We start from the raw sequence: 57,671 nt of genomic DNA on the forward strand, positions 1-57,671 counted from the left end.
TTTTTGCTCATGGTAAACTCCTGATGAGTATGTTTAGTTTACCAAGTTAAAGTCTCCGTTTTTATCAGCACACATCAGTAATGAGTAACCCGATTTATAGAATTCATCAGTATAAATATAAACCATATATCCATTCAGTTTGGCAGTATCTCCAAATGCCCTTTTACCTTTCATGGATAAGCTCCATGTACCTTAAATATACAATCCCAAGAATCAGGATCTGTTTTTAAATAATATCGAGCTATTTTGAAATTGTTGTGACTATTTGATTATTACATGTTGTAAGTCACTCATCTTTCTAAGATAGAAGATTAATTATTGAAGAATGTCTATAAATTATAGTGAATCATTTCTATTTGGGAATAACATTAGGTTATTTAAGACCAAATCCTTCTAATTCAGCAGTATTGAAGGCTTCATCAAACATATGATGATCTCGTTTAGCTTTTTTAAGTACTGTAAGCGCATAAAAAAAGCAGGTTTCACAAAGCTGTGCCAAAATCGGCATAATATACTGACTAAAACTCATTTACTTATAGAGTTTTTAATTGAGCATTTTCAAAAAGAAGAATAAGCGCGATTAGACAATGCTTGCTTTAATCTTTGAATGATAAATGTCTACATAGGTCAATGAAAAATATCAAAATTAATGATATAAAATTAATATTATCAAATAGATGAATTATTCATGAAAATTCAAAACATAGTTTTTCCCATGTTATTCGGGCTTACTCTTTCTAGTATATCACAAGCAGAAATAACCATGAAAAGCAGTGATGGTAGCGTTGAACACCTACAAAAAGAATTATTGGCTTTACAAACCAAAGCCGGTCTTTTAGGTTTTGCTAAAAATCAATATGATTTAGGTATGGCTTATTATGAAGGGAAATTAGTACCCAAGAATCCATCAAAAGCCGTTGAATGGCTGTCTAAAGCAGCAAACAAAAACTATGCCCCTGCTATGTTTATTTTGGGGAAAATACTATTATCAGGTGATGGTGTGCAACAAAATACTGTTTTGGCAAATCAATTCCTTCAGGCAGCCGCGAGCAAAGGCAATTCTGATGCACTTGCATTGATTAAAGAACAAAATCAAGTTCGTTCATCACCTGTAATCACGCAACAAATGAATCAAAAATCACAAAACACAAACGGTATGTGTTCTTATCAAGATTTTTATATTCTCTCTGCTGGTGATATTGAATATGCCAAACAAAGTGGTCGTAAAGTTAAAAGTAGTGAAGAATATGTCAAAGGTGCATGCCAAATCAAAATCAATTACCATCCAAACAATAAGGTTGAAATCTATGCATATTTACGTGCAAATCAACAAGATTATCCTGCCTATATTGTGACTCAACTGAATAAATCATGTGATAATGCACCATGTGGTATGTCAATCAGCACAGGCAAGCATCAACTGACGGATTACGATAGCATTCGTGAATATGATGCTAAAGGTCGTGCCTTAGACCCAGAATTAGAACATATCGACAATTTCTTAAAAGAAAAAATTAAACCAAATCAATCTTATTGTTTTCAAAGTATGTTTGCACATAGTGGTACTATGTTTTGTTTTAATTTAGAGGGACAGACGGTCTATCAAAATGCTCGTGCTTTAGAATAATACTAAAACATACACATGCGTACTTGATATCAATTCGTCATGTTGAGTGGTTGAATGAGTAAGTTATCGTAGATGATCTATTGTGATCATTATTCATCATTCTTTTAAAACACTTATGTCGCTTGTAATACAGTTGATTTAATATACTTAATTCAACGGATTGCATATTTGCTGATCTTATGCACTGAGCCTGTAAATGCTTAGTTAAGCAAATATATGAAGTCAAAACTGGGGGCTAAAAAGCTCCCAACTTTATTGATCATTTTAAATAAGACTTGGATGCACATCTAGAAATCGAAGAAATGAGATCATCAAATAAATTATTATCCATGAAGTTGCTCTTTCACTAATTACCACAGAATTGCTGTTTCTTTATCAATTAAACACAGGGCTCGACAACCAAAACTGGCTGCGACAACATATAAATATCGCAATTTTGACCTTCACCAATCCGATCAATCACTAAAAAGTCACTGTTCGCTTCAAGTGTGATTAAAGGATGATGCCATACCCCTTGATGGTAGATAATACTTTGTTGTCCATTGCTGATAAATGCTGAGATCTGTTGCTCATGTGGATGTTGTTGATCTAAAGGAAGCGCAACCACAATTAGAATTTTTTGTCTTGCCAAAGGTACAAAAGACTGTGAACCCAGAGGATGCCGTTCCAACATCTCAATTTTAAATGGCATAAGCGTTGGTAGCAGATTATGAAAAATACTCAGTCCCACCGCTCCATTTTCGCCTTCCATTTTTGCAAAAGACAATGCATGATAACGCTGAGTCAATCCTATACGGGTTTCGAATCAACGCTATCCCTACCCCAAAGATTGTCATGGGTAAATTACGTTTCTTAAACTCATTATGAATACGCCAGAAACCTGTACGTGATCCATATTCATATTATAACTAACAGTAAAAATCTAAAAAGGATTAAGCAATTTATGCGCCAAAATGCAACGACATTAAAAGAACAAAAATGTGCTCTTTCATTGATGTTCAAAAGCTAGTTGCTTGAACATATGTATCGTGTCATAGGTACTTATTTGTTCACGGTGGACTGTATTAAATCCCTGCAATTGCCAAAAAAATTCTGCTGCGGGTAAAAATGGATGAGTATGTAAATACAAATGCAGAATATTTCGTTGCTGTGCATGTCTAAATAGCATTTGACATAGCTTGGTCGCAATTCCCTGTCTGCGATACTCTGGTAATACAAAGAGCTTTACAACTTCGACTGCCTTTGCAGGAATATCAAGATCGAATCGATCATCATATGCACGGTAAGCGACTGTACCTATGATTTGATCATGGTCTTTCACTACAATGAAACAGCCCTGTTCACTTTGCATATAATATTGCACAAAATGTTCAATATCTTTTGGAATCTTTGCCGTATAGAGCTCAGGAAAAAGTAATTGACGCGATCTAAGTGCAAATGCAATTGCGGACTTATCATCTGATGGTTCAAGTAATTGGTAAACTAAACTCATTTTTCATAACCATGAATGATCAGGTACAACAATTGTTTTGTCTTGAATCATGGCTTCATGAAACTCAACATCGTATACACTTTTGAGAAACTTTGGATCAGTCACTTTGGAACGTGAGTCTGGCTGAATTACTTCATGCTGTCGCATAAAGAACAATTGATCCGCAAATAAAAATGCTAAGTTTGGGTCATGCATAATCGCAATAACAGTAAAATTTTGACGTGATAGCTGTCGTAATTTTTTCATTAAGTAAGATTGATAATACACATCCAAATGATTGGTTGGCTCATCCAATAAAATAATCTTGGGTGATTGGACTAAAATTCGTGCAATCATGACCAATTGTCTTTCACCACCTGAAAGCTCTGTATATGCTCGATCTGCCAAATGCTCAATATCTAAATCAGCCATCGCTTGATCAACCAATTTCCAATCTTCTTTACTCGGATGGAAACGGCTAAAAGCTGCTCGTCCTGTAATAATCACATCTCGAACTTTGAATGGAAAAACGGTCTTATGAAACTGTGGTAAAAATCCTAGCAAAGTGGCTTTATCTTTGCCCTTAAATTGCGTTAACGCACGTCCAGCATACAAAATACTACCCTGCTGGATATTTTCCAAACCAGCCATTAATTTAAATAAAGTCGATTTACCACAGCCATTACGTCCTAAAATGACCGAAAACTGATTTTCATTAAAGTTCAACTGAATATTTTTAAGGACTTGTTTTTTCCCATAGGCATAATTTAATTGTTGAATGCAAATCATGCCCAATTCGTCCGTTGTGTTTTCATCAGAAGTAAGAAAAATGGTGCGCCTAACAGCATAGTGAAGATCCCTATAGGAATTTCAAAACTGAGTAAGACACGTGAAAAATTATCAATCATCAATAAGAAACTGCCACCAAGCACCATATTGGCAGGAATCGTCAAACGATGATCAGGTCCCACCAACATCCGAACAATATGAGGCATAAATAAACCATACAAGCTAATAATGCCCGCAGCTGCAACTGAGGTTGAAGTACATAGTGTCACAAAAATAATCAGTAAAATTTGTTCTCGTCTTGGATTAACGCCAATCGCTTGAGCTTCTTCTGCACCCAATGCCATCAGATTCAAACGCCACCGCATTGCATATAAACCAATGAGTGCAACCAAAATTGGCATACAAGCATATTGCACTTTTTCCCAAGTCGCCTGATGTAAATTGCCCATCGTCCACTGTACAATCGCCTGTAACTTAAATGGATCACTGAGATACTGAATAATGGTGAGTCCTGCAAGGAACAATCCAGATACAATCATGCCTGATAGAATTACCATCACTAATGAAGCTTGGCTTTCATGTTTCTGATAAGCAAATAGATAGGTGAGAACAACAGCACTAATACCAAAAATAAATGCTGAAAGATTTGGGGAGAGCCATGTCAATGACAGGGCTAAAGCTGCACCAAAAGCTGCGCCTGATGAAATCCCTAAAATGTACGAATCAACAAGTGGATTGCGAAATAATGCTTGCAAACCATTACCTGCAGTCGCCAGTGCTGCACCTACCATAAAGGTCAATAAAATACGTGGCAGACGAACATTCATGACAATGTTCTGCATGAGTTGAAATTGTTCAGGTGCAAAATACACCATGCCAAAAATCCATTGCATAAACCATAAAAAATAATCTGATGCAGTTATAGTTTGACTAGGTCCAATCAACAATGAAAAGAAAATGAGTAAAATGGGTAATGGATAAAACCAAGCGTTTTTAAATTGCTTTAATTTCATTGCATGAGTGCCTTAGCAATATTCTCTCCATAGAGTTCACTTAGAATTTTTAGCTTAAGTTCAGCGACAGATAAATCTGAATGTTCAGGATAAATACTTTGGTTGAGATAAATAGCAGTCACAATAATTTTGATGGTATGTGGGTTATAAATAAAAGCAGGTGTCAAATTAAATACTTTTTGCTGTTTGAGCGCAGATAAACCCTGTAACTCTTTACGCTGATAAATCAATTCAGGTTGAGTATTCCATAACACAATATTGTCAGGGTTCCATTCAATCAGCGTTTCAGGGTTTACATTGGGTTGACTGGCATCGGTTGTCACAATGTTATATGCCCCTGCCAATTCAATAAAATCATTAGTAATAGATTTACGTCCTGAAGTTGAAAATATCCGCCCGCCTGACCATGCATAATAAATACTCTGTTTATTGGGTTGGCGTGCTGTTTTAGTCGCTACATCAGCAATCACTTGATCTGAAAAAGCCAATAAACTTTGGGCTCGTTGTTCTGCACCTGTCAACAATGCAACTTCATAAAGCTCTTCTTTGACCTGATCATAAGTACTGGATTCCATGATATAAACAGGAATCTCAAACTGTTTTAACAAATCAACCGCTTGTGTTTGACCACTGCCTAGAATGACTAAATCAGGTTTAAGTAGCATCAGACTTTCAATATTAATTGCATTCGCCCCTTGGGAGGGTGTTGAAATAGACCTTTTAGCAATACGTGTATCGAGTTTGGAATAAGCATCAAATAGCAAAGGTTGTAGATAAATCTCTGCAGGAATACCGATGACCTTATGCCCTTGATTTAACATATACAGCCCATCTAGGGCTGACTCAAATAATGAAACGACACGCTGAGCTGGTTCAGAAATACACACTTTGGCATCTGTACTATCTACAACACAAATCGAATTTTGCTGTTTTTTAGCTTTCACTCGCTCAGGCTCATGTGAGCATGCTAGGAGTGCAAAACACACCAATAAACTCAGCTGCTTAAGCATGAGAATGACTGCTGCTCTAAGAATGAGGCTCTGATTGGCTCACCTATAAAGCCTTTTGAAGCTATCAGCTCATATGAAAACTTACCCAATATTATCGTTATGAATGCATACACATCTTGTTGATTAACTAAAGTAGACATTATTTCTAATTGATGAACTGTATCCACAGCACTAACATAAAATGAATATAAATAAGCAAATAAAAGAATAGAACAAACAGAATACTTCAAAACAACCCTCTTTAGCACCAATCTGGTTCACTAAATAATTGTGAATCTTTTTGGTGCAACATCAAGATAAATAAGTGCACCAAAATAGGATAAATTAAGTATGAAAACTAAATATACAAACTTGTATAGAAGATCATTGTTTTAAGCAAGAATGATGCCATGATAAAAATTCATACATAACATTTATAGAAATATTTATTTAGTAATATTCAAGATTCGGATGTGTTTCAAAAAGTATGCTGAAAGAGAGACAGGTAAAAATTTGATACTATAGGGAAATGCAAATAACTCTACAAATCAAATGTCCTATCTGCCTGAGTGACAGTATAAAGAAAAATGGCATAAAACTATAAAGCTGGACAATCATTTCAAAGCCTTTGATTTAGTGTTCTTTTATATCAACAATGGATTCGTTGAATGGCAGCATACTTTTTAAAAAACCATTTGATTTTTAAATAATTTAGAGAGCGATGACATCGTAGATCAGTTTCAGTCAAAGGATGGTATCTAATATCATCTTCTTAAAAACTCAATCTCAAATTAAATTAATACTTAATTTGCCTTTTTATATTTGGAAGTTTTCATAAATTTTACTCAATAAAAAACCACTTCTCAGTGGTTGCTTAATTACAGCTATTCTTTATCTTGCGCTTACTTCGGAACATGTTCCTTAGAAAAGCTCAGGGTATGTCTTCAGACAAGACAACAAGGGCAAAAACCCAAATTTAACTGTCTTAATCCCTTATTAATCAGGGTATGTCTTTAGACTCTACCCTCTTTTTTTCCTCTTGTAAAGCAACAAGTTATAGAGGTTAAATATTTCAAAGTATGTATCAGTAAAGTTGATGTATGTGTAAATAATTCACAATTTTGCTTATATATGGTTAATACTTTGATTTTTATCATTTTTACATACCCTCAATTTTCATGCCAACTTTTAAAGAAAACATAACTAAATCAAAGAAACTCACCATGAAAAAGGCACTTTTTTTAATTTAATGTAGGTCGAGGAATTGGAGTATTACTTGGTAATTTATCACCTGTTCTGGTCGATTTATTAAGACAATCCCCTTCTATTCCCCACTTAGTAACTTTTTCATTCTCAATGATGAACTTTTGTATACAGTAGGCTGAGCCCATTCCTACATCCCATGATGATTCATAACTGATCATCTTTGAACCATTTGCAAATGTATAGCTTTTATCAGGTGCGCCCCAAGAGCTTATTAAGTTGAATTCAGACATTGCAACTTTTGATTGCATCACATCATTATATGTTTTATCTCGTTGATTTGTAGCTAAGTTAACAACATTACTTACGCAACCAACCATAAACACAGATAGGATCACTAAAATTATGGTTTTCATTTTTAATTCTCTATAACTTAAAACCTAGTTAATTTTATCTTAAAATCGGTGGTTTTTTCAACAAAAAATAGGTGGACTTAAAAGGCTTAGCAATCTGTTCAACGGGTAAAATTCTGAATTAAACATTATAGGACTTAGGCATTAATAGCGTGAAAAAATAGTCAATATGTTGTGTATCTGAAGAAAATACTCAGAGCATATCATTCATGAAAAAACCTCATCTATAGATTAAATTTTATCGTGGTAAATCCACTATCTAAGTCGATTTATCAAATTTATTATTATGATTTCATGGATGAGTCATCAATATAATGAGCCGTCAAATTGCAACACTATTGGGTGTTTTTGCTTTATTACTGTGGGCAACATTAGTTGGACTGCTCAGGCTATCTACAGTTCATTTTGGTCCAATTTACACTGTTACCTATGTCTACACATTAAGTGCTATTATTTTATATTTAACTTATGGTCTGCCCGACTTCAGTAAAGTTTCAAAAAAATTCCTGATTATTTCAAGCGTGTTTTTTGTTATTTTTGAAATGTGTTACGCATTTTCGATAACTTTGGCAAGTACCTCTGAAAAATCCATCGAGCTTAATATTATCTTCAACTTATGGCCAACGCTGATTATTATATTCATGGCATTTTTAAAAGAAGAAAAAGTTAATATTATGACCATTTTAGGTGTGATGATTAGCTTTTCTGGTGTGATCTTGATTAATTATCATGAAGGATTAAATATTTTTGACAGTATCGGCAAAAATCCTTTGAGCTATTTTTTAATTTTAGTGGCTTCCGTTCTTTGGGCGGTTTATTGCATATACACTAAAAAGCAAAGTAATGGTGTTAATGCAGTATCACTGTATTTTATTCTTACTGCTATTGCCTTATGGATACTCACGCTTTCTACGCAAGGCTTTCAGTTTCCGCTTGTTGCATCAAGCTGGATCAACTATTTAGTGATATTTCTCAATGCTGTATTCTTTTCAGCAGGTTATTTGGCATGGAATATTGGCATTATTAAAGGCAATATGTCGATTTTGGTCATGCTGTCCTATTTTGCACCGATTATGTCCTCTGTATTTTCGATGTTGGTTTTACAATCCTCTTTAAGTCAAAATTTTTGGATTGGTAGTATGATTGTCACAGTGGGTTCATTGATTTGCTGGCTATCTATTCGTAACAGTAAAGTTGAATCTATGGCTTTAAAATGTAAATAGAATAAAAAAATAGATAAAAATATAAAAAGCAGATTAACCAATCTGCTTTTTTATGGATAATGCTTTAGAAACTATACACTAGCATCATATTGAATAATTTATTCCATTGACCATCATCGCCTTGTGCCAATGAAGCTGAATTTCCACCAATAAATACATCATTTTTACTCATTAAATATTCTGTATATAACGAAAGATTTTTATAATCCCATGCTACACCTACGGCATGGCGCTGAGAATTTTTAAAGTCGTGCTGTTTTTTTTCATATGCACTGAGCATTAAATATGGGCTGACTGTTAAACTTAGTCGTAAATTTTGCACTGCATATCGGCTGTCAAAAGTATAAAAATAGCCTTCATTCGCCAATTCATATTCGCTATCAAATGATCCCAAAGCTGAACTATTGGGACTCAGTACATCTTTATTGTCTATGCTTAATTTTCCAACAGTTAAAGTTGTAGAAAAATTATGATAATTCAATGATCCAAATACCGACCATGTTTTTCTAGAGCCATCTGTATCCGTCTTTTGATTGTCAATGTCTGAGTACCAATAGCTTGCACCAATAGAAGACTTTAAATCTGTTGCTACAGGGAAATTCAGATCTTGAATGACTCGCATCATCCACATATTTTTTTCTTTGAGTTGAGTTTTCGATTGATCTGATGATTTAACTAAATTGGCACTATAACGCGCAGCATCATGGCTATCACCATGATAATGCCCTCCATCTTCCATGAAATAAGCCAAATCTACTTTTGTTGCGCTTGCCAATTCGAAATGGTAATTAACACCGAGATTATGCACATCTTGTAAACCTATTGTGTTATTGATACTCGCATAAAAGCTACTATCCCAAAATCGACTAGGTCCAAAAGGAATCGGTTGTAATCCAACCGTAATCTGGTCTGTTGGATTAATATGGTAGCCTGCATAGCCGTAGACTAATGTTGAAAAGTCACAAAACTGATCATATTGATAGCAACGGTATTCGGCGTTGCCAAACCAATTTGGAGATTCATAGGCAACTTTTAATATAGCTGCATCAAATTTGATTTTTTGATCATCAGCATTTTCACCATAATGCTTATCTTGAAAGTTAGCACGTACTGCTCCTGATATAGTCACAGCTCCTAAATCCTTATCGGCTTGCCCCAAAGTAAGTCCTGCGGCGGCTGGAAAAGATAGTGTGATCGCACTTATGCCACAGCCGAGTTGAATAGCAATTTTTTTCATTTGTATTTCCTTATTTAAATGAAATTTAAGGTGGGGTTTAAATTTTTCCAGACATAGCCTCACCCTTCAGATTTATATGATCTGAATTTTTTTAATTCGCTGTTTTCTTTAACGTCTAGATACAAAGCGTCTCAAACACAATCACCATTCAACATCTAGATGCGAATGGTGATTGTGAATCTTGAGATTTTTAGGTGATTCCGTGTAACTCTTTCCAGTTACCTGGATGAACCACGTAACCAAATAAAGCATGACCGCCATAGATCAAATCAGTACCTTCTGGAATCCAAAGCATTTGACCGGGCATTACATGATGTTTTTGACCGTTGGCGGTAAGCTCAAAGCATCCTTCTATGACAAAAACCACTTCGTCATACAGCACTTTCCACTTTACTTCGGCACCTTCCCAGCGCGCAAAGCCTACACCAATATTAGGTGAAACATCTTCACCCAATGCACGTGCCACATATGCTTTACCATCGGATGTTTCACCACGTAAATTAAAATTCAGTTGGCTACTATCAATTAATCTTACTTCATTCATATTATTTACTCTTATATTTCGCTCTTACTACGCCACTTCTCAAAGGCAATACGAGTTTTTACACCTATGCCCAAGAATGGTTCTGGAGGGTTTAAACATGGCATCCCTGTAACAAACTGAATATCACTCAATGCTTGAGATTCTTCACCTGTGACCAGATCAGCGAGTAATGTTCCTGAAATCGTGCCCCATGCTGCACCCACACCATTATCACAAGCACTTGCATAAACACCGTCTTCTAGCTTTCCAAAGAAGTTAGTAAAATTACGTGAAATTGCGTATACCCCACCCCATGTATGAGTAAATGGTACATCTGATAAATCAGGGTAACGTGCTAAAAATGCTTTACGATGATCATTTTGAATCCAATGACGCATTTCATCACTCACGTTTGCACCATATTTCGGTACGTGTTTATAAGTGTTTCGAATCAAGATTCGACGGTCAGCAGTCATTCTTAGGGTCGTTCCAGCATGATCTGCTGGTGTTAGCCCCCAATCCAGTTGACCTTTATAACGCATCATTTCTTCATCAGTTAAAGGACGTGTCCAACTTGCAAAAGTCATGACAGGTAATAAACGGTTTTTGAGGTAACCGAATTCTTTGGTAAAAATACTGGTTGCTAAGAGGACTTTAGGCGTTTCGATATGACCATGATCCCCTTCTAAGCGCCATATACCGTTCGCTTTTTCTAAACGTCTAATAGGCGACTCTTCATATAGTTCTACATTTTCTGGTAGGTGATCAGCCATACCACGGACTAAAGCCGCAGGTTGCATGAGATAAGAGCTAGGGGTGAAAATGGCTCTGCTATAATAGTCAGTACCTAGAACTTTTGACAACTCATCTTTTTCAACCCAACGATAAGGCTCTCCTAAATCTTTCATCAGGTGTTCAAAGTGATTGAGATGTGCCTCCCCTCGCTCACCAATTGCACCTTGATATTTACCTGCAGCTGACCATTGACACTCGATTCCGTGGCGTTCAACCAATCCCTGCAATTGTGCGATCGCAGAACGGTTTAAGCTTAATAACTTTTGTTTATGTGCAGGATCAGGATGTGATAAAGCAAACTTATGCGGTAGATCAATAACAAAACCTGAGTTACGTCCTGAAGCACCTTGAGCAATACGCTGAGCATCAATTAAAATAATTCGTGCATTGGGTTTGAGTGCAGCCAGTCTACGTGCAGCTGCTAGTCCTGCAAAGCCTGCACCAATAATGGAGTAATCTGCTTTTTGCGCTCCAACTAAATGCTTAACTGGTTTAGCAGGTGCTAATGCGGAATACCAGCCGCAGCTTTTATCATCATTTGGTAAAGCAATCATGTTATGTATCCTATTGCTGTGGGCGCGCCTATTGAATTTTTTCCAACCACTGACTGCGCTGATGCTGTAATTGGTGCCCAAGTAATGCAAAGCCTTTCATTGTTCCATTTTCATCATGGAAACTTGCCGCCCATTCAGCATCATGCTGTTCTACCTGCCATTTGCCTGACACCATTGGGTTTAAAATAGAGAGCGGCATAATCGGTGTTTTCACCAATACGGGGGTTTGACTTAAAGTGGCTGGTTTCGGCTTGCCTAAGAGTGAACTGACCAATGCTGGAATGGCTTGATTAATTGGATTGATATAAGGTGCCCATTGACCTTCCACTTCAGCACAATCACCTAATGCAAAAATGGCGGGATCATTGCTGCGGTGATCTAAGCTCGTCTTAATGCCGCATCCAACCTCTAAGTTAGCTTCTGCTGCTAGGGTGGTATTTGGACGTAATCCAACTGCACTGAGAACCAGATCAGTTTCTAAAGTTGAATCATCTTGTAATTTTAGGACATAGTGTCCATTGGTCTTTTGGATATGCTGAATACTGTTCTGTAAACGCCAATCAACACCTAGATTACTTAAAGCCTGTTGTAATACATGACTGAGTTCACAAGGGATTAAACGTTGCATTGCCCATTTGCCTAAACCAATCACAGATACTTTAAAACCATGTGCCGCTAAATCGTTGGCAAACTCACAACCAATCAGACCATCACCTAAAATAGTTATATGCTTTTTGCCAACCAATTGTTTACGAAAATGTGCATAATCAGTTAAATCATTGACACTCATAACTTCTGAGCTATCGCCATTAATGGGAATGACAATTGGTGAAGCACCTGTAGCCAAAACGAGTCGACCATAGCTGTACTCACCAATGCTGGTATGTAATTTTTTATTGGCACGGTCAATGCGTTGAACTTGAGTATGTGGATAAATACGGATATTTAAACGTTGTTCCCAGCTCAATGCTGTCTCACGTATTAATCCTTCATGATCTTTACCTAATGCTAAAGCATTGGATAAAGCAGGTTTGCTGTATAGTGCGCCGTCATCTGCAGTAAAAACGGTAATCGACAAGTCAGGTGCTTGTTGACGCAGTGCTGATGCCAATTGATAGCCCGCATGTCCACTGCCAATAATCACAACAGGTTCAATTACCTCTTCAGAAACAGGTAAATCCTCAACGTCTTCATCAGTGATTTCAATCATCTCAAAATCGGCTTTTGTGACTAAGCAATCTGGACATAACCAATCTTCTGGGACGTCTTCCCATTTTGTACCTGGTGCAATGCCATCTGCGGGCCAGCCTTTGGCTTCGTCATAGACCCAGCCGCAGACAATACATAACCATTTTTTCATTTTGTCATTTCCTTTGACGTCAACTTTCACTTGTGATGTGAAAGTCGGATAGCAATGTTTCGTGTTTGTACATAACTGAAAATTGCTTCTTGACCTTTCTCTCGACCAAAGCCTGATAGACCTATACCGCCAAATGGTGTTTCAATGCCACCTGCATACCATTCATTGATAAAAACCTGACCAGAAATAAGTTGATTAGCAATACGTAAGGTCTGATTAATGCTTTCGCCAAATACACCAGAGACCAAGCCAAATTCAGTGCCGTTGGCAATGGCAATAGCCTCATCCTCCTCATCAAAAGGTGTGATGACCAATACAGGACCAAACACTTCTTTTTGCGCAATGCTCATATCAGGGCGGGCTTCAATAATTGTCGGCTGTACAAAATAACCTGCTAAGTCAGTAGCTGAACCACCTGTGAGTACAACTGCACCTTCTTCTTTTGCCTGCTTAATCATGCCTAGAATTTGCTGCTGCTGGCTTTTAGAAACCACAGGTGTTAATTCAGAATGTGTTTCCCCTTGACCCAGTTTTAGGCTTTCAGTCATTTTTACGACCGCTTGTTTAACTTCGTCATAACGACTACGGTGAATCAGCAAACGTGACATTGCTGAACACACTTGACCTGCGTTATAAAAAATCCCGAGTTTCACACTACGCAGTAACGTATCTAAATCAACATCTGCTAAAGCAATAGCCGCAGATTTTCCGCCCAGTTCCATCACACACGGAATGGCATGGTCAGCCGCATCTTTCAGAATGCGTTGCCCTGTGGGCACAGAACCCGTGAAGACGATTTGATTGGTATCATGATGTTTAACTAAATGCGTACCGACTTCTGAGCCTTTGCCACATAAAAGTTGGAAAGCACCTTGAGGGAAACCCACTTTTTCTAAAGCTTTAAACAATAATGTCATTGCCAACGGAGAGATTTCAGGCGACTTAACAACGACAGCATTACCTGCCGCTAAAGCTGGTGCCAAAGAACGTGCACAAATTGAAACGGGGAAATTCCACGGTACAATCTGAACAGAAACACCCATCGGAATATATTGAGTGAAATCAATATAATCTTTGCCTAATGGAACTGAAATGCCTTCTATTTTATCAGCTAAGCCTGCGTAATATTCAAAGTAACGTGCAGCTTCTTCAAACTCCTCTTTAGAAGTTTGGAAATTTTTACCATTTTCAAGGCAAAGCACCATCGAAGCTTCATCGGTAATTTCACGAATAGCTTCAGCTGCTTTTAATAACCATGCGGTACGCTGAGCTGGACGAACATTCGAGAGTGCACCACTATTCACACAGCGACGGGCAGAAAACATTGCATCATCGGCATCTTGGATGCTGGCTTGGGCAATGGTTGCATAGGCTTCACCAGTGCCTGGGTTCATCACCGTCAATTGACGGGACGAATCCCGCCATTGACCGTCAACAAAGTTGAGGTAATGTTGCATCTTAAGCCTCCAACGCAGTTTTGGTTTGGTTTGCTAACCATTGTTGGAAGAAATAAGTTGGAATATCCATTTCTGGTGAGAATACGCCACCACCAAAACCAGGTGAATGACGACCTTTTTGCATATTTTCGACAGCAAATACATCTTCTGCAAAAACCACTTTCCACGATTCTAATGTTGCCTTACGACATTCATCATATTCAGGGTTTAAAGATTCATCACCAACATAATACAAACGCAGTTTTTCAATCGTTTTTTCTGGTGAAATTGGGTCAATCATCATTGCAAATGCATGGTCTGCTTGAATACCTAACAATACGTTCGGGAACACTGCAACATATTCAGCATGGCGCAATTGGTCTTCAGGCCAGCTTGGGAATTTTGGCAAATGCGTGCCTGCTGTAGCTGATAAGTTATATTTATAACTGCCCTGACCAGCGAAACGATCTTCAAACATAATATTGTAATGATCTTCAAGCTTAGAATAAGTATTTAAAGCTGGATGTACCCAAGGCAAGTGATAAGCTTCACAGTAATTTTCTACAGTTAATTTCCAATTACTTTCAACTGGTAACTCAAAGTGTGAACCAATAGGACTAGTACGGATTAAGTCAAGATCATTTTTACCTAAGAATGCTTCCCAACGTTTTTCTAATGGGGCGATATGATCTTCAAAAGATGGAGCATCACCTGAAATATTAACGAAAACTAAATCCATCCAAATCGCTGAACGCAATGCTTTTAAACCATGATCTTCGCACTTGAATCGCTCGTCTTTGTGTTGCCCAATACCGCCTACATGTGGAGTGCCTTTTAATTGACCATTTAAGTCATAGCTCCATGAGTGATATTTACAACGTATAACACCTTGGATTGGACCTTCTTCATGAACGAGTTTCATACCACGATGGCTACATACATTATGGAATACTTGAACTTGTCCTTCACCATTACGCATGAGAACTAAAGGCATTCCCATAAAATCCACAGGTTTTACATAATTATTTTTTTTCAAATCTGAAGCAAAACCGACACATGACCATGTTTTAGCAAAAACACTATCACGCTCGAAATTAAAATATTCTGTGCTTGTATAAGCAATATTTGGCATACCGCTTGATTCGGTAATTGGATTTAAAATGCTGTCAACTTGCTGAACTGAAATAAGCTGAGAATTCACTTGGCTATTCATTTGATAATCTCCATTTACTGTACAAAGCGCAGTACTCCCTGCGCCGCATTGAACAATTGATGCATGCTGTGATGCGTTGAGAAGATTGTGTGAAAATTCAGAAATACCTGCAAACGAGTTTTTTGCTAGGCATGTATGAGTTTTTGTAATGCCTAACTTTAGGAGAAGTTCAAGTCTTTTTACATGATTAAAACTCATTCGAATATGATAAAAAATAGTTTGAGCATAAGGTGCGCAGCTCTCTAATCTTCTATAATTCGTACTCAGACAGTTGGTTTTTCAAATTTAGCGGATATAAATTTGAGTACACTGCTGTAACGCATCCAAGGAGGAGTTATGCGTACAACTACTGAAGCCAAAGATGGTTTCAATCCATTCGTATCAATCGGTTCAAAAGTTTTAGTTGCAAGTTTTGTTATATTTTGTGCAGCATATTCTGATCAAGCGGCTCGGATTTTCACAGAATTATCCACTTCTCTTCTTAATAACATGAAATGGTTTATTTTATTATCCATTACAGCGATCTGCTTTTTTCTCATTTATGTCATGTTTAGCCGTTATGGTGATATTAAGTTAGGTAATGATTCAGATAAACCTGAATATAGTAACTTTGCATGGTTATCTATGTTGTTTTCATGCGCAATGGGGGTTGGTTTAGTATTTTGGGGTGTTGCTGAGCCTATAAATCATTATATAAGTAATCCATTTACAAAAGGTCTAACAGATGATGCAGCAAGCATGGCTTTGCAGCTTACATTTTTCCATTGGGGCTTGCATGCTTGGTCAGTATATTGTATTGCCGCGCTAGCTATTGGCTATTTTTCATATCGTAAAGGATTACCTTTTTCTATCCGTTCCGTGTTGCATCCACTCATAGGTGACCGTATTAATGGACCTATTGGCAATATTGTTGATCTTTTAGTTATCGTTATTACTACATTTGGTATTTCTCAGACGCTTGCTATTGGTGTGCTTCAAATTAATACTGGGCTAAATAAAGTTTTCGGTATACAAATCAGTGTTACTGCTCAATTTATTATCATGATTGCACTATCAAGCCTCGCAACCATTTCTGTTGTAAGAGGTATTGGTACGGGTATGAGACGCCTATCAGAATTAAATATTCTTTTATCCATTGCTTTGATACTTATTTTAATGTTTGTGGGTCCAGCCAGATACATCACCAATTCATATTTAGAAGGTTTAGGTAATTACTCATCTCACTTCATTAGCATGAGCCTTTGGAGTAATACACAAGCAGATTCACAATGGCAAAATTGGTGGACAGCCTTTTATTGGTTATGGTGGTCAACATGGGCACCTTTTGTGGGTATGTTTATTGCGAAAATTTCAAAAGGAAGGTCTATTCGCCAATTAATATCGGGCGTATTAATTGTGCCCACCCTAGTTACATTTATGTGGATGAGCGTTTTTGGTGGTTCTGCATTAAAAATTGAAAAAGATGCCCGACATGCCTATGAAGCACAAACGTCAGCACTCATCGAAAAAAATAAAAATAATGACTTGCCTCAAGCTACGATTGCTCAAGAATTTACAGGTGGTCCAATTGTTCAAGCGACGAAACAAGATAATACCTTAGCCGTTTTCTCACTTTTTGATGAAATAAATAAAGGGGTTTTTGGTACTATTTTAAGTATTACTACCTGCTTATTATTAATTACATATCTAGTTACTTCACAAGATGGAGGTACACATGTTCTATGTTTTCTTGATACACGATCAGAGAAGGAAACCCCTATTCGAACAAGACTTATTTGGTGCGGCTTCGTAACAGCAATTAGTCTTGGTTTACTTTATATCGGTGGATTAAAAGCCATACAAGCAGCCGTAACTCTATTTGGCTTCCCAATCATAATATTACTCGTACTAATGTGTTTTTCTCTACAGAAAGCTTTTAAAAAAGAAAATATTACATCATCAAGCTCATCTGAATTGAAAATACATCAACAAGAAAATTAATACTTTTCCTAAATTCATAGTGCTTATGATAAAAGCACTATGAGTTTAATGTTCAATACTCAACATGAGTTTAAGTCATATTCACCCTACATAAAAATCAGTTGTCACAATCTCATTACGATATTAAAAATAAATCAATTAAATGGAACTTAATTCGCTTAAAGGACTGACTATGAACAGTAAGCTTCCCTATTCAAACCGTATTGGTAACCGCCATCCTGAACATTTAAATATGCATCAAATTGGACCTGGTGAATTAGCTACTTCTGAATGGCTACAAGCAGGACTCAGCTTACCTGATCTAGACCGCATGCAAGAATATCGATTAGAACGTATTTGTACCTTACTTAAAAAACAAGGCTTGGCTGGTATTTTACTGTATGACCCGATTAATATTCGCTATGCAACAGGTACAACCAACATGCAGGTTTGGGTGCTTCACAATGCTGGGCGCTATACCTATGTTTCTGCTGAAGGAAAAATTGTGCTGTGGGAATTTGATCATTGTGACTTCTTGGCGGATCATGCAAAAACAGTATCACAGGTACGTCCCTGCATTTCTTGGTTTTATTTCTGCGCAGGGACACGAATTGACGAACAAGCCAAAAAATGGGCTAACGAAATTTATGATGTCGTTTTAGAACTAGGCAAGGGTAATAAAAAAAATTGCCATCGACAAATGTAATGTTGAAGGTGTCAAAGAATTAGAGCACTTAGGTCTTTCCATTGAAAATGGTGAAGAAATCATGGAACTGGCTCGTGCCATTAAAGGTCATGATGAGATTAATGCGATGCGCTGTGCTGTGCATGCAACTGAGTCTGCCATTCAAGTTATGCATGATCATTTACAGTCTGGCATTTCAGAACAACGTTTATGGGCTTATTTGCATGCTGAAAATATTGCACGTGGCGGTGAATGGATTGAAACTCGCCTACTGGCTTCTGGACCGCGCTGTAATCCGTGGTATCAAGAATGTAGCGGTCGTATTATCCAAAATGGCGACTTGGTTGCTTTTGATACTGACTTGATTGGTGCATACGGTTTTTGTGTTGACACTTCACGTACTTGGTTATGCGGTGATATGCCTGCAACAGCTGAACAAAAGAATATATATCAAATGGCTCATCAACAGATTCAGCAAAATACTGAGCTATTAAAAGTTGGAACAACATTCAAAGAGTTGACATACAACGCATTACAATATGATCCAAATGAATATAACCATTATTCATTTTTATACCATGGTGTGGGGCTGTGTGATGAAGCACCAGGTATCTATTTCCCTGAAGCATGGGAAAGCTTTGGCTATGATGGTGTCTTAGAGTCAGGTATGGTGATGTGTGTAGAAAGTTATGTCGGACATAAACAAGGTGGATCTGGAGTAAAACTTGAAAATCAAGTATTGATTACAGAACATGGTCCAGAAGTGTTGACTCTTTATCCTTTTGAATCAAATTTACTTTAAAAATTAATACAAAACTGTATATCACAATACTTAATCTTCATGAGGATATAGAAATGTCCATTTTATTTAAATCCATTAAATTCAAAAACTTAATATTAGAAAATAGAGTAATTATTGCTCCCATGTGTCAATACTCATCTGAAAATGGTGAATTAAGTTATTGGCATGAACAACAATGGGCGAGCTACGCATTATCGGGTGCAGGACTTTGTATTATTGAAGCAACAGCCATCCAACCTGAAGGTCGTATTAGTTATGCTGATTTGGGGATATGGAATGATACTCAATGTAAAATGATGCAGACATTACTTTCAAAAATTAAGAAAATATCTCCAACCCCTTTTGCTATTCAATTGGCACATGCGGGACGTAAAGCATCTTGTGATACGCCTTGGGGGGAAAGAAATGGACAATTTACACCAGATGAAAAAAATGGTTGGCAAACAATTGCCCCTAGTGCTATTTCATTTCAGCCTAATGGACACCCTCCTATTTCACTTTCGACGATTGGTATAAAAAAAGTAATTTCTGATTTTGTTGCTGCAGCACAGCGTTCTGTCTTAGCTGGTTTTGACCTCATTGAGTTACATGCAGCACATGGATATTTACTCCATCAATTTCTATCACCTCTGTCTAATCAGCGTACTGATGAATATGGAGGAAGCTTTGAAAATCGGATTAGACTGACCTTAGAAATATTTAAAGAGATTAAGAAAGTCGTACCTAAAAATTATCCAATTGGTGTAAGAATTTCCGCTACAGATTGGGTTAATGGTGGTTGGGACTTAAGGTCAAGTATTGAATTATCTAAAATTTTGGAACAAATTGGGGTTGCTTACATTCATGTGACAAGTGGAGGATTACACAAGGACCAAAAAATTGACATCCATCCTGAATATCAGGTTCCATTTGCAAATGAAATAAAAAAAGCTATTAATGTACCTGTTATAGCGGTTGGTCTCATCACGCATCCAGAACAAGCGGAAAGAATATTACAGGCTAAGCAAGCAGATGCCATAGGTATTGCAAGAGGAATTTTATATGACCCTCGTTGGTCATGGCATGCAGCCGTAAAATTAAATCAAACGATTGCTATAGCTCCTCAATATTTTCGTTTCCAACCCAGAGGTTCCAATCAAATATTCAAAAAATATGCATCTTAAACATGTTAATCCAAAATGGAGAGGCTTTAAAAACACCTCTCTTATTTAAATTATGACTGAATGCCTCTAATTCCAATACTTCCTACAGAATCAACCGCTTGCTCTAGCAGCCAATGTTTAAAACGTTTAACACTCGGTGGAATCACCCCACGATCTTTTGGTTCAAGCATACAAAAATTTGCATCGGTTTTTAGAACTGTATCAACAGGTCTTATAAGTGTGCCATTTTCCAAATGATCATTGAGCAATGACCCCCAAGCTAAGGCAATGCCCTGTCCATTGGCTGCTGCCTGAATGAGTAAAGGGTAATTGTTAATATTCATTTTATTACGTGGCTTAATATCTGGATAGCCTACCTCTGCAAACCATTCTGGCCAAGTTAACCAATCTTTTTGTGATTCATCTAAATACAATAAATTTTGTCTAAATAAGTCTTGTGGATCATTAGAAGCATTGATACGAGTCAAATAAGCTGGACTACAGACAGGAAATACTTCTTCTGCAAATAATGTGGTGACATTCATATTAGCAGGCGAATTTTTGCAATAAAATAGTGCTAAATCACAGTCCATTTTATTTAGGTCTTGAATATTTTCTGTAGTTAAAATTCTAAGGTCTATACATTCATTTTGCTGAAATTCAGCTACCTTGGGCAATAACCAAAGTGCAGCCATCGCATTCGTCGTTACAACGGTAACCTGATCCTCTCCCTGCCATTTTTTTATTTCTGCTGTAGCTTCTGCAACTTTTAACAATGAACTATAGATCGTTTGGTAATACTGTTGCCCTGTGGTTGTTAAATAAATATTTCGGTTTTCTCGAACAAATAGTTCTTTCCCTAAATAATCTTCTAATTGTCTAATTTGCCGACTAACAGCACCTTGTGTCACATTTAACTCATTTGCAGCCTGAGTAAAGCTGAGATAGCGTACAGCTGCCTCAAATACAATCAAACTATTCATGGGTGGAAGTGGCTTAATCCTCATGACTATTCCTTGTTTAGTCTAAGTTTGGCTTCATGCTAAAACTTTATTTCAACGCACATGCTATTTCTAGCATTAGCTATTTTAGGTCTAAAATCTCATGCTAAAACTAGTTTTTAAAGTGATATGTTGTATTGTATTCATGAGTTTTTATCATGGATCAATATTTGGATAATAAACCTTTAGTTTGTATAATAAAATACTGTTATTAAACTTTAAGTATTTAATTTAATACGGATTTATCTCATGGTTTTAGTGAGTTATTTTTCATGCAGTCAATATGTAAGTCCTATTTAATTTTAAAAATGCATTAATTTTTAAGTAAACATCAGTTAACTCTAATACGCCTATAATAACCTCATATACTTCTTCTTTAAAATAAAATTCAATAACTTACATAACTTTTATTTTATAGAAATTTTTCTAAATAACATCAAATATATTAGCTATATGGCTAATATTATATTGAGGTCAAAATTAGGGAAGAAGCAAAGGCAGATATTATAAAATACATTGAGCTATTTTATAATCAATGAAGAACTCAGACATGCTTCGATTTTAAGAAATGAAACCAATAACTGAGGAATTTTACAAGTCGGCTGCCTAGAGTCTTCCAAGTGAATGCCCCCTGTTATTTAGCATATATCATTGATCATGGGAGTCAATTTTTCACTACCTGCCCAACTTTTCTGAAAAGCCATGTTTCTCAATCAATGTTGAAATGATATTTAATTTTTTAACCACAAACACAGCATCAATTCAGGTCTTTAAATCCTTTTGTTACGTGTATTTTCAATAAATTAATATTCCAGATGTAACTACAAAAATCCGAGAAAAAATATAACAATAAAGCCCTATAAATGTTCTCTGTTATATTTTATTCCCCATTTTTTTGTACCTACTTATTCAAAAGCAACTTCTGCAAAATGAAATCTATTCTTTTCAATAGGTAGTTTCTATGGGGCGATCTATTCTTTTTTTTAGTCTTTTTCACTGTCTTTCGATAGCTTTCTCCATCAAATTATTGAATCATCGGGGAGCAATAGTATGAGTCTCGGATTAACTGCTTTAGAGTTAGTAAGGATACAATTTGCTTTTACAGTATCCTTTCATATTATTTTTCCTGCGACATCTATTGGTTTAGCGTGTTTCCTTGCGTTATTAGAATGGAAATGGCTGAAAACACAAGATTCGGTTTATAAAGATTTATTGTTGGATGCAAACTCCTCAAGGCTTTGCGATTGAAAATGGCATCATTGTCCCAACGGACTGGTGGGCTATTGTTTTTAATCCATCTTTTCCTTATCGCTTTAGCACTCATTGCTGGTGTATTTAAAGTCTTGTTATATTTTGCTTATCCATAAATTAAAGCGATTTGGATTAAATGAGCATAATCAAGCAGCTTTAGATCAACTCATTCAACAAATTAATGCATTTGATCGGTCTATTTCATAAATTAAAAAATCATTAATCAATTGGTTGTTTTTAAAACAGAATTTTTGATCTATCATACATCATTCAATGGTGAGATAAGGCTATTTGATAACTTCCAAATGTTTAATTTAAGCGATTAACTGATAATTTCAACCAACATAGAATTTAGAATACTACCCAATATTTATACTAATTAGCCAAATAATAATGCATTTATCCTAAAAAATACCTAGATTATTTTTTAATAAAAACAGTTGCTTTAGTGAATTTCCTTATTTTTGAGGATAATTATAGTAGGGTCTGTGGACATTTGTTGTCTAAAAAATAGCGAGTGTAAAATCAAATCGCCAAACCCAATTTTATACTCGCTATGCCTCACACAATGCTGAATGATCAACACTGGTCAAAGTTAGTTTCTATTTTCCGTAATTTTAATATCTATTTCAAATCTAATGTGAGGAACTTTGTCGAAGCTATTCTTTATAGAATAAGAGTTGGTTGCCCTTGGCGTGATTTACCAAAAGAATTTGGTTCATATAATTCAATATTTAGAAAATATAATCGATGGTGTAAAAACCATAAGTTAATGAAAATATTTAAATTAATATCTTCCAATGCAGATGTTGAGTGGGTGTTTATTGATGGTAGCCATGTTCGGGCACATCAACATTCTGCGGGAATGAAAGATCAGGATATTTCTAAAAGTATTGGTGGAAATAGCTCTAAAATTCATCTGGCTGTTGATGCAAATGGAAACCCGATTGAAATTATTATCTCGGATGGAACAACACATGATGTCAAGATCGCGCCTAAATTGATTGAAAAGTTGGACTTAAATGAAACAAAAGTTGTATGTGCAGATAAAGGTTATGACTCAGAATCATTAAGAGAACAAATATCAACTGAAAAAACCAAAGCAAATATCCCCAGAAAATCAAATACACAGTCAAATAATGATCATATGGATTGGTATCTATATAAAATCAGACATTTAGTTGAGAATACATTTTGTAGATTGAAACAATTTAGAGGGATTGCAACGAGATACGATAAGCTAAAGCGTAATTATGAGGGGGCTGTTGCTTTAGCTTGTATCTTTATTTGGCTACCTTTATCGGGAAAGTTTTATACTTGAAATGTCCACAGAACCTAAAGTAATGAAATATATTTATGGTTTTACCTTACTAGAACTTATAAGTCTCTTTCACAAGTCACTATTTAGCCAATTGATAAATAAGCATCCACTGAATCCTACTTGAACTCAAGCAGTTTTTCATCGGTGTGGTAACAATTCTTCTATTTGGGTCACTTTATGTGTCGGCAGCCATTTCAGCACATCACTTAAATAGGTATACGGATCCAAACCATTCAGTTTTTCTAATTGGATTAAAGTCATGTATATATGACATTGAAAAGAATTATCTGATCAATAGTTTTAGATAAAACCTCTTAAGAAAAAAATTATTACTACTCATAACACCATCATCATCAACGTAAAAACAATAACTTAACAAGTTGTTATTCCAATTTTTTTAGATTTAGTGTTATTTAACTTAGCTTTCTTTTACATTAAGCATGGTTTTGTACAGTATAAAATACACTAAAATACCTAACATTATCAGCAACTTAGATTAATTATCAAAAATAACTATAACTTCTAAACGATTGACAGTGATTTTTAAATTAATATCTCTCATTTTATTCAAATTGATTCTTCCGCATTCATTACCAGAAGACTCTAAGTTTTAAACCACAGCCACACTTGTGCGCAAATCATCACCATAATCAATGTACCAACAGCCCATGGATGAGGAATGATTATCACCATAAGTACCGCAGCAACGCTCATACTCATCAGCGATAAAATTTTAACCTTCAAGGGTAAGCGACGCTGGGTTTGCCATTGTTGTAAAATAGGCGCAATGATTCGATTATTCACGATCCAGCCATGTAACTTAGTCGAACCTTTGGATGCAAACAGCGCTGCCAAAAAATAAAAATCAAAGGTCGGGATACCAGGAACAATAATACCTAATGTCCCTAATACCAAACATAGCCAAGCCAAGATGATGCATATCCAGCGTACAATCCAAGATTTTGTCAATTTCGACTTTTGTAATGTCAATACTGTATTGAGCTCTTGTCCCGACTTAGCCTGTTTCATTGTTTCCGTTCCCTTACATTTTCGCTTTATTTGAGATTTTTCAAATCTCCTAATAAATCACCAAAATGTTTAAATCCTTGCAATGCACCTTGTACAATCTGATTTTGTTCTTGCTCACTAAAACCTGCTTCATCCAAAGTTTGCTTAAAACGCTTCCACACAATCGCACGACCTTCTGGATATGCTGCCAAATTTCGAGCTGCAAAATCTGCACTAAATCCAAATTTTGCTTGAGCCTCTTTAAACAAAAAAGCAGCACCTAAAGTTGAACCTTCAGACACATAAATCCAACCTAGAGATTCAGGATAAGAGACGCCTTCTGTTGCAATACTTTGTTGTTGTGGGCTTAAACCCAAATCTTATAAATCTTTCAGTGCTGCCTCAGAACGCCCACGTACATCTAAATCTGGAATAAGCTGCTGCACTTTTGGATCTAGATATAAATGTTCTACATCTTTTTGAAAATAATATTGCGATAAAGTAAATTGGGCATAGTTATCTTGTGACGCAAATACACCTGCACGCTGCATAAGTACTTCCATACGATCATGTTCACTTGATGTTTCTTGTTTAAGTCGCAACATTAAACTCTCTTGAGTTGTTTTCTCTATTGCTACATTCATTTATATTTCCTCTGTCAAAATTTTTAATTCAGTCTTAACGACTACTGCTAAGTTTGAGGTGTATTGGAAAATCAACAATGACTTTCACTGCTTCTCCATTCATCTGATGTGATTTAAATCTAGTTCAATGAATATTGACAATCATATTTTACATTTCACATGTACTTGAAAAATTTACGCTCATTCCTTTTTAAAACGATTTATCAGTCATAAACCGTCATTTATAAATATAGAGGAATGAGCGAAAGCGGATGTACATCATTCAACGTAATTTTTACGAATTTGATCTCATAAAACTAAATAATTAAAATTTAACCTGAAGCGATAAAATCGTTAGACTTTCGTAAACAATTTCCACTCAAACCAATCGCCCTATTTAGGCATTTGATTTTTTATAAAGTTTAAAAATATTAATGACCAACATAAACACTTAAAATCGTTCGATAAGTATTTGCATGTGGCTTTATATTTTCATTTTGCTCGGGTGAACTTATGGTAATAATATATTGACCTTTTTCATTGAATGGCAATTCAACTTGTCCTTGAGTATTTGTCTTTAATTTAAGAGGCTCTTTTTTGTCAGCTAAACTCGTTTGTTGTTGTTCCAACTGAACTTGATAGCCTGCCGCTATTTTTTGATTTAATTTGACCGTCAAATTAAAGGGTTGCCCGACTTTAATACTGTTTGGGTGTGCTGAATATTCGACTGACAAACCTTGTTTAGTTTGGTCTCGTGGTATTTCAGATGTCTGATGCTTTGAGAAATAACTCAGTAATTCATCCACTCTCTGTACTTTAAACGTCTCATGCTTGGTCGTGAGTTCTTCTGGTAATACAAATGAACGGACATCTAGCGGTGGTACATTTGTACCCTTAGCATCTAATACTCTTAACCAACGTTTACCCACTTTGGCATATTTAATTTCGGCGCTACGCTTACCCACAATTTGATATGTACCATCAATAGAAGAATTGACATTGGCACTACTTAAACTCGCAGTGTTCATTAGCTCAAGATTTTTTTGCTCGCCTTTAGGATTCACCACATAAAGTTCAAAACCACGAATTGCCACTTCTGAATCAAATGGGCTTTCAGCAAAACCCGCTACAATAGAAGTATTATCCCCGCTCACGACGTACGCACTTGGTGCAGTAAAAGGCGAATGTGCTGCAACGCTCATAGAAATTGCTGCAAAAGCACAGGCAAATAAAGTCTTTTTCATCACAAAATTCTTACCTATTTTGTTCAATAATTTTTGAAAACAGTTGTGTAATAAATACTTACTGACTAATCGCTTGATCTACTTGTTGAGCAAACTTTTCGATATCTTTAGCCTGAATAGTTGATTTTCCACCGCTTATCGCCTGAAATTTACGTGCTGATATATCCTTCATCTTTTCTTTTCCAGTCAAAGTGTTTTTGTCATAACGCCCCATAAATTCATCAACATATTCTTTTTCAGATACAGTTAAATCCTGATTTGAATCTGTTTCAAAAAACTGTTTATCACGTCCACTTAGAAAATCACCTAAAGTTGCATACGCTTTGCCTTGACCATATTGACGGATAAACTCTTCAGGATTGCTAGCAATCGGCATGGAAATTGGTAGACGCATACGGAAACCATCATGCGTTGTTGTAGTCAGTTGCACATCTTCTGACGTTACAATGCCATCACCATTTTTGTCATAATCCACAAAGTTTTTCAGACCAATATCCTGAAATTCTTTTAAGGTTAGTTTTTGGTTCTTATCAGCATCCAAAATACCGTAACGCACATGGGCTTGTTTCAGTGACATCTCACGACGCTGTTTCATTAGCCCATCTAATTGCTTCTGTTCAAACTGTATAAACTGTTCCTGATTGACTTTTTTATGATTTTTAAATAATTCAGCATAGTCCTGAGTGAACTGCTGAATAAGCGTTTTGCTATTTTGCTCTTTGCTATCAGGATGCTGAAGCAGATATACTGCATATGCTTCTTGGAATACTAAAGGTTGCGCTGTCGCCGCTGCCGTCCAAGCCGATGTAGCAGCAATGACCGTTCCCATTGCTAACATCATTAATTTATTCATTATATCGTCCTAAATGTTCTCAAAAAAATAAGAGGTCACAGTAATGCTACTGTGACCATTGATTGGTCTAAAATGGTTTAAAATCTATATTGAATACTTGCAGTTATATTGCGTCCCGGTTCTGCAGAGCGGTCAATCATCTCAGCTTTTTCAGTCGCGTTTAGCGTACCGACAGAAGCATAGTTCCAATATGTTTTGTCAAAAATATTATTGAAAGCTACATTAAGCTTGGTCGCTTTATTGACATTCCAGTACGCTGATAAGTCCCATACTGCATAGCCTGCAACCTTTTCATATTTCAACTGTTCACCATTTGGCTGAAATGCACTTACATCTAGTTGTGCCTGTTTTGAACCCACTGCTGTCGCAGTTAAACCCAGTCCAAATAGACGATTTGGATCATCATAAGCAAAAGTTAAACTCCCTTTTTCTGGCTGCACTGAGTTCAATCCAGTTTTTAAGCCATCTTTATTTTTTGCTATTCCGCGAGTTTTCCCTGCTACCAAATTTAGGCTAAACCCTTCTGAACTTGGAATAAATTTTCCTAAATCAATATGTGCAGAGAGTTCTCCACCCCAAATTTTTGCATCAGCAATATTTTCTGCCTGATAAACTAAGAAGTAATTTGGAATTGAAACCTGTTTATAATCAATGAAGTCACTATAAAGGGTATAGAAAGCTGTTAAATCTAATTTAATACCATCAATAGAAGTATTTTTGAGTCCAATCTCAAAAGCATCACTAATTTCTTTTTCTAAATCTGAATTACCTTTTACTAAATAAGACGCGCCATTAGAGGTTTCATAAGAGCCCCCCATTTCCATTGGCGAAGGTATACGTGCACCACGTGCATATTTTAAATATGTATAATTTTCAGGGTTGAATTGATATGCCGCAGTTAAGCCTGGTGCCAAATAAGTAAAATCTTTTGATTTAATATTAGAACCAGAATCTTCAGGTTTATATTGTTGATGCTCTACCCGCAATGATGGCGTGATCGAAAGTGCTTTATTGTTTGGATAGAAATTAAATTGATCTGAAACATAAACTGCATAACGATCTAAAGTTGAATCTGTTAAATAAGTTCCTGTAAAGGGGATCGTTTGCCCATTACTTCGGCTTTCGATACGATCACTAGAATACGATTTATGATCATAAATTAGACCATATTTCATAGTTTGCTTATCTAACTCTTTCGTAGCATCCAATTTTATGCCAGTACTTGTCTGCTCATAACTATTTAAAAAATCTCGGATATAACTGCCAGCATCATAAATGGTGCGTGTTTCATTCGTAGATTTTTGATACCATAGTTTTGAACTCAGTTTGTCAAATAATGAAAACTGTGTAGGCTGATAAATATCTTCTAAAGAAAAGGTGTTACGTTCAATTTTCTGATTTTGTACAGCAGTATCCGTTTTAAATGCAATAAAAGCGGAAGCATCCATTCCTACAGTATCAGCTTCTTTTTGATAAACATCTGCTATGACATTCAACTGATGTTCATCATTAAGTTGCCAGCTTAGATTAGCCAACGCAGCATCTTGTTTCCAATCTGTGTCATACGCTTTAGTTTTTGAGTTGCCATCTGTTTCATGACCATCACGATGAGCATAAGCCACCAATGCTTTAACTGTATCGTTGCCTACAGCACCAGTCACTGAAGCAAGCCATGATTGATCGGCAGAGTTATAGCCTGCTTTGGCTGAACCAGCAACAGTTTTTGCTTCCGTTAAATAATCCTGTGGTGATTTGTTTTTAAATGATACACGCCCACCAATACCATCTGTCGATGCATCTGTAGTACCAGAAACGATATCAACAGCATTCAACATTTCGGGTTCAATATAATCTCGTCCTGCCCCACGCTTGCTCATACTAGAGGGCGGCATATATGGACTAATTGCTGCTTCGGCTAAATCGATTCCATCAATATCTAAACCAATGCGGTTTGCATCTATTCCACGAATGTTATAACTGCTGGTTCCTGCACTATCTATATATGTCCCACCACCATAAACAGAAAATGGCGCCTGTACTAAGGGCAAATATTTCACAATATCTGCCATATCTTGTACACCAGTCTGATCCATACTATTACGGCTAATGCTCGTGATGGATTCTGCACTCTTTTTCACAGGTTTAGCATATGCTGTAATCACTGGCAATGTTGCTGAAACTCTTGACTCAGTCTCTACCTCTTGCACAGGTTCCGCAAATGCATGCCCTGCTGCCATAATTGCAACTAAACATGATGTTAAATAGCATGGTTTTAGTACCTGTAATTTAACTTTGTTAGCCCACATACAATTATTTACTTGTTGATTCATCTACGAAATTCCACACAAAAATGTCATCATTCACATCAACCATAAGAGAAGCCACCTGACCAGAATGAAATCTGGCAGGGATCTAGATAAATTGAATTTATTTGCAAATGATAATTACTTTCATTATCGTTTACAATAAATTTAATACAAATTAATTTTAGGAAAAATTTAATAGAAGCCTTTATTTTATTTTTTTATTTTTATAAACAATATTTTAAGTTAATATTTTCTATTTTAATAAATCAAAAAATGATCGATTAATTGATTGTTTTTAAATCACGAGATTTTTCATCTATTATCTATGGTTCAATGAGGAAATATAAATATATTCAATCTAAGCGATTAATTTTCGGGAGTTATTACCGTGTTACCAAAAGAATTGGACTAAATAAGAAGAACCTCTATTGAGGTTCTTCTTATAATATTTGTGAGATAGTCGTGTAAAAAGATCGTATTTCTTTTTATATTTAAGCTTGCAACATATCATCAGATTTTATACTAAAAATAAATGTTGAAATGGGTTCTATAAATAGTTCTATTTTAGTTAAAATTCCCCAATGACCTGCTTCAATTTCAGTATTTTTATACAATGCATCTACGGTATCTTCTATTCCCAACAAAAAATGTTGTGGTACAAATGGATCATGACGCATAGATAGCACATGTACTGGTACTTGAGTGATACGATGCTTTTGAGAAATCAGTGAAGAAAATAAATTTTTCCGATAAAGTTCCAATCCATTGATTCCATTTCTCAATTGATGAGATGAAGAATGCTGAAGCTGTTGGTCTTCAATTTTAGACAGCAACTTAGTCCAATGCTTATTTAAAAAAGCATTCCAACTCAATTCAGGCAATATTGGTAAATTGAAAAACCCCATATAACTTGATGAAATCATTTGTTTAATGGCTTTCCACTGCTGTTGTGGCTGTAAACTCAATAAATGTTGCCTAAACCATGTACCAACATGATCCAAACCTGGTGCTAATGCTGTGTAACTTTGAATTTTTGTTTGTAAATCATGATCAAAAACAGCTTCCCAACCCTGTAACGCCCCCCAATCATGCCCTAAAAGATGTACTTTACGTTTAGGGCTAACCTGTGAAATTACATAGTTCAAATCGGATAATAAATACTGAAATTCATAGCCCTTACTGGAAATAGGAGCAGTAGAATTTCCTGTGCCACGCACATCATAACTAACAACATGAAAATTGTGAGAGAGTTTCGCTGCCATTTTATCCCATACACTAGCATCATCAGGATAACCATGTATGAGAATAATCGTTTCAAATTCTGGTGAGCTTTCACCCCATTCATACACAGATAATTGAACATCATCTGCCATAATCATTTTTTGTGTTTTTAAATTCGGTTGCTGAATTTTTTGTATTGTCATTTATGATGCCTTCCTTTGCTCATAAGCTTTTACTGCTGGCGAACGGTGGATATAATCCAAAGCCATTTGCGTAGAAGCTTCGTAAAATGGATGATAATCTTTAGCAAAAAAACTTCGGGAAGTCGTCACAAACCACGATATACTCGGAATAAGCTCTTGCTTACTGGCATTGCGCCACTCTTTCCAAAAACCACGACGTAATATACTTCTTTGCGTTTTCGGTATTTTCTGATCTGTTGCAGCTAAGTTTACTGTTCCCTTCACCATGATAAAAGTAAAAATAGGAACAAATATCAACATCAAACCACTGCGCATAGCATAGTTGTCTTGACTTAAATACTGATACAAATCAAAGGCAACTGCTCTATGTTCAACTTCTTCTGCACAATGCCAAGTAAATAAATCACTCACCTCAGGATTAGCTCCTTTTTCTTCCCAACGGGCGGTTTCGATCACATATTTACCCAATGCACAAGTATAATGCTCAATTGTAGCAACCAAACCTACACGTAGGTTTAACCATTCTCTTTCAAAACGTTTAGGTAACTTTATTCCCAAAGGCTGATCTGCCAAGAGTCGATCAAATAACTTGAATGACATTTCATATTGTTTTTCAATATCTACGCCATAGCGTTTTAAATATAATTCTATAGATTCTTTATGTGCCTGAGCATGTATAGCTTCTTGACGTATAAAGGTTTTAACATCTGCTTTAAGCTTTTCGTCGTGAATATAGGGCAACGTTTTATTAAAAATACGACAAAAGAAATATTCGCCACGAACAAGGGTGAAACTAAAATGATTAACAGCATGACTTGCTAAAGCAGACTGAGGAATCCAATGTAAAGGTGTTTTTTTCCAATCAAAACTGACTCGGCGCACAGTCATTGGCCAGAATGTTTTTGAGGATTGATTGAGTGCTTCTCTATTTTCCATTTTTATCACCATGACTCTATCAGCATTATATAAGTTCCTTTTTAGAACTAATACAAGCCTATCAAGTTCTAAAAAGGAACCCATATAGCCTCATAATCCTCATTTATATCTTTTCAGGTCATTCCATTCATAAAAACAGTATCGTTCAATCAGAATTGTCTATTAAACGATTCCAAATTCAATTAAACCAACACACCATCATTCAAAATTATTATTTTTCATTTTCAGGAAATGGAATAAGCTGCATCTGCTTAGGGTCAATTTTTTCATGACAACAGTCACAAGTCATTTCAGGTCGAGTAAAATGACCACAATTTTTATGTTTATATTTTACTTCAGGAAATTCTTGATTTTCATTTTGCCATAAATTACCCCAGCTACTGAATGCCAAAATAATGGGATATAATGCTAATCCTTTTTCAGTTAATTTATATTCATAACGCTTAGGTGCTTCATTATATAAAACTTTTTCAAATATATTATGTTCAACCAAGCGTTGGATTCGTTCAGTTAAAAGATGTCGAGTAATCCCAAGTTCACGTTGAAAATCATCAAATCGTTTGGTTGACATAAAAGCATTACGAATAATTAATAGTGTCCAGCGATCTCCAAGGATCGATAAGCTTCTTGCAATTGGGCATTGCAATTCTCCGAGTTCGTGCCATTTCATTCTATTTCTCCTCAAAAATTATCATAACAGGTACAGGATTGTCATTTAAGGACAAGTTTACTTTAAAGTTTCAATATTAGATTGACAATAGCCTCTATCATTGCCTATTTTAATTATAAGTTCCTTTTTAGAACTTACAATTTATAATGGAGATAGACTATGTCCTCATCAATTGCAAAAAAAGAAATAAAAAAAGCGCCTACTTCATTTCCTGTACGACGTATGGATTATGAATTTTTTGCAACACCTAAATACTGGTGCAACAATGATCCAGCTTTTACCCATTATTTTACAGGGTTATCGGCTTTATTTCCTGAGGGTGAGTCATACTTTGTTCGTTCTGTACGTGCATTAAGACCTCAAATTAAATCAAACCCTGCACTTGATCGTGATATTGGAGCTTTTATTGGGCAAGAAGCGATGCATTCTAAAGAACATCATGCATTTCATGTCAGTGCCCAACAGTATGGTTTAGACCCTCAGTCATTGGAGAAAGCCACAGGCGTTATTCTCACGACTATAGAAAAAATATTCCCTAAAAAATGGAATTTACTAGTGACTGTTGGTCTGGAACACTATACCGCTGTGCTTGTGGTAGAAATGATGGAGACAATTCACAATTTAATTTCAGATCAAACTATTAAAAATTTATGGTTATGGCACAGTATTGAAGAAACCGAACACAAAGCTGTTGCTTATGAGATGTATGAACATTTATATGGTAAAGGTCTAGATGCCTATATCCCACGTGTTACTTTATTCACTTTTAGTATGGTATTGGTTACGCTCTTTTCGAATGTATATCAATTTGTCCTCATGTCAAGAGACGGACAACTGTTAAACCTAAAATCGTGGTTAAAGTTCACTGCTTTTTCAGCATCAGAATATCGTAAAATTATTCCTAAATTAATGACTTATTATCGTAGAGACTTTCATCCTAACCAGACTGATGAAACCTTACTGGTTGCAGCAACCAAAAAACGAATTAACCTCGATACAATCACTCGTAAACTCAACTAAAGCTCATTTTTTTAATTAATCAAAAGTAAAATATTGATAAAAAGGATATTTATATGAACGTAAAAGACATGACAGGCTTGGAAATTATGCAAGCATTTAGTAAAGGACTGATTCCACCAGCAGGTATTGCACAAAGCATTCCTATGCAGCCAGAAGAAGTTGAATATGGTCGAATTGTATTTAGTGCAATCGCTGATGAGCGTCATACCAACCCAATGGGCGGCGTGCATGGTGGTTTTGCAGCAACAGTACTCGACTCAGTCACAGGCTGTGCGACACATACTCTGCTACAAGCAGGTGAAAGTTATGGAACAACTGACCTTTCGATCAAAATGTGCCGTCCTATGCCATTTAAGACGAAATTATTTGCAGAGGCAAAAGTGATCAATGCAGGAAAAAACTTAGTAATTACAGAAGGATATTTAAGAGATGAAGAAGGTAAGCTTTATGCTTATGCAACTGCAACGAATATGATTATTCGTCGTTAATGTATTCTTTATTTGTTCAAGATTTATTTTAGTTCAGTTCAATGAACAGCTAAATAAAACCTTTTCTTCATTTTTTTGATTTTTAAAATGACTCTGTGGATTTATTTACAAGACTGACATCATTATTTTTTCTTTGATCGTAGATTGAAATGTAATTATGCCGAGTCATTGATAAAACAGAATATCTAGCTTCACAGATTAAATAAAGGGTTTACGCGCTTGATTAGTAAACCCTATTTATAAGCCAATAATAGAAAATAGTTCTATATCTATATAACTCATTTTTTTCAAACTGGAGTTTATATGTTTCAATTGAAACCAATATATGACCACTCTTTTTTTGATACAGCACTCTATACGTGGTCTTTTGATGTTGAACTTGCTGCAAGTGCAGATACGGTATGGGATGGCTTAACAACTCAAATCCCTCTTTCATGGTGTAAAAATATAAAAGGTCACTATATTTCCGCACCACCCTATGGTGTAGAGACAAAAAGAATAGCAAAAATTGCAAATATTCTTAACTTAAAAGAAAACTTTTTTTATTGGAACAATGCTGAACGTAGACATTCATTTTATGTTGAAACCATGAATGTGCCTTTTTTTGAATCCTTTGCAGAGGATTATCAAGTGACCGCCATAGAAGGTGGTTCCAGATTAAGATGGCGTTTTGCGATTGAACCAAGATCAGGTTTTAAGCAATTTGTTAAAGTGAATAACATTATTAATGAACTCATTTTTAAATCTTTTATCAATGATACGAAGAAATATTTTGGTGAAAAAAAATAAGTCTAATTGTGAGTAAAATATTGATCAGGAAGCCCAAAAATGTCTAACTCAGTTGTATTGCACCAATGGGAAATTTCTCCTTTTTGCCAAAAAGTATCACGTATGCTGAAGTTTAAAGGAATTCCTTTTTCAACAATTAACTATAATGGCGTATTAGGTGCAAAAGCACCGATGCTAAGTAAAGTAGGTAAATTACCTGTCCTTGATATTCAAGGTCAACGTATTCAGGACAGCACACAAATTGCGCGATATTTAGATAGTGCTTTTCCTGATCTTCCTCTGCTCTATCCTCAAGATCCTCTTGAAAAAGCGTATGTAGAATTATGGGAAGACTGGGCAGACGAGCTTTTATATTTTTATGAAGTTCACTATCGTGTGAATGATGCTCAGGCTTTTAAACTTGCTGTAGCAAAAGCCATAGAAGGGCGTCCCTATCATGAAACTCTACTTGTTAAACCATTACTCAAAACAACATTAACATTACAACTCAAAATGCAAGGTTTGGGACGCATCCCTAATGGCACGATAGATGCAGAATTTATTCGACATCTTGAACGAATTGATATTGTGCTAAAACAAACTGGTTGGCTTGTTGGAAAAAATAAAACGATCGCTGATATTGCCGTAGGCTCACAACTTTTAGAAATCGTGCGTACTCATCAAAGTTTTCGCACCGTTATCCTAAGCTACGCAAATATTTCACAATGGTTAGAAAAATTATGACACAAAATCAAGATTTAACTTTACCCAGTGTTGTTGTTTTTGGCGTTGGTGCTCAACGTGGAATTGGTGCTGCAGTATGCCGACGTTTTGCACAAGAAGGGCTAAAAGTTCATGTTGTAGGTCGTACAGCCACAAAAGTAGATCGGGTTACGACTGAAATTATCAATCTGGGTGGGCAGGCAATTTCCCATTGCATCAATATCGAAAATCAAGCTGAAGTGAAAGCATTATTTGATAGCATTCATCAAGAGCGGGTCGAAGCCGTTATTCATAATGTTGGCGGAAATATTCCATCTATTTTCTTAAAAACCACAGCAGGTTTCTTTAATAAAATGTGGAAATCAACGTTCTCATCGGCTTATATTGTTTCACAATATAGTTTAAATGTTTTTCAACACCAGCAAAACGGCACACTCATTTTTACAGGTGCGAGCGCTTCTATGCGTGGTAAACCCTACTTTGCTGCTTTTACCATGGGCAAATCGGCACTGAGAAACTATGCTTTAAATCTAGCAAAAATCTACAAACCCCTGAATATTCATATTGCCCATGTTGTCATTGACGGTATGGTAGATGGTGATCGAGTGAATCAGGCAGTTTTAGGTTTTGGCAGATTGTTACGCTTAACACGTGGAACGGGTGGTTTAAATATTGAAGCTATTGCTGAAAATTATTGGATGCTGTATCAGCAGAAAAAAGAATTATGGACACATGAGTTAGATTTACGTCCATATCAGGAGAAGTTTTAATATGAAAAATACACGTTCAGGACTTCCTATTTTACGCTTATTCCATTCAAATCAGGCTAAATCGAATTGTATTTTTATTGTAGGTGACGATGCTGAAAACCTCAGTCAGTTATTTGCTCAGGAAGATACAACGCATCCATTTGCTAAGATTTATCAGATTGTCCATATCGAACAACAATATTCATTCAAAGCTATTTCATCTATATATGATAATGTCATTACATTAAGCCTAGACTTATCTCATCCAACCGCTTTATATAAGTTATTACAATATATTGAAAACATTAAACATCATATTGAAATGTGTGTTTTTCTACCTTGTTTTAGCAACAAAACAGACACCATAGAAGCTTCAATCAAACAGCAAAATTTTCAATGGAAAAAAAACGGGTTTAACCACCACTTTAATTGCACAACATGTTATTCAACAGATGTTAAATAATCAAAAAGGTAGCCTTATCTTTTTAGATGCAGCACATACTGAAGAAAAATATGATCATTTATTAAGTCAAAGTTTGTCTGCAGCGAAGCGAGCATTATCACAATCTTTAGCGAGAGAGTTTCAGCCTACAGGCATTCATATCTGTTATAGCACACTAGAAGAATGGGATCATTCAAATATCCAACAGATTGAATCCATTAAGAATATTTGCTTACACCTACATCACCAACCTTTATCTACTTGGACTTATGAATTATAGACATCATCTAATTCAAACTCACAGCACAGTGCTGTTATCAAGATCCTAAAACATAAATGCCCGAAGGATACAATTATGTTAAAACAAATCGTAGCGTTATCATTTTCTTTAGTTATTACATCTCATCTTATGGCTCAAAGTACTGCGCCTCAATCTCATTATGAAACTATTTTTATGGAAATAGCACCTCAAAAAAGAGTATGCCATGGCATAGGTGTAACTGAGTGTTTGCAATATAAAAAATTTGTTTTTGATGAAAATGGTCAAAAAATTTATAAAAACAGTACTTGGTATAATCTTTATACACCAATAGAAGGTTATGAACACAATCCTACTCGACAAGCAACACTTCGAATAAAATCCTATTCAGTTAAAAATCCACCTGCGGATAGCTCAAGTGTACGTTATGTACTAGAAAAACAGATTTAAACTGAGGTAATTAAATCAAAAAAATCGCGCTTTTTATTTATTTGTACATCAAAACTGTAAGCAACAATATAAATGAGTAAATGGACATCACTTCATTTTTTGGTCGAAAATTAAATGAAATGATGTCCTTTATTTTACTCTTAACATTTAGCATCATACATTTAGGTTTTTACATATTTAAAATAAACGAATTTTCATTGTTTCCTGTTGTCTGCATATACTTTTAGAGCACAACTAAAATTTTAATCGTGACAATTAGATGACTGAATAATTTTATGAATGATATGCTCATGTGTAGGTACAAGACCCGTTTTTAAGCCAAGTGGTTTAAAAACCTTATCCAAAACGACCTGAGTCAATTGACCTTTATCTTGTTCAACATCAGTTAAAGTACGCCGACTAATGCCCACCATTTCTGCATATTTTTCTTGCGATAATCCAAGTACATTTTTTCGTAAATAGCTCAGCAGTTGCCCCAATGTAATTTTACCAAATAAATATTGCGTATATAAATCAATAAGTAATTGTTGACGATCAACTGGCTGATTGTTCTTTTTCATAATAGCTCCCATCGTGTCAATTTGACTTCAATAAAGTCATATCCTAGAACTGGCATATCTATAATGGTTTGGGGAACACCTTTGTTGATTAATTGCTGTTTAAGCCCTATAAGTTGCTGAGCCAATGTTTTTAAAGTATTTAAAGAAATATGTGGTTCGCACCAATGTGCAAGATTTTGTGTAATATCATCCCAACGATATTCTCCCCCTTCCTCATATGGACTTCCCCATGTTGTTGACCTTGTGACAACTTCAGGATCAGCTTTCATTGGAGCAAAATCGTAAATTGGAGCAAGAAATATTTGTCCTGATTTTTTTAAGAATGACGTATTACGACCATGATTATCTGAGTTACCAAAAATGATATTGAGTAGATCTCTTTGTAACCATTCACAAACAAACTTCGAAGCATCAAAGTTTTTATCCACCGATTTTAATAAACGGCAAAGCGCATCTATCACCTCAAAATGATTCAAATGACTGCCTGATGCTTTATTCAATATAGAATAAACCGACTCAAGCCCGAGTCGATACCATTGTTGATTACGCCACTCTGTATCAAATCTTGGTAGCCATAACGATGGATATTTCTGACCTTCAATCAGTCTCATTTGAGAAGTTTCAATGCTTATAAATCCAAGTTCATTAAGAATATGATAAAAATGATACTCTGCCCTTAAAATGTCACAGTCTATTGCACTACGTTTATTTCGAGGAAATTTAACTAGATAATACTGATCTTGTTCATCAAAAGAATTTTGATAAGTATCAATCCAAACTTGTTGATTGCTTGACACTCGAATCAGTAGTTTTGGAGCCTCCCCCCCTGCACCTGTTGCACCGCCACTAATCGCACCCATTTGTTGTGCGTATTCAAGAAAATCAATATTCCGTTCTGTAACATCATCTATAGTGAATTTACGTAAGTGCAATGTTGACTCTGCATGAATTGATGGCACTGACTCCTTAATTCTTAGATTCCCTACAGGCGCAATTGTGCCTTTTTCTAATAACGTAAAATCCTGTTCAGCAGGTGAAAGTTTTTGCAGACCTAAATATTGGACTAAATAACGTCGAGCAGCACCAGACGGGACAATATCATCTAAAAAACCAAACCAAACTTTCGACTCATGTTGAATCATAATTTGCACAGGAAGTCCTACGCTACATGCGTATTCATCTGTCTTCTCTAGATGAGAAATGGCATATTCTAATTCATAGACTAACTCGCACCCACTTGCAGCCCCTTTATGTGGATCTAATATCCTGAGTTCTGCGATATCTTGCCATTCTTGATCGAGAAGCGCCTGAATCGTTAATTTTTCCATAGATAAAGTGAGCAAATATTTTCTCAAAAATATCACAAACTCAATAAAATGAGAATATATTTGCTCATTAATATAAACAATAAAATTAAATGAGCAAATATTTTCTCATTTTTATAAACTATCAAAAGGAATAGTCACTCACTTCATTATTTTTAAAAAGTTTTTGTATTTTTTAAATTTATCTGATCTAGAGTCTATTGAACTCATACCTTGCAATACAGCTCCTTACGCTTCTATTCGATCCATCTTATGAATCAACAAACAATCCGTCATTGACTGCAACCTAGAAAATGTCAAACCCTCTACCATTTCAGTCACATAAGCCTGTTGATCTTTGAGTTCGATGGTACATAAATCGGTATAAATACGATCTACACATTGCTGCCCAGTAATTGGATAACTCAACTCTGATACAATTTTAGCAATGCCATGTTTGGTGGTATGTTCCATACATACATAAATTGATTTTGCACCCACTGCCAAATCCATCGCCCCACCTACCGCAGGGACGTCTTTGTCCTTGCCTGTATGCCAATTGGCTAAATCACCATTGATCGCTACTTGATAGGCACCTAAAACTGAAATATCTAGATGCCCACCACGCATAATGTCAAAAGAATCACCATGATGCATAAAACAGCCACCATCTTTTAAAGTAACCAACTCTTTGTCTGCATTAATCAAATCGGTATCTTCATCTTCTGGCAAAGGTGGCGGACCAAAAGCTAAGATGCCATTTTCAGAATGCAAAATAATTTCCTTGTCTTTCGGTAAATATTGAGCCACTAAAGTGGGCAAGCCAATACCCAAATTCACATACGTTCCCTCAGGAATATCCTGTGCAATCAATTGGGCAATTTCATGGCGTGTTCTTTTTTGATAACTCATACTATATCCTGCACTTTTACGACATGCTGTACAAAAATTCCGGGGGTAATAATCGCTTCAGGATCGAATGTACCTAGCTCTACAATATCATTAACCTGCGCAATGGTGGTTACTGCCGCTTTCGCCATAATGGGTCCAAAATTACGCGCGGCTTTGCGATACACGAGATTGCCCCAACGGTCGGCTTGATCAGCATAAATCAAGGCATAATCAGCACTTAATGGATATTCTAAAACATAGTTTTTACCATGAATGGTGCGCGTTTCTTTACCTTCCGCCAAGCTTGTGCCATAAGCCTGTAGGGGTAAATACTGCGCCTAAACCTGCCCCTGCGGCTTGAATACGACAGGCTAAATTGCCTTGAGGGACAAGTTCGAGTTCAATTTTTCCTGCATGATACAGCTCGCCAAATAAAGTCGAACCTGACGAACGCGGAAATGAACAGACTATTTTTTTGACTAAACCCGACAGTAATAATTTGGCAATGCCTCGTTCACTTGAAGACGCATTATTATTAATTAAAGTCAGTTCTCTTGGACCCGCATCAATTAAAGCTTCAATCAGTTCAATGGGTTGTCCTGCCAAACCAAAACCACTGGTCATGATGGTTGCACCATCTGGTATTTTTTTTAAAATGGCTTCTATATCGCCTGTAATTTTATTGATCATGATCCATCAACCTAATTGTCAAAACCTTGATGACTGAAAAAGAGATGAAGTACCCCTTCACCTCTCATCATAAAAATTAAGCGGTTGCGGCTTTAATCATATTCTTGGCAATAATGATTTGCTGAACCTGCGTTGTGCCTTCATACAAACGGAACAAACGCACATCACGGTAAAAACGCTCAATCGCATATTCACTGATATAACCTGCTCCGCCATGAATCTGTACACAACGATCTGCCACTCGTCCACACATTTCCGTAGCAAACATTTTGGCGCATGATGCTTCGGTACTGATATTTTCACCCAAATCACGGCGGCGAGCTGCATCTAAAACCATACATTTTGCAGCATAAATTTCGGCTTTTGAGTCGGCTAACATAGCTTGAATCAGTTGGAAATTGGCAATCGGCTGACCGAACTGCTTACGCTCAATGGCATAATTCAAAGCATCTTCCAACATACGCTCCGCACTACCTACGCTATACGCAGCAATATGCAAACGCCCCTTATCCAAAACTTTCATGGCAGTTTTAAAGCCCACACCTTCAACGCCACCAATCAATTGATCTTTATGGACACGGCAATTTTCAAAAATCACATCACAGGTATGCGAACCTTTTTGCCCCATTTTTTGATCAATCTTGCCAAGGTTTAGACCTGCTGTACCTGCTTCAACCAAAAATGCTGAAATACCCGATGCACCTTTAATTTCAGGATTGGTACGTGCCATCACGGTAAATGTACCTGCACGTGGCGCATTGGTAATAAAACGCTTGGTACCATTTAAAATATAATAATCACCGTCTTTGACTGCTGAGGTTTTTAATGATGCTGCATCTGAACCTGCGTCAGGCTCAGTTAAACAGAATGAACCGATAATTTCACCGCTGGCATATTTAGGCAGATATTTCTGTTTTTGCTCATCCGTACCATCAATGATGATTCCACTTGAACCAATGCCGTTATTGGTTCCAATTAAAGAACGGAAAGCAGGTGAAGTCTGTCCAAGCTCAAATGCTACATTGACCTCTTCTTCCATGGTAATGCCCAAACCACCAAACTCTTCAGGAATGGTCAATCCGAATAATCCGAGTTCTCGCATTTGTTGCACAATGCTTTTAGGAATTTGATCGGTTTCTGCAACTTCATGTTCCAAAGGCACCAATTCATTTTTGACAAAATCACGAATTGTTCCAAGTAATTGTTCCAATAAATCCTGATCACGAATCATCACTATTTCCTCATTTTCAATTTTTAGATTCAAGCTGCTCGATTTCAGACTTAAACCGAGTTAATTCCATTTCGTTATTATTAAGTCAAAAAAATACACAAAAAACAATATTTTTATTAAATTTATTTTGCATTGCGAAATTAAATATTTATTCATATTATTTTCAATATGTTAATTTAAAAATAAGAGTTTATAAGGAAAACTTAAGTAATTTAATCTTGAAAATTGATGAAAATCAGGCAATATTAATTTAAATATATTTTGCATTGCGAAACAAAAATGGATTTTAAAGACAAAACAATGGACTTTACCCATATTCAGGTCGATTACAGCATTGCTCAAATTGCGGTCGTCAAAATTCACCGTCCTGAGGCGAAAAATGCCCTGAATACACAAGTCAGAAAAGAACTGGCACAGATTTTCAGCCAACTCAGTTTTGATGATGATATTCATGCCATTGTGCTGACTGGTGGCGATCACGTCTTTGCCGCAGGTGCAGATTTAAAGGAAATGGCAACGGCGAGTTCAACAGAGATGATGTTGCGACATACCGAACGCTATTGGAATGCAATTGCACAATGCCCTAAACCTGTGATTGCGGCTGTAAATGGCTATGCCTTAGGTGGTGGTTGTGAACTGGCAATGCATGCCGATATTATTATTGCGGGTAAAAGTGCGATTTTTGGACAGCCTGAAATTAAGGTGGGTGTGATCCCTGGTGCAGGTGGAACGCAGCGTTTATTTAGAGCGGTTGGGAAATTTCATGCCATGCGTATGTTGATGACAGGCATGATGGTGCCTGCGGAGGAAGCCTATCGCATCGGTTTGGTTTCTCAAGTCACTGAGGATGATCAAACCATCACAACGGCGATCAAGATGGCAGAAAATCTTGCCAAACTTCCACCCATCGCATTACAACAACTCAAAGAAGTGGCGCTGTGGAGCGAGGACGTTCCATTACAAGCAGGTTTAGCAATGGAACGTAAAGCGTTTCAATTGATGTTTTCCACCGAAGATCAAAAAGAAGGGGCAAATGCCTTTCTAGAAAAACGTCGTCCGCACTATTCAGGTCAATAAAAACTGATTAAACAAACGTTTAAAAAATTAGTCTTAAAATATGATGAGTAAAATCCAATGACGTATGACATTAAAAAAGTCGCCATTATTGGCACAGGAATTATGGGCATTGGGATTGCACAGCTTTTTGCACAAGCCCATTTTTCTACTGTTTTATATGATGCTCAGCAAGGTTCGGCGCAGCTTGCCAAAGACAAACTCAGCCAAACTTTTGAAAAATTATGCGTAAAAAATAAAATTTCAGAAACACAGTGTCAGACTGCTATTCAACATCTGTCTGTTGCGAATGCATTAGCAGAACTTGCAGATTGTGATTTGATTATTGAAGCAATTGTTGAAAATCTAACAATCAAACAACAGCTATTTCAAGAACTTGAAAGTCTTGTGTCAGCACAAACCATTTTAGCTTCAAATACATCCTCTCTTTCAATCACCAGTATTGCAGCCAAATGTGCTCAGCCTGAACGTGTGGCAGGATTACATTTTTTTAATCCTGTTCCACTCATGAAAGTTGCTGAAGTGATTGGTGGTTTAAAAACAGCACCGAACATTGTTCAGCAATTAAAGTTGCTCACAGAAAAACTCGGGCATCGTGCAGTCATTGCCAAAGACACACCAGGTTTTATTATTAATCATGCAGGGCGTGCTTATGGTACCGAAGCCTTAAAAATTTTAAATGAAAATGTTAGCACTCTTGAAAATATCGACCGTATTTTAAGAGATGGTGCAGGCTTTAAAATGGGACCGTTTGAACTGCTTGATTTAACAGGCTTGGATGTTTCGCATCCTGTGATGGAGTCGATTTATCATCAATACTATGAAGAGCCACGTTATAAGCCCAATCCTTTAACCCGTCAGATGTTGGAAGCAGGCACACTCGGGCGAAAGACACAGCAAGGTTTTTATACTTATCCTGCGCAGGAAAATGAATCGATCGACTCGACCGTATCGGTCAATATCTCAGCAAACTTTCCAACAGTATGGATTGGTGCAGACTTCCTGAAAGATCGTCAAATTTTAGAAAAATATTTAATAGATTTAAACATCGCCATAGATGCTGCGGAAATTCCAAATCCAGAGAGCTTATGTATTTTGGCATGTTATGGTGAAGACACCACACATGCCTGTCTGCGTTATGCCACTGACCCTGCAAAGAGCGTGGCAATTGACATGCTCTATGATTTTACCCAACACCGTACGTTGATGCCTTCGTTACTCACATCATCAGAATCTACTGAAGCAGCACATGCCATTTTCAGTGCAGATCAAACGTCATTGACCATCATTCAAGAAAGTGTAGGTTTTGTGGCACAGCGAGTTTTAGCCATGATCATTAACCTCGGCTGTGATATTGCCCAACAACAGATTGCTTCTGTTGACGACATAAATGACGCTGTGCGGCTAGGCTTAGGTTATCCATTGGGTCCAATTGCATGGGGAGATCATTTAGGGGCAGAAAAAATTTTACTGATCTTACAGCGTATAAGCACTATTACTTTTGACCCACGTTACCGCCCTAGCCCATGGTTACAACGTCGTGTTGCCCTGAATTTACCACTTACATTTTCACCAGCTTAAAAGGATTTTAAACATGTTAAATGCTTATATTTACGATGGTATTCGCTCACCGATTGGTCGTCATGGTGGTGCACTCAGTAGCATTCGCCCTGATGATCTAGCAGGTTTAGTCATTCAAAAGCTGATTGAAAAAACAGGACTTTCAGGACATGAAATTGAAGATGTGATTTTAGGCAATACCAATCAGGCAGGTGAAGATTGTCGTAACGTGGCACGTCATGCAGGCTTACTTGCAGGTTTACCCGTCACTGTTCCAGGTCAAACAGTGAATCGTTTATGCGCCAGTGGATTAGGGGCAATTATTGATTCAGCACGTGCCATTAGCTGTGGTGAAGGCGATCTATATATTGCAGGTGGCGTGGAAAGTATGACTCGTGCACCCTTTGTGATGGCAAAAGCTGAAAGTGCTTTTAGTCGTGATCTCAAAATATTTGATACCACCATTGGCAGTCGTTTTCCCAATCCAAAAATCACCGAACAATACGGCGCGCACAGCATGCCCGAAACAGGCGATAATGTTGCGGTTAAATTTGGCATCAGTCGTGAGCAGGCGGATACTTTTGCTGCACAATCTCAAGCCAAATATCAAAAAGCCAAAGAAGCTGGATTTTTTGATGATGAAATTATGCCGATTGAAGTGGCTCAAGGCAAAAAACTGCCATCAAAATGGGTTCAAGAAGATGAACATCCGCGTCCAAGTTCAACTTTAGAGGCATTGGCTAAACTAAAACCATTGTTTGCAGGTGGTGTGGTCACCGCAGGCAATGCATCGGGAATTAATGATGGTGCAGCAGCTTTACTGATTGGTTCCGAAGATGCAGGTCAAAAATATGCTTTAAAACCGATAGCAAAAATTTTGTCTGCCGCTGCCGCAGGTATTGAACCGAGCATTATGGGTGCAGGCCCCATTGAAGCCATCAAAAAAGCACTTACACGTGCCGATTTAACTTTAGCTGACATGGATATTATTGAGATCAATGAGGCATTTGCCTCTCAAGTATTGTCCTGTTTAAAAGGTCTCGATATTGATTTTGATGACCCTCGAGTCAATCCAAACGGCGGTGCAATTGCGATTGGTCATCCTCTTGGTTGTTCAGGTGCGCGTTTAGCTTTGACAGTTGCACGTGAGCTGCAACGCAGTGGCAAAAAATATGCTGTGATCAGCTTATGTATTGGTGTTGGTCAAGGGCTTGCGATGGTCATTAAAAATTGTGCTAAATAATCACACAGAGCACTCGATGCAGGTAGCTTAATTTTGCAAAGCGAAATAAGATAGCAATAAATTTCAAAAAGCATGCTTACAGATGACTCAAATTCCTAATCTGGAAGAAATTCGGCTTGACCCAATTTCACATATACATCGGGATAATAATCCGCAATTTATCGCTTCTCTTGCTCGCGGCTTTGAGCTTTTACGGTGTTTTTCTGCTGAAAAACAGGTTTTGGGTAATCAGGAGCTTGCACAACTTACGGGATTACCTAAACCGAGTATTGCACGGATTACGTATACCTTAGTTACCTTAGGCTATTTGAAACAGTTACCAGACACCACCAAATATATGCTTGATATTGGTGTGCTTGCTTTGGGTTATGCTGCGCTTTCCAATATCGTGATTCGTAATTTAGCACATCCCTTTATGCAGGAAATGAGCCTGCAAGTGCAAGCACCTGTAGCTTTAGCAACCCGTGACCGCTTGAATATGTTGTATCTGGATGTCATTCAGACCAACAGCATGATGCGTCGTCAGATTGGTTCAACCCTCTCTCTTTATAGTAGTGCAATGGGACGTGCCTGTTTGGCGGCAACGCCTGAACCTGAACGGCAAGTTTTAATGACTGCATTGGAAAAGCAGCATCCCAAGCAGTGGGGCGAAATTCACTTAGGTTTGCAAAAAGCTTTTCATGATTATGAGCAACATGGCTACTGTGTATCTTTAGGAGAATGGAAGAAAGACATTAACTCTGTCGCTGTACCCTTACTGAATACCAAACATGGTCTGTTTGTCTTTAACTGTGGTGCACCAAATTTTCAGCTTTCAGCTGAACGCATTGACAAGGAAATTGGTCCAATGCTCAAGTTTATGGTGAATAATATTCATGAAGCTTTGCTCGATTTATCTTAACAGCAAGACTGATGAATCATTCCCATTTAAAAAATCACATGGGTCACACAACTGTTGTGTGGTGATGATTGAATTACCCAAATGAAGTTTAAATGCTTTATTGATGATTATTTAGGTCACTTTGGTTCCTTCGGGAGCCAAAATGAAATTAAATTGCCAAAAGCTGTTTACGCCATGTCCGTGGTGAAATGCCGTACCAACGTTTAAATGCTCGTGAAAAATTACCTTGAGCTTCATAACCCAACAATTGTGCAATTTCTAAAATGCTCATCTCACTGTTTTCAAGTAATTGTTTGGCTTTATTTTTTCGGGTCTGCTCCAGCAACATTTCAAAACTGGTGTTTTGCTGACTCAGATAACGATACAAAGTAAAACGATGCACTGAAAAATATTCTGAAACTCGGTCAATACTGCAATCACCATGTGGCAGTAATTCCTCTATCATCTGACATACCTGAATCTGTAAATCATTTTTTTTATGATCATGTAGTGCTGTTAAATGTGTCCGTAAAAAATCATCCAGTTGATTATCATGCCCTGAACGCTGTTGATCGAGTTCTTTTTGTGGAAATAATAATTCATGCTGAGATTGACCGAACCACACAGGACAGCCAAACAGCTTTTCATAGAGGTGTGCAGATTTGGGTTTAGGATAAGAAATCCGAACCAAAGTCGGATGCCATGATTTTCCGAGTACCATTTCCATAATGGAAACAGTTGCAACCAGATAAGCCGTCTGTAATTGCTCTTTATCGGGTGCATCTCCCTCGATCCGCATTTGGATACCGGCATAGCCTTGTTCTTCTTTTAGGGATAAAAACAATCCCTTGTACCACAACTGCCCATAGTGAAATAAGCTTTGCAAAGCATCACGCAAAGTCGCTGCATTGAGCACTAAAAAACGCAATGGACCTGTATTGGCTAAACTTGCTTTTTTCCCCATTAACAGTCCAAGATGGTCACACTGCAACTTTTCTCGGGCGAGCTGCAATACTTTGCCATGTACCTGTAAAGGCAGAGGTTTCAGGTTCTGCTTAAAATCAGACTGCTCAATATCAAACTGCCGAAAAAACGCCCATGGCTCTATACCATGCTCCTCAAGTATAGTCGGCAATACTGCCAATGCACCTAAAGGGATTGATTTTTCCTGCATTTTTGCATTTTTATTGTTCATACAAAAAACCTATTCAGCATCCTTGGCAAAACCCGTTATGATGAGTATTCCTATTTTATTTTTACATGAGACAGCTATAACATACTTTATAAAAAAATCGGACATCTTAAGACCAATAGATGCCCTATCCTCAACATATTTTTAAGTTCTACATTTAAGCAATCAATTTACATCAAACTCAGTACAGCCCCCATAAACATCAACTGTATAGATAATACAAATGCAAGTAAAATCGGCTTGATGCCTGCCTTTTTCAAATCAATAATACGTACACTGACTCCCAATGCCACCATTGCTGTTGCCAGCGCCAAATCATCCAGCCATACAATCATCTGATGAAGATCTTGGGGAATTGTCATCCACGAATTGAGCAACATACAGACGATAAAGCCAAAGACAAAAACAGGTGGTTTTATTGTGCCTGCTGACTGACCATCAGCACGATGACGGGTCAGCCAAAAACACAGAATCAATAAAAAAGGTGCCAATAACAATACCCGAATTAATTTGGTAATGATGGCAGCTTCAGCAGCCTGCGGTGTCATCGCCTGACCAGCAGCAACCACTTGAGCCACTTCATGTAAGGTTGCCCCCGTAAAAATACCATATGCCCGATCAGTCATCATGCCATGTGGAATATATTGATATAGCCATGGATATAAAAACATCCCAATGGTGCCAAATAACACGATACAACTGACCGCGATTGCAACCTGATTATTTTTTGCTTTGACAATACCTGAGGTCGCCAAAATAGCTGCTGCCCCACAAATGGCATGACCTGCCCCAATTAAAATGACGGTTTCCCTTTCCATTTTCAGGAGCTTGATGCCCATCCAAATCGCTAAACCCATCGTGGTTGCAATGAGAATGACATCAATCACAAAAGCCTGTACACCCAATGCCTGAATTTGCTGAATACTTAAACGAAAACCATAAAATGCCACCGCAATACGTAACAGCCGCTGTTTGCAAAAGCTCATGCCACTGTCCAAAGTCAGATGCATTTTCTGTGGCATCAGGTTGCCACATAGCATTCCAATCAGCATGGAAATCGTCAGCAAACCCAATCCCATATTTTGCAGATATTCAATTTTAGAGAAATAAAACGCCATCATTGCCAACATAAAAAATAATGGAATGCTGAACAACTGCTCAGGAAATTGAATTTTTTTTTGCGCCTGCGAAAGCATAATGTAAACCTATCAATTTTTGGACAATACGAATCTGTTCACTTCAAATGTGAAGTGAAAATGAGAAAAATTAGGGGAAATAAAAATCAGATTGATGATTCTGTGCGCCACACAACATCAATCTGATGCTTAGACAGTACGATTTTAGAAGTTCATCTTAAACACCATAGAGGCATAGTCACGGTCATCAATCGTGCTGAATTCATTACTGCCAAAATAGTTTTGATATGCAATTTCAGCCGAATACTTTTTCTGATAGGTTGCTGTAACACCAACTCCCACCGCCATTTGACTTTCCTGAAAGTTTGGTCCATAACCTGTCACATCATGTCGGAAAGTCAGACTTGGACTGACAGTGGTTTCAGCCAATAAATCAGGATAATTCAATGCCGCCCTTAAACGATAGCCCGCAGACCACTCACTGAAGAAACCGTCTTTGGCATTACAGAACTGACGATTTAAATCTTTCAGCTCCTCGGCAGATAAATTACCTGAGCCTGCTGAAATACATGCATTCGCACCCGTAACAGGATCATAGGCTCCTGTGGACAACTCGCTGCGCCCAAAGGCACTACTGCGCCCAAAACGCTGCCCATCAATATCGCCAATATGATTGACCGCCAATTCAGCCATCCATGTCAGATTTTTTGCACCCAAAACATCCGTCACAGCATCTGCTGCACCCACAGACAATTGTGAAACAGGCAAACGTGCATAACCATCAACATGAGCACCAAACTCAGGGCGGACACCTGCCTCTGTAAAAGGCGAGTTGGGTGCAAGAATCTGAAACTGCACAAGATCAGTCCCATTAAAACCCAAAGGTTGATTTGGTTTATGGTTCAACTCTGCAAACCATGCAGTCGTTCCCACCTTGGCACTCAAGCTCAGTGCAAACATCCGTACATCTTCAGGATAAACCGCATAATAGCTTGCTGTATTAAAATATTTTGCACCCAAACCCGTTGCGGCTTTGCCTTCAAAAGCTGAAAAACGACTATGATAATTGGCATAATAGACACCCAGTTCCAGATTATTCATATCAGGAAAAGTTTGTTTCAATGCAATACCATATTGCCCACCATCTTTTGCTGACTGAGTTTCACCACGTGGAATATAACTGCCACTTTGCATGGCTGTTTCAGTGGTTCGATCTCCGACAACTGCGATGGTGATCGGACCACAGCTTTCAGGAGTAAAGTCTGAAATCTGAAGGAATGTACCGCAACCATCCAGCACGGATGGTCTAAATTTATATTGATAAAATCCTTCAACCTGTAAATTCTTATTTAAACCTAAGTTGAATGCCAGCATCTCAGCAGGAATTACTCGTTCTTTGGCATCTCCGCCCGGACGGTTCATAGCAGCAACATCAATGGCATTGACCGAGTTGATACCATGCTGGAAAAATCGGGATTTGCCCCAATTCAAAGCCTGTTTACCAAGCTTAATTTCTAAAGGCTGATCATTGGGTAACGTAAACTTTCTCCACAAATAAGCATCCCATAATTCAATGCCTTTAAACTTTGCCAAATCAGGCCACTGACGGTCGTCAAAGGCTTCAAAGTCACCCTGACCAGTTTCATAGGCATGGTCGTACCAGTATTTTGCACTGAGTACAGCCCCTTGTTTCCCATCACTTAGACTTGCTTCTGTGAGCCCCCGAATAATCTGTGAAATCACATCATGGCGATTAAAATTCTGCCGACCATTGTCGCCATTGGTATCGATGCTATTGCCTTCCTTACCAATTTTTTTCGCATCGGGTGCAAATAATAACGATGCCGATGGCTTTTCCATACTCCAACTGGTACCCATGCTGAGTGTGGTATTGGTTTTAAATTTCCAATCATCAAAAACATCAACACTTGCTGCCTGAACAGCATTAATCTGAGCAATCGAAACAGCCAAAACACTTGCTATAAGGTATTGAGCATACCGAGACTGCTTTTTTATTCCGTTTAAATCTGTGAATTTATTCACCATATCAGCTCCATTTAGATATGACTGTCCTAAGCCCCCTTGTCTCAAGGGAGCATTTTTTTGTTTTCAGTTGAATTGTGAAGAGAAACTTAGACTTTGCGCTCACGTATTAAACGTGCAGGAATTCCAAGTAAAAGCGTGATTGCACCTAGCACCAACAATGCAGCGATGACTGAAAATGCCATATAAATACTGCCCGTTTGTGTTTTGATTGCCCCAACCAAAATCGGGCTGAGTACTGCTGCCATACCCCCAAGGGTACTGACCAATGCAATCCCTGCCGCTGCCGCAGTACTGGATAAATATGCAGGTGGAATGGTCCAGAATAGAGGTACAGCAGATAAACATGCTGCCGCACCAAGGGTAATTAAACCAATGGATAAGCCAATTTGATCCTGAAAAAAGCCGAGTAAACAGAAACTGATTGCACCTACCAGCATGGTGATTGCCAAATGCCAGCGACGTTCTAAAAACTTATCTGAACTGCGCCCTAAAATGTACATTGCCACTAAAGCTGTCAAATAAGGTAAACTTGAAATCATTCCAATCTGACGGATATCCTGAATACCAAACTCCTTGATCAAGGTTGGCATCCAATATGCAACGGTGTTGGTTCCCGAATAAATACAGAAAAATACAAAGCCTGTCATCAACACACGCGGATCACATAATAATTGTTTCAGAGCTACGCTGCTTTTTGTGACATGGGTGCTTTCAGCAGCCAAACTTGTTTGAATCACCAGTTTTTCACGAGGACTTAACCATTTGGCTTTCTCAGGTTGGTCGACTAGCCAAAACCAAGCAATCACACCAAGTATTACCGCAGGTATACCTTCCAGCACAAACAGCGATTGCCAGTCTTTTAAACCCATCCATCCATGAAAACTGCTCATGATCCAACCTGCAAGCGGACCACTGACAATACCTGCAATAATACCTGCCATAAAAAAGACTGAAGTAATACGTCCCCGCAAGGAACCAGGAAACCAATAGGTCAGATAAAGGATCACACCTGGGAAAAATCCAGCTTCTGCAACACCCAATAAAAAGCGCAATACATAAAAACTGGTTGCACTTTCAACTGTGCTCATCAGCATGGTGACAATGCCCCACAGAATCATGATTCTGGTCAATGTGGCACGGGTACCGACTTTTTGCATATACATATTGCTTGGAATTTCAAACAATAAATAACCGACAAAAAATGCTGCTGCACCAATTCCATAGGCAGCATCACTTAACAGTAAATCTTCTGACATTCTTAATTTGGCAAAAGAAATATTAATACGGTCAATCGCATTAATGGCATATGCTAAAAACAGAAATGGCAGCAATCGTAAAGCCACTTTACGAAATGTCTTTTTTTGTTCTTCTGCTGTGATGTTCAAACTTTCAATCGGTGTTCCTTCATTGACAGCACTCACGTGTACTCTCCTAATCTATTCAATATCCCTATTCGTTCCCTGTGCTCATTTCCAAAGTTCCAGTTTTAGAAAAATGAGCGCTATATTTCCTTCAAAATTTCATCCAGCATAGGAACTGCCATTTCGCAGGCTTCAATGCCCTGTAAACTGACAATCTTCAGCACTTCTAAAATTTGCTCACGTGTTGCACCCAATGCCAACGCAGCTTCTATATGACGCTGTGTACCATGTGCCCACATATGTGTGACTGTGGCATCACCAGCAATACATAAAAATTCAATCCATAATGGCGGTAAAATGCCGTCTTTCCACAGCCCAAAACCCATTTTCAGGAAATTTTCCAAATAAACAGGATCCCAGCGATATATCGTTTCCCATAATGGATTAAACATGCCTTGTGCACATACTGCATCACATACAGGCGTTGCAGGTGCTTGCACTGCTTCATCTGTAAGTCCTGCATGCGTCAGTTCCTGTTCCAAAATGGGTACGCCCAGCGCACAAGCATGAATCCCCACCACACTGGCGAGTTTAAATACTTCCAAAATTTCTGCACGGGTTGCGCCCAGTCGCAGTGCTTCACGGATATGACGCTGCACACCCGGAGCATATAAATGCGTTGCAGTCACATCAATATTTAAACGGATCAATGCCACAAGTTTAGGGTCAAGTACATTATTGAGTTGTGTGTCCTGCACCAACACCATAAATTTTTCAGTCCATTCAGGTGACCATTCTGCCAATGCATCCAGTGATTCATCAAAGATTCCTGCTGCACGCAGGGCATTATAATTAGGTGTCTGAGTCATAGTCGTTCCATTTCAGTCATATATTGCAGTGGTTGAAGGTTTAAATTATTGATGTGTCAGGGGTTAAATCACCCCACCACCATTTGGACTGATCACCTGTCCGACCAGATAATGCTCACCACTTAAGTACAGCACTGTACCTGCATACTCCTCAACCGTTCCAAAACGTCCCAAAGGCACACCCTGCCATAAGCGGTTGCGTGCTTCTTCACCAATATTGTCTAAATATTCATTAAAACGTGGTGTTGCCACACCGCCAGGTGCCATTGCATTGACAAAAATATTGGCGCCTGCCACTTCATAAGCGACTGATTTAGTAAATGAAATAACTGCGCCCTTGGTTGCACAATAATGTGGGCTATGCGCACTTTTACTTGAAAGTCCTGCAATAGAAGCAATATTGACAATTTTTCCTGAACGCTTGGGTTCCATAATTTTCAAAGCTTCACGAGTGCAATAAAACACGCCATGTACATTAACACCCCAATAACGATGCCATTCTTCATCACTGATGGAAGTTGTAAAACCCAAAGATTCTCTTGGCTCAGGCGTAGACATATAACGATAAAGTTTGTTGCGACGCTGAGTATCTAATTCAGAGTTTGGGGTAATGGCAGCATTATTAACCAACACATCTAAAGTCCCAAAATGCTGAACCAATTGTTCAAACATTGCTGTGACTTCTGCACTTGATGACACATCACATTGCACTGCAAGGCATTCTGCGCCATATTTTTCAACGCTTTTTTGTGTTTCTTGCAACGTATCCTGATTGACATCACAAATCACCAGTTTTGCACCTGCTTTTGCAAAAGCCTCAGCACAGGCTTTGCCTAATCCAGGACCCACGCCCGTTACAAGGACAACTTTATTTTGAAAGTCCATTGTTAAAATCCATTTATAAAATATATATTTTTCAGTTGTTCATCGTGGTGACTGCAACACACGATGAACCTTATTGTTTGGTTTTTGAGTGCTTTAAAAATTACAGCCCCGGTACAGTAAAGCCACGCTGTCCTGCTTTACGGTTTGGTGCCATTCCCAATTGGCGAATCGTTTCATCCGCATTGTCATAGCTTTGACCAATTTTGTAGATTTCACGGGCTTCTTTGCCTGTTGCAATATCACGGTCCAATTCACGGGCAATGCGCACAGTTTGTTCAATTTGCTGTACCGAGGTCATACGTTCGCCTTTACGTCCCCACAAGGTATCTTCAATTCCCACACGAACATGCATACCGAGGGCAATGGCAATGGTATTGATTGGCAACACAGCACGCATTGCGCTTTCATACGTCAGGATTGAACCTGCTGGTGAGCGTTTGGTAAATTCAATTAAATCTGAAGGATCAAGACCTGCGGCACCACCGCCAATCGCCACATAGTTCAGATTGAGTGGACCTGTGTATAATCCTTTACGAATCAAACGTTCAACCGTTTCTAATTGATGCACATGACCCAACATAAAATGTGGCTGAATCTGTGCTGCCTGCAAACGCTTTAAATGTTCGATAAAGAATGATGGGCGAGCATCTGACACCATTTCTGAATACGCTTTGAAATATTCAGGCTTTTCTAAAATAGTCCCTACCACATCATCTGGTGTCAGCATTTCACAGATGTTCATTTGACTGGTGTTGATGGCTATCGTGACTTGATCAGGTTTTGGATCCAGTTCAGCTAACATATGACGTGTGTCATAGTCGAGCCATTGCGCCGCTTCACCCTCAGACTCAGGCGCAAATGAAATTGATCCGCCAACTTGAAGTACCATATCTGGCACAGCCTGACGTAAAAGCCCCAACATTTCGTTAAATTTGCTGAGTTTTTTCGAGCCTTTACCATCTTCTTCACGTACATGGACATGCAGAACCGTCGCACCAGCATTATAACAATCTACCGCCTTTTGAATCTGCGCATCCATGGTCACTGCAATATCAGTAGAATCGGTTGGCAGCCATTGTGGACCATAAGGTGCAACCTGAATCACCAATTTTTCTTGGTTTTCTGGGAATAGGCTATCATCGAGAAAGTTCATGTGTATTTGCTCCATACTGAGTCATTGTTATAGAGCCATCCATTGACTCTTCACTCATAGCAAAATACAAATTAAGCACAGTTAGAATTTATCATTAAGTCACATCAATTTATCATTAGGTCACTTTTGATCAGTTTAAATACGAATACTTTTATTTTCTATATTTTAAAAATGTCATCAAAATAAGTCACAACTTCCCCATACCCTAAATTTAAATACCAATGTCTACTTATCCTAAAAAGCACAATTATTGTCGATTCAGGACAATTACAGAATATTATTCTGTTATTCATTGACAGTATAATTTTTGCACTTTATTTTTAAGTCAGGTTCCTTTTTGGAACCAATTAAAAAGCACTCTTTGAATGAATGACTTCTCTAAAAGATCATCTGAATATTAGGAAAGATAATGAAAATAATTCCACGACAAATCTCAACAGCAGACTGGTCCCTGTTTCCAAGACAAGTACAGTTTGATTGGCAGACACCTTCGCCTTTTCGTTGGATTCCACAGTCCCCAATCGCCAGTCATGCCGTTAATCATTTCAGCTTTACCTTAGTACGTGGCGAATATTTCTTCTGTCGGATGTTCAATAAGGCTTTACCTTATATTACGGATGAAAAGCTTAAAAAAGATGTGGAAGTGTTTATTCGTCAGGAAGCTATTCATGCACAGGCGCATAAAATTTCCATAGAACAATATTTACAGAAATATGGGGTTGATATTGAGGAGCATTATAACCGTGCTGCCCAAATATTTGATTTTGCATTGGCAGATCAACCTTTTGGTATAACAATTCCAAAAGCACTGGAAAAACAATGGCTGATGTTTCGAATTGCAATTGTCGCTGCGGCTGAACATTATACCTGTGCATTAGGGCAATATGTCCTGACCAAAGCGCACTGGGAAGCACGCGGTTGTGATCCTGTGGTCAGTGACTTATTTACATGGCACAGTGCTGAGGAAGTTGAACACCGCACCGTAGCTTTTGATTTATTTCAGCATTTGAGTGGCAGTTACGCCATGCGCAGTACAGTCATGGCAGGACTCGCTCCAATCTTTACTGGATTGATGGTTGTAGGTACAACCCATTTGGCACAATCTGACCCCGAACTTCCAAAATCACAAAAAGGCTTATTAAAATGGGGCTTCTGGAAAGAATGGCAAAAAGCAGCCAATCAACACTTTGTCCCATCGCCATGGTGGTTTATCCAGACGTCTTTTCGTTATTTTAAACGTGATTATCATCCCTACCATGAAGGTTCCACTGAACTGGCTGTCAATTATATCAACCAGTCGGCAGGCGTGATTGCTAACCATCAAATCACATCCTGAACATCATTTTAATTGAGTAAGTCCAATGAATACCACAACAAAAACGTTGCAATTTATTCACGTCAATCCATTAAAACTCGCTGTTTATGAATGGGGTAAATCCAGTCCTGAGCAGGAAACCATTGTCCTGCTGCATGGCTATCCGGATTCTGCTGAAGTGTGGGATCGACTTGCAGACAAATTATCTGAACAGTTTCACGTGGTCAGCTATGACGTTCGTGGTACAGGCTTGTCAGATATTCCAGCTCGGCAAAAGCACTTTCACAGTGACTATCTGATTGAAGATTTAA

The 57,671-nt window shown here is 37.5% G+C and carries 50 protein-coding genes and 9 pseudogenes (1 of these 59 running past the window's edge); 22 read left to right on the plus strand and 37 right to left on the minus strand.

Annotated features, from left to right (window positions below; translation table 11 throughout):
• Positions 1 to 373: 373 nt before the first annotated feature.
• The gene (locus HX005_RS09545; RefSeq protein ID WP_286377171.1) at positions 374 to 529 is read right to left on the minus strand and encodes a hypothetical protein; all 156 of its coding nucleotides are present in this window, start codon (positions 527 to 529) and stop codon (positions 374 to 376) included.
• Between the two features lie 234 nt (positions 530 to 763).
• Between HX005_RS09545 and HX005_RS09550 the strand changes: the two genes are divergently transcribed.
• Positions 764 to 1,627, plus strand: a complete 864-nt coding sequence (locus tag HX005_RS09550) for a tetratricopeptide repeat protein (protein WP_286377172.1) — start codon at positions 764 to 766, stop codon at positions 1,625 to 1,627.
• 379 nt (positions 1,628 to 2,006) lie between these two features.
• Here HX005_RS09550 and HX005_RS09555 read toward each other — a convergent pair.
• From HX005_RS09555 to HX005_RS09580, 6 genes and pseudogenes are all read right to left on the minus strand, one after another.
• Positions 2,007 to 2,417 (minus strand): annotated as a pseudogene (locus tag HX005_RS09555) (ureidoglycolate lyase); the annotation flags it as partial.
• Positions 2,407 to 2,529, minus strand: a pseudogene (locus HX005_RS09560) (allantoinase); the annotation flags it as partial. The pseudogenes HX005_RS09560 and HX005_RS09555, both read right to left, overlap by 11 nt.
• A gap of 86 nt (positions 2,530 to 2,615) precedes the next feature.
• Positions 2,616 to 3,119 carry a GNAT family N-acetyltransferase gene (locus HX005_RS09565; RefSeq protein ID WP_286377173.1) on the minus strand — a complete coding sequence of 168 codons (504 nt, stop codon included), beginning with the start codon at positions 3,117 to 3,119 and terminating at the stop codon, positions 2,616 to 2,618.
• A 3-nt stretch (positions 3,120 to 3,122) separates the two neighbouring features.
• Positions 3,123 to 3,887, minus strand: a complete 765-nt coding sequence (locus HX005_RS09570) for an ABC transporter ATP-binding protein (protein ID WP_286377174.1) — start codon at positions 3,885 to 3,887, stop codon at positions 3,123 to 3,125.
• Positions 3,884 to 4,900, minus strand: a complete 1,017-nt coding sequence (locus HX005_RS09575; RefSeq protein ID WP_286377175.1) for a FecCD family ABC transporter permease — start codon at positions 4,898 to 4,900, stop codon at positions 3,884 to 3,886. The genes HX005_RS09570 and HX005_RS09575 overlap by 4 nt, the downstream gene beginning before the upstream one ends.
• Entirely contained in the window at positions 4,897 to 5,910 is a 1,014-nt protein-coding gene (locus tag HX005_RS09580; RefSeq protein WP_502872731.1) for an ABC transporter substrate-binding protein, read from the minus strand. Before HX005_RS09580 ends, HX005_RS09575 begins: the two co-directional genes overlap by 4 nt.
• 508 nt (positions 5,911 to 6,418) lie before the next feature.
• Here HX005_RS09580 and HX005_RS19690 point away from each other — a divergent pair.
• Positions 6,419 to 6,490 (plus strand): annotated as a pseudogene (locus tag HX005_RS19690) (IS1 family transposase); the annotation flags it as partial.
• 640 nt (positions 6,491 to 7,130) lie between these two features.
• Here the strand turns inward: HX005_RS19690 and HX005_RS09585 are convergent.
• Positions 7,131 to 7,508 carry a hypothetical protein gene (locus HX005_RS09585; protein WP_286377176.1) on the minus strand — a complete coding sequence of 126 codons (378 nt, stop codon included), beginning with the start codon at positions 7,506 to 7,508 and terminating at the stop codon, positions 7,131 to 7,133.
• Positions 7,509 to 7,819: 311 nt separating this feature from the next.
• Here HX005_RS09585 and yddG point away from each other — a divergent pair, with 311 nt between their 5' ends.
• Positions 7,820 to 8,728, plus strand: a complete 909-nt coding sequence (gene yddG / locus HX005_RS09590) for an aromatic amino acid DMT transporter YddG (protein WP_286377177.1) — start codon at positions 7,820 to 7,822, stop codon at positions 8,726 to 8,728.
• Between the two features lie 64 nt (positions 8,729 to 8,792).
• On the opposite strand, the gene HX005_RS09595 is transcribed toward yddG, so the two are convergent.
• The 7 genes and pseudogenes from HX005_RS09595 to HX005_RS09625 form a co-directional block, all read right to left on the minus strand.
• Positions 8,793 to 9,965 (minus strand): hypothetical protein, encoded by a 1,173-nt coding sequence (locus HX005_RS09595; RefSeq protein ID WP_286377178.1) that lies wholly within the window; start codon positions 9,963 to 9,965, stop codon positions 8,793 to 8,795.
• A gap of 190 nt (positions 9,966 to 10,155) precedes the next feature.
• Complete coding sequence (locus HX005_RS09600) at positions 10,156 to 10,509, minus strand: EutQ-related cupin domain-containing protein (protein WP_286377179.1); 354 nt, start codon at positions 10,507 to 10,509, stop codon at positions 10,156 to 10,158.
• 11 nt (positions 10,510 to 10,520) lie between these two features.
• The gene (locus HX005_RS09605; RefSeq protein ID WP_286377180.1) at positions 10,521 to 11,837 is read right to left on the minus strand and encodes an NAD(P)/FAD-dependent oxidoreductase; all 1,317 of its coding nucleotides are present in this window, start codon (positions 11,835 to 11,837) and stop codon (positions 10,521 to 10,523) included.
• 28 nt (positions 11,838 to 11,865) lie between these two features.
• Positions 11,866 to 13,047, minus strand: a complete 1,182-nt coding sequence (locus HX005_RS09610; protein WP_286377321.1) for an NAD(P)/FAD-dependent oxidoreductase — start codon at positions 13,045 to 13,047, stop codon at positions 11,866 to 11,868.
• Positions 13,036 to 13,197 (minus strand): annotated as a pseudogene (locus tag HX005_RS09615) (rubredoxin); the annotation flags it as partial. The pseudogene HX005_RS09615 and the gene HX005_RS09610, both read right to left, overlap by 12 nt.
• Before the next feature lie 26 nt (positions 13,198 to 13,223).
• Positions 13,224 to 14,654 (minus strand): aldehyde dehydrogenase family protein, encoded by a 1,431-nt coding sequence (locus HX005_RS09620; protein ID WP_286377181.1) that lies wholly within the window; start codon positions 14,652 to 14,654, stop codon positions 13,224 to 13,226.
• Position 14,655: 1 nt separating this feature from the next.
• Positions 14,656 to 15,846: an aromatic ring-hydroxylating oxygenase subunit alpha gene (locus tag HX005_RS09625; protein WP_286377182.1), complete on the minus strand. Its 1,191-nt coding sequence runs from the start codon at positions 15,844 to 15,846 to the stop codon at positions 14,656 to 14,658.
• Between the two features lie 336 nt (positions 15,847 to 16,182).
• Between HX005_RS09625 and HX005_RS09630 the strand changes: the two genes are divergently transcribed.
• The 3 genes and pseudogenes from HX005_RS09630 (at position 16,183) to HX005_RS09645 (ending at position 20,455) form a co-directional block, all read left to right on the plus strand.
• Positions 16,183 to 17,826: a BCCT family transporter gene (locus HX005_RS09630; protein WP_286377183.1), complete on the plus strand. Its 1,644-nt coding sequence runs from the start codon at positions 16,183 to 16,185 to the stop codon at positions 17,824 to 17,826.
• 172 nt (positions 17,827 to 17,998) lie between these two features.
• A pseudogene (locus HX005_RS19635) lies at positions 17,999 to 19,292 on the plus strand (M24 family metallopeptidase).
• Between the two features lie 53 nt (positions 19,293 to 19,345).
• On the plus strand, positions 19,346 to 20,455 hold the full coding sequence (locus HX005_RS09645; protein WP_286377186.1) for an NADH:flavin oxidoreductase/NADH oxidase: 1,110 nt from the start codon (positions 19,346 to 19,348) through the stop codon (positions 20,453 to 20,455).
• A gap of 50 nt (positions 20,456 to 20,505) precedes the next feature.
• Here the strand turns inward: HX005_RS09645 and HX005_RS09650 are convergent, their stop codons facing one another.
• Positions 20,506 to 21,441 (minus strand): LysR substrate-binding domain-containing protein, encoded by a 936-nt coding sequence (locus HX005_RS09650; protein WP_286377187.1) that lies wholly within the window; start codon positions 21,439 to 21,441, stop codon positions 20,506 to 20,508.
• Between the two features lie 1,044 nt (positions 21,442 to 22,485).
• On the opposite strand from HX005_RS09650, the pseudogene HX005_RS09655 reads away from it, so the two are divergent.
• Both HX005_RS09655 and HX005_RS09660 read left to right on the plus strand, forming a co-directional pair.
• A pseudogene (locus HX005_RS09655) lies at positions 22,486 to 22,753 on the plus strand (cytochrome ubiquinol oxidase subunit I); the annotation flags it as partial.
• Positions 22,754 to 23,242: 489 nt separating this feature from the next.
• Positions 23,243 to 24,007, plus strand: coding sequence for an IS5 family transposase (locus tag HX005_RS09660; protein WP_286377188.1), 765 nt, complete (start codon positions 23,243 to 23,245; stop codon positions 24,005 to 24,007).
• A gap of 138 nt (positions 24,008 to 24,145) precedes the next feature.
• Here HX005_RS09660 and HX005_RS09665 read toward each other — a convergent pair.
• The 9 genes and pseudogenes from HX005_RS09665 to HX005_RS09705 all read right to left on the minus strand — a co-directional run.
• A pseudogene (locus HX005_RS09665) lies at positions 24,146 to 24,268 on the minus strand (transposase domain-containing protein); the annotation flags it as partial.
• A gap of 342 nt (positions 24,269 to 24,610) precedes the next feature.
• The gene (locus HX005_RS09670) at positions 24,611 to 25,036 is read right to left on the minus strand and encodes a YbaN family protein (RefSeq protein WP_286377189.1); all 426 of its coding nucleotides are present in this window, start codon (positions 25,034 to 25,036) and stop codon (positions 24,611 to 24,613) included.
• A 26-nt stretch (positions 25,037 to 25,062) separates the two neighbouring features.
• A pseudogene (locus HX005_RS09675) lies at positions 25,063 to 25,659 on the minus strand (biliverdin-producing heme oxygenase).
• A gap of 410 nt (positions 25,660 to 26,069) precedes the next feature.
• A complete protein-coding gene (locus tag HX005_RS09680; RefSeq protein WP_286377190.1) occupies positions 26,070 to 26,882 on the minus strand; it encodes a DUF4198 domain-containing protein in 813 nt (270 codons plus the stop codon).
• 58 nt (positions 26,883 to 26,940) lie between these two features.
• Positions 26,941 to 27,735 carry a hypothetical protein gene (locus HX005_RS09685; protein ID WP_286377191.1) on the minus strand — a complete coding sequence of 265 codons (795 nt, stop codon included), beginning with the start codon at positions 27,733 to 27,735 and terminating at the stop codon, positions 26,941 to 26,943.
• Between the two features lie 77 nt (positions 27,736 to 27,812).
• Positions 27,813 to 30,065 carry a TonB-dependent hemoglobin/transferrin/lactoferrin family receptor gene (locus HX005_RS09690; RefSeq protein ID WP_286377192.1) on the minus strand — a complete coding sequence of 751 codons (2,253 nt, stop codon included), beginning with the start codon at positions 30,063 to 30,065 and terminating at the stop codon, positions 27,813 to 27,815.
• A 467-nt stretch (positions 30,066 to 30,532) separates the two neighbouring features.
• Positions 30,533 to 31,465, minus strand: coding sequence for an alpha/beta fold hydrolase (locus HX005_RS09695; protein WP_286377193.1), 933 nt, complete (start codon positions 31,463 to 31,465; stop codon positions 30,533 to 30,535).
• Positions 31,466 to 32,401, minus strand: a complete 936-nt coding sequence (locus tag HX005_RS09700; protein WP_286377194.1) for a metal-dependent hydrolase — start codon at positions 32,399 to 32,401, stop codon at positions 31,466 to 31,468. It lies immediately after the preceding gene.
• A gap of 211 nt (positions 32,402 to 32,612) precedes the next feature.
• The gene (locus tag HX005_RS09705; protein WP_107007867.1) at positions 32,613 to 33,071 is read right to left on the minus strand and encodes a winged helix-turn-helix transcriptional regulator; all 459 of its coding nucleotides are present in this window, start codon (positions 33,069 to 33,071) and stop codon (positions 32,613 to 32,615) included.
• A gap of 159 nt (positions 33,072 to 33,230) precedes the next feature.
• Here HX005_RS09705 and HX005_RS09710 point away from each other — a divergent pair, with 159 nt between their 5' ends.
• From HX005_RS09710 to HX005_RS09745, 8 genes are all read left to right on the plus strand, one after another.
• Positions 33,231 to 34,091, plus strand: coding sequence for a metal-dependent hydrolase (locus HX005_RS09710; RefSeq protein ID WP_286377195.1), 861 nt, complete (start codon positions 33,231 to 33,233; stop codon positions 34,089 to 34,091).
• Between the two features lie 53 nt (positions 34,092 to 34,144).
• Entirely contained in the window at positions 34,145 to 34,579 is a 435-nt protein-coding gene (locus HX005_RS09715) for a PaaI family thioesterase (RefSeq protein ID WP_107007869.1), read from the plus strand.
• A gap of 303 nt (positions 34,580 to 34,882) precedes the next feature.
• On the plus strand, positions 34,883 to 35,368 hold the full coding sequence (locus HX005_RS09720; protein ID WP_107007870.1) for an SRPBCC family protein: 486 nt from the start codon (positions 34,883 to 34,885) through the stop codon (positions 35,366 to 35,368).
• 39 nt (positions 35,369 to 35,407) lie between these two features.
• Entirely contained in the window at positions 35,408 to 36,091 is a 684-nt protein-coding gene (locus HX005_RS09725; RefSeq protein WP_286377196.1) for a glutathione S-transferase family protein, read from the plus strand.
• Positions 36,088 to 36,840, plus strand: a complete 753-nt coding sequence (locus HX005_RS09730; RefSeq protein WP_286377197.1) for an SDR family NAD(P)-dependent oxidoreductase — start codon at positions 36,088 to 36,090, stop codon at positions 36,838 to 36,840. The genes HX005_RS09725 and HX005_RS09730 overlap by 4 nt, the downstream gene beginning before the upstream one ends.
• A 1-nt stretch (position 36,841) precedes the next feature.
• Positions 36,842 to 37,282 carry a hypothetical protein gene (locus HX005_RS09735; RefSeq protein ID WP_286377198.1) on the plus strand — a complete coding sequence of 147 codons (441 nt, stop codon included), beginning with the start codon at positions 36,842 to 36,844 and terminating at the stop codon, positions 37,280 to 37,282.
• Positions 37,272 to 37,541, plus strand: a complete 270-nt coding sequence (locus HX005_RS09740; RefSeq protein ID WP_286377199.1) for a Rossmann-fold NAD(P)-binding domain-containing protein — start codon at positions 37,272 to 37,274, stop codon at positions 37,539 to 37,541. Before HX005_RS09735 ends, HX005_RS09740 begins: the two co-directional genes overlap by 11 nt.
• Before the next feature lie 75 nt (positions 37,542 to 37,616).
• Positions 37,617 to 37,970, plus strand: coding sequence for a DUF4377 domain-containing protein (locus HX005_RS09745; protein ID WP_286377200.1), 354 nt, complete (start codon positions 37,617 to 37,619; stop codon positions 37,968 to 37,970).
• A 242-nt stretch (positions 37,971 to 38,212) separates the two neighbouring features.
• Here the strand turns inward: HX005_RS09745 and HX005_RS09750 are convergent, their stop codons facing one another.
• From HX005_RS09750 to HX005_RS09770, 5 genes and pseudogenes are all read right to left on the minus strand, one after another.
• Entirely contained in the window at positions 38,213 to 38,530 is a 318-nt protein-coding gene (locus HX005_RS09750; protein ID WP_228199004.1) for a helix-turn-helix domain-containing protein, read from the minus strand.
• Positions 38,527 to 39,858 (minus strand): type II toxin-antitoxin system HipA family toxin, encoded by a 1,332-nt coding sequence (locus tag HX005_RS09755; RefSeq protein ID WP_286377322.1) that lies wholly within the window; start codon positions 39,856 to 39,858, stop codon positions 38,527 to 38,529. Before HX005_RS09755 ends, HX005_RS09750 begins: the two co-directional genes overlap by 4 nt.
• 225 nt (positions 39,859 to 40,083) lie before the next feature.
• Positions 40,084 to 40,746 (minus strand): 3-oxoacid CoA-transferase subunit B, encoded by a 663-nt coding sequence (locus HX005_RS09760; RefSeq protein ID WP_286377201.1) that lies wholly within the window; start codon positions 40,744 to 40,746, stop codon positions 40,084 to 40,086.
• Positions 40,743 to 41,415, minus strand: a pseudogene (locus tag HX005_RS09765) (3-oxoacid CoA-transferase subunit A). Before HX005_RS09765 ends, HX005_RS09760 begins: the two are co-directional and overlap by 4 nt.
• A 76-nt stretch (positions 41,416 to 41,491) precedes the next feature.
• Complete coding sequence (locus HX005_RS09770) at positions 41,492 to 42,646, minus strand: acyl-CoA dehydrogenase family protein (RefSeq protein ID WP_286377202.1); 1,155 nt, start codon at positions 42,644 to 42,646, stop codon at positions 41,492 to 41,494.
• A 300-nt stretch (positions 42,647 to 42,946) separates the two neighbouring features.
• Between HX005_RS09770 and HX005_RS09775 the strand changes: the two genes are divergently transcribed.
• The 4 genes from HX005_RS09775 (at position 42,947) to HX005_RS09790 (ending at position 47,424) form a co-directional block, all read left to right on the plus strand.
• On the plus strand, positions 42,947 to 43,723 hold the full coding sequence (locus HX005_RS09775; protein ID WP_286377323.1) for an enoyl-CoA hydratase: 777 nt from the start codon (positions 42,947 to 42,949) through the stop codon (positions 43,721 to 43,723).
• A gap of 57 nt (positions 43,724 to 43,780) precedes the next feature.
• Positions 43,781 to 45,301 (plus strand): 3-hydroxyacyl-CoA dehydrogenase, encoded by a 1,521-nt coding sequence (locus HX005_RS09780; protein ID WP_286377203.1) that lies wholly within the window; start codon positions 43,781 to 43,783, stop codon positions 45,299 to 45,301.
• Positions 45,302 to 45,314: 13 nt separating this feature from the next.
• Positions 45,315 to 46,523 (plus strand): 3-oxoadipyl-CoA thiolase, encoded by a 1,209-nt coding sequence (locus tag HX005_RS09785; protein ID WP_286377204.1) that lies wholly within the window; start codon positions 45,315 to 45,317, stop codon positions 46,521 to 46,523.
• A gap of 82 nt (positions 46,524 to 46,605) precedes the next feature.
• Positions 46,606 to 47,424, plus strand: a complete 819-nt coding sequence (locus tag HX005_RS09790) for an IclR family transcriptional regulator (protein WP_107007906.1) — start codon at positions 46,606 to 46,608, stop codon at positions 47,422 to 47,424.
• Positions 47,425 to 47,572: 148 nt separating this feature from the next.
• Here HX005_RS09790 and HX005_RS09795 read toward each other — a convergent pair whose 3' ends face one another.
• From HX005_RS09795 to HX005_RS09825, 7 genes are all read right to left on the minus strand, one after another.
• On the minus strand, positions 47,573 to 48,598 hold the full coding sequence (locus tag HX005_RS09795; protein ID WP_286377205.1) for an AraC family transcriptional regulator: 1,026 nt from the start codon (positions 48,596 to 48,598) through the stop codon (positions 47,573 to 47,575).
• Positions 48,599 to 48,765: 167 nt separating this feature from the next.
• Positions 48,766 to 49,791: a YeiH family protein gene (locus HX005_RS09800; protein WP_286377206.1), complete on the minus strand. Its 1,026-nt coding sequence runs from the start codon at positions 49,789 to 49,791 to the stop codon at positions 48,766 to 48,768.
• 144 nt (positions 49,792 to 49,935) lie between these two features.
• Complete coding sequence (locus HX005_RS09805; RefSeq protein ID WP_286377207.1) at positions 49,936 to 51,777, minus strand: DUF1302 domain-containing protein; 1,842 nt, start codon at positions 51,775 to 51,777, stop codon at positions 49,936 to 49,938.
• 86 nt (positions 51,778 to 51,863) lie between these two features.
• Positions 51,864 to 53,198 (minus strand): MFS transporter, encoded by a 1,335-nt coding sequence (locus HX005_RS09810; RefSeq protein WP_286377208.1) that lies wholly within the window; start codon positions 53,196 to 53,198, stop codon positions 51,864 to 51,866.
• 80 nt (positions 53,199 to 53,278) lie between these two features.
• Entirely contained in the window at positions 53,279 to 54,007 is a 729-nt protein-coding gene (locus HX005_RS09815) for a carboxymuconolactone decarboxylase family protein (protein ID WP_286377209.1), read from the minus strand.
• A 63-nt stretch (positions 54,008 to 54,070) separates the two neighbouring features.
• Positions 54,071 to 54,892 (minus strand): SDR family NAD(P)-dependent oxidoreductase, encoded by an 822-nt coding sequence (locus tag HX005_RS09820; protein ID WP_286377210.1) that lies wholly within the window; start codon positions 54,890 to 54,892, stop codon positions 54,071 to 54,073.
• 100 nt (positions 54,893 to 54,992) lie between these two features.
• Positions 54,993 to 56,045: a beta-keto acid cleavage family enzyme gene (locus tag HX005_RS09825; protein WP_286377211.1), complete on the minus strand. Its 1,053-nt coding sequence runs from the start codon at positions 56,043 to 56,045 to the stop codon at positions 54,993 to 54,995.
• Between the two features lie 409 nt (positions 56,046 to 56,454).
• Between HX005_RS09825 and HX005_RS09830 the strand changes: the two genes are divergently transcribed.
• On the plus strand, positions 56,455 to 57,381 hold the full coding sequence (locus HX005_RS09830) for a metal-dependent hydrolase (protein WP_286377212.1): 927 nt from the start codon (positions 56,455 to 56,457) through the stop codon (positions 57,379 to 57,381).
• Positions 57,382 to 57,406: 25 nt separating this feature from the next.
• Positions 57,407 to 57,671, plus strand: partial view of an alpha/beta fold hydrolase gene (locus HX005_RS09835; RefSeq protein WP_286377213.1) — the 5' end (the start) only. Its footprint extends 641 nt past the window's final position; the window shows 265 of its 906 coding nt (coding positions 1-265); it begins with the start codon at positions 57,407 to 57,409; its stop codon lies beyond the right edge, outside the window.

This window comes from Acinetobacter sp. R933-2 (assembly GCF_030325485.1).
Taxonomy (GTDB): Bacteria; Pseudomonadota; Gammaproteobacteria; order Pseudomonadales; family Moraxellaceae; genus Acinetobacter; species Acinetobacter sichuanensis.

Bases quoted from the DNA above. Each gene is read 5' to 3' on its own strand.
- HX005_RS09685 (WP_286377191.1), bottom strand. From the start codon at position 27,735: ATGAATAAATTAATGATGTTAGCAATGGGAACGGTCATTGCTGCTACA.
- HX005_RS09645 (WP_286377186.1), top strand. From the start codon at position 19,346: ATGTCCATTTTATTTAAATCCATTAAATTCAAAAACTTAATATTAGAA.
- HX005_RS09755 (WP_286377322.1), bottom strand. From the start codon at position 39,858: ATGGAAAAATTAACGATTCAGGCGCTTCTCGATCAAGAATGGCAAGAT.
- HX005_RS09735 (WP_286377198.1), top strand. From the start codon at position 36,842: ATGAAAAATACACGTTCAGGACTTCCTATTTTACGCTTATTCCATTCA.
- HX005_RS09820 (WP_286377210.1), bottom strand. From the start codon at position 54,892: ATGGACTTTCAAAATAAAGTTGTCCTTGTAACGGGCGTGGGTCCTGGA.
- HX005_RS09610 (WP_286377321.1), bottom strand. From the start codon at position 13,047: ATGATTGAAATCACTGATGAAGACGTTGAGGATTTACCTGTTTCTGAA.
- HX005_RS09805 (WP_286377207.1), bottom strand. From the start codon at position 51,777: ATGGTGAATAAATTCACAGATTTAAACGGAATAAAAAAGCAGTCTCGG.
- HX005_RS09830 (WP_286377212.1), top strand. From the start codon at position 56,455: ATGAAAATAATTCCACGACAAATCTCAACAGCAGACTGGTCCCTGTTT.
- HX005_RS09625 (WP_286377182.1), bottom strand. From the start codon at position 15,846: ATGAATAGCCAAGTGAATTCTCAGCTTATTTCAGTTCAGCAAGTTGAC.
- HX005_RS09695 (WP_286377193.1), bottom strand. From the start codon at position 31,465: ATGACAATACAAAAAATTCAGCAACCGAATTTAAAAACACAAAAAATG.
- HX005_RS09605 (WP_286377180.1), bottom strand. From the start codon at position 11,837: ATGATTGCTTTACCAAATGATGATAAAAGCTGCGGCTGGTATTCCGCA.
- HX005_RS09575 (WP_286377175.1), bottom strand. From the start codon at position 4,900: ATGAAATTAAAGCAATTTAAAAACGCTTGGTTTTATCCATTACCCATT.
- HX005_RS09595 (WP_286377178.1), bottom strand. From the start codon at position 9,965: ATGAAAAAAATTGCTATTCAACTCGGCTGTGGCATAAGTGCGATCACA.
- HX005_RS09785 (WP_286377204.1), top strand. From the start codon at position 45,315: ATGTTAAATGCTTATATTTACGATGGTATTCGCTCACCGATTGGTCGT.
- HX005_RS09660 (WP_286377188.1), top strand. From the start codon at position 23,243: ATGCCTCACACAATGCTGAATGATCAACACTGGTCAAAGTTAGTTTCT.
- HX005_RS09720 (WP_107007870.1), top strand. From the start codon at position 34,883: ATGTTTCAATTGAAACCAATATATGACCACTCTTTTTTTGATACAGCA.
- HX005_RS09725 (WP_286377196.1), top strand. From the start codon at position 35,408: ATGTCTAACTCAGTTGTATTGCACCAATGGGAAATTTCTCCTTTTTGC.
- HX005_RS09700 (WP_286377194.1), bottom strand. From the start codon at position 32,401: ATGGAAAATAGAGAAGCACTCAATCAATCCTCAAAAACATTCTGGCCA.
- HX005_RS09650 (WP_286377187.1), bottom strand. From the start codon at position 21,441: ATGAGGATTAAGCCACTTCCACCCATGAATAGTTTGATTGTATTTGAG.
- HX005_RS09770 (WP_286377202.1), bottom strand. From the start codon at position 42,646: ATGATTCGTGATCAGGATTTATTGGAACAATTACTTGGAACAATTCGT.
- HX005_RS09550 (WP_286377172.1), top strand. From the start codon at position 764: ATGAAAAGCAGTGATGGTAGCGTTGAACACCTACAAAAAGAATTATTG.
- HX005_RS09545 (WP_286377171.1), bottom strand. From the start codon at position 529: ATGAGTTTTAGTCAGTATATTATGCCGATTTTGGCACAGCTTTGTGAA.
- HX005_RS09790 (WP_107007906.1), top strand. From the start codon at position 46,606: ATGACTCAAATTCCTAATCTGGAAGAAATTCGGCTTGACCCAATTTCA.
- HX005_RS09710 (WP_286377195.1), top strand. From the start codon at position 33,231: ATGTCCTCATCAATTGCAAAAAAAGAAATAAAAAAAGCGCCTACTTCA.
- HX005_RS09795 (WP_286377205.1), bottom strand. From the start codon at position 48,598: ATGAACAATAAAAATGCAAAAATGCAGGAAAAATCAATCCCTTTAGGT.
- HX005_RS09760 (WP_286377201.1), bottom strand. From the start codon at position 40,746: ATGAGTTATCAAAAAAGAACACGCCATGAAATTGCCCAATTGATTGCA.
- HX005_RS09570 (WP_286377174.1), bottom strand. From the start codon at position 3,887: ATGATTTGCATTCAACAATTAAATTATGCCTATGGGAAAAAACAAGTC.
- HX005_RS09705 (WP_107007867.1), bottom strand. From the start codon at position 33,071: ATGAAATGGCACGAACTCGGAGAATTGCAATGCCCAATTGCAAGAAGC.
- HX005_RS09630 (WP_286377183.1), top strand. From the start codon at position 16,183: ATGCGTACAACTACTGAAGCCAAAGATGGTTTCAATCCATTCGTATCA.
- HX005_RS09690 (WP_286377192.1), bottom strand. From the start codon at position 30,065: ATGAATCAACAAGTAAATAATTGTATGTGGGCTAACAAAGTTAAATTA.
- HX005_RS09815 (WP_286377209.1), bottom strand. From the start codon at position 54,007: ATGACTCAGACACCTAATTATAATGCCCTGCGTGCAGCAGGAATCTTT.
- HX005_RS09775 (WP_286377323.1), top strand. From the start codon at position 42,947: ATGGACTTTACCCATATTCAGGTCGATTACAGCATTGCTCAAATTGCG.
- HX005_RS09825 (WP_286377211.1), bottom strand. From the start codon at position 56,045: ATGAACTTTCTCGATGATAGCCTATTCCCAGAAAACCAAGAAAAATTG.
- yddG (WP_286377177.1), top strand. From the start codon at position 7,820: ATGAGCCGTCAAATTGCAACACTATTGGGTGTTTTTGCTTTATTACTG.
- HX005_RS09620 (WP_286377181.1), bottom strand. From the start codon at position 14,654: ATGCAACATTACCTCAACTTTGTTGACGGTCAATGGCGGGATTCGTCC.
- HX005_RS09800 (WP_286377206.1), bottom strand. From the start codon at position 49,791: ATGCTTTCGCAGGCGCAAAAAAAAATTCAATTTCCTGAGCAGTTGTTC.
- HX005_RS09585 (WP_286377176.1), bottom strand. From the start codon at position 7,508: ATGAAAACCATAATTTTAGTGATCCTATCTGTGTTTATGGTTGGTTGC.
- HX005_RS09680 (WP_286377190.1), bottom strand. From the start codon at position 26,882: ATGAAAAAGACTTTATTTGCCTGTGCTTTTGCAGCAATTTCTATGAGC.
- HX005_RS09730 (WP_286377197.1), top strand. From the start codon at position 36,088: ATGACACAAAATCAAGATTTAACTTTACCCAGTGTTGTTGTTTTTGGC.
- HX005_RS09670 (WP_286377189.1), bottom strand. From the start codon at position 25,036: ATGAAACAGGCTAAGTCGGGACAAGAGCTCAATACAGTATTGACATTA.
- HX005_RS09740 (WP_286377199.1), top strand. From the start codon at position 37,272: ATGTTAAATAATCAAAAAGGTAGCCTTATCTTTTTAGATGCAGCACAT.
- HX005_RS09780 (WP_286377203.1), top strand. From the start codon at position 43,781: ATGACGTATGACATTAAAAAAGTCGCCATTATTGGCACAGGAATTATG.
- HX005_RS09565 (WP_286377173.1), bottom strand. From the start codon at position 3,119: ATGAGTTTAGTTTACCAATTACTTGAACCATCAGATGATAAGTCCGCA.
- HX005_RS09745 (WP_286377200.1), top strand. From the start codon at position 37,617: ATGTTAAAACAAATCGTAGCGTTATCATTTTCTTTAGTTATTACATCT.
- HX005_RS09750 (WP_228199004.1), bottom strand. From the start codon at position 38,530: ATGAAAAAGAACAATCAGCCAGTTGATCGTCAACAATTACTTATTGAT.
- HX005_RS09580 (WP_502872731.1), bottom strand. From the start codon at position 5,910: ATGCTTAAGCAGCTGAGTTTATTGGTGTGTTTTGCACTCCTAGCATGC.
- HX005_RS09600 (WP_286377179.1), bottom strand. From the start codon at position 10,509: ATGAATGAAGTAAGATTAATTGATAGTAGCCAACTGAATTTTAATTTA.
- HX005_RS09715 (WP_107007869.1), top strand. From the start codon at position 34,145: ATGAACGTAAAAGACATGACAGGCTTGGAAATTATGCAAGCATTTAGT.